The organism is Bartonella sp. SD1336NMGDW, from assembly GCF_042193565.1.
Lineage (GTDB): Bacteria > Pseudomonadota > Alphaproteobacteria > Rhizobiales > Rhizobiaceae > Bartonella > Bartonella grahamii.
The window spans coordinates 1-57,671 of record NZ_JBHILW010000007.1; the positions used below are offsets into that span (position 1 = coordinate 1).

General features: G+C 36.8%; 44 protein-coding genes, 1 tRNA gene and 4 pseudogenes (1 of these 49 running past the window's edge). 32 read left to right on the plus strand and 17 right to left on the minus strand.

What is annotated here, in order from left to right:
* Positions 1-333: 333 nt before the first annotated feature.
* Positions 334-693: pseudogene (locus tag ACFIKH_RS05275) on the minus strand (helix-turn-helix domain-containing protein).
* A gap of 1,242 nt (positions 694-1,935) precedes the next feature.
* Between ACFIKH_RS05275 and ACFIKH_RS05280 the strand changes: the two are divergent.
* Together ACFIKH_RS05280 and ACFIKH_RS05285 are read left to right on the plus strand one after the other, a co-directional pair.
* Positions 1,936-2,781: a TIGR01459 family HAD-type hydrolase gene (locus ACFIKH_RS05280; RefSeq protein WP_375649537.1), complete on the plus strand. Its 846-nt coding sequence runs from the start codon at positions 1,936-1,938 to the stop codon at positions 2,779-2,781.
* Complete coding sequence (locus tag ACFIKH_RS05285) at positions 2,781-3,782, plus strand: bifunctional riboflavin kinase/FAD synthetase (RefSeq protein ID WP_375671133.1); 1,002 nt, start codon at positions 2,781-2,783, stop codon at positions 3,780-3,782. Before ACFIKH_RS05280 ends, ACFIKH_RS05285 begins: the two co-directional genes overlap by 1 nt.
* A 1,656-nt stretch (positions 3,783-5,438) precedes the next feature.
* Here ACFIKH_RS05285 and ACFIKH_RS05290 read toward each other — a convergent pair.
* Both ACFIKH_RS05290 and ACFIKH_RS05295 read right to left on the minus strand, forming a co-directional pair.
* A complete protein-coding gene (locus ACFIKH_RS05290) occupies positions 5,439-5,768 on the minus strand; it encodes a TIGR01244 family sulfur transferase (RefSeq protein ID WP_375671135.1) in 330 nt (109 codons plus the stop codon).
* Between the two features lie 346 nt (positions 5,769-6,114).
* Positions 6,115-6,223, minus strand: a pseudogene (locus ACFIKH_RS05295) (integrase); the annotation flags it as partial.
* A 510-nt stretch (positions 6,224-6,733) separates the two neighbouring features.
* Here ACFIKH_RS05295 and parA point away from each other — a divergent pair.
* From parA to ACFIKH_RS05325, 6 genes are all read left to right on the plus strand, one after another.
* Positions 6,734-7,363: a ParA family partition ATPase gene (parA, locus tag ACFIKH_RS05300; RefSeq protein ID WP_015856698.1), complete on the plus strand. Its 630-nt coding sequence runs from the start codon at positions 6,734-6,736 to the stop codon at positions 7,361-7,363.
* Positions 7,360-7,590 (plus strand): plasmid partition protein ParG, encoded by a 231-nt coding sequence (locus ACFIKH_RS05305; RefSeq protein ID WP_015856697.1) that lies wholly within the window; start codon positions 7,360-7,362, stop codon positions 7,588-7,590. The genes parA and ACFIKH_RS05305 overlap by 4 nt, the downstream gene beginning before the upstream one ends.
* Before the next feature lie 1,121 nt (positions 7,591-8,711).
* Positions 8,712-8,948 carry an EexN family lipoprotein gene (locus ACFIKH_RS05310; RefSeq protein WP_375627161.1) on the plus strand — a complete coding sequence of 79 codons (237 nt, stop codon included), beginning with the start codon at positions 8,712-8,714 and terminating at the stop codon, positions 8,946-8,948.
* A 187-nt stretch (positions 8,949-9,135) separates the two neighbouring features.
* The gene (locus ACFIKH_RS05315) at positions 9,136-9,405 is read left to right on the plus strand and encodes an EexN family lipoprotein (RefSeq protein ID WP_375671138.1); all 270 of its coding nucleotides are present in this window, start codon (positions 9,136-9,138) and stop codon (positions 9,403-9,405) included.
* A 3-nt stretch (positions 9,406-9,408) separates the two neighbouring features.
* The gene (locus ACFIKH_RS05320) at positions 9,409-9,627 is read left to right on the plus strand and encodes an EexN family lipoprotein (protein ID WP_375627169.1); all 219 of its coding nucleotides are present in this window, start codon (positions 9,409-9,411) and stop codon (positions 9,625-9,627) included.
* A 3,733-nt stretch (positions 9,628-13,360) separates the two neighbouring features.
* Positions 13,361-13,765, plus strand: coding sequence for a flagellar protein FlgN (locus tag ACFIKH_RS05325; RefSeq protein WP_273788300.1), 405 nt, complete (start codon positions 13,361-13,363; stop codon positions 13,763-13,765).
* A gap of 669 nt (positions 13,766-14,434) precedes the next feature.
* On the opposite strand, the pseudogene ACFIKH_RS05330 reads toward ACFIKH_RS05325, so the two are convergent.
* The 3 genes and pseudogenes from ACFIKH_RS05330 to ACFIKH_RS05340 form a co-directional block, all read right to left on the minus strand.
* A pseudogene (locus ACFIKH_RS05330) lies at positions 14,435-14,673 on the minus strand (integrase arm-type DNA-binding domain-containing protein); the annotation flags it as partial.
* 1,003 nt (positions 14,674-15,676) lie between these two features.
* Positions 15,677-15,955: a hypothetical protein gene (locus tag ACFIKH_RS05335; protein WP_375626277.1), complete on the minus strand. Its 279-nt coding sequence runs from the start codon at positions 15,953-15,955 to the stop codon at positions 15,677-15,679.
* A gap of 32 nt (positions 15,956-15,987) precedes the next feature.
* On the minus strand, positions 15,988-17,337 hold the full coding sequence (locus tag ACFIKH_RS05340; RefSeq protein WP_375626275.1) for a D-alanyl-D-alanine carboxypeptidase: 1,350 nt from the start codon (positions 17,335-17,337) through the stop codon (positions 15,988-15,990).
* 233 nt (positions 17,338-17,570) lie between these two features.
* On the opposite strand from ACFIKH_RS05340, the gene clpS reads away from it, so the two are divergent.
* Entirely contained in the window at positions 17,571-17,942 is a 372-nt protein-coding gene (gene clpS / locus ACFIKH_RS05345; protein ID WP_375627172.1) for an ATP-dependent Clp protease adapter ClpS, read from the plus strand.
* A 6-nt stretch (positions 17,943-17,948) separates the two neighbouring features.
* On the plus strand, positions 17,949-20,300 hold the full coding sequence (gene clpA / locus ACFIKH_RS05350; protein WP_375648351.1) for an ATP-dependent Clp protease ATP-binding subunit ClpA: 2,352 nt from the start codon (positions 17,949-17,951) through the stop codon (positions 20,298-20,300).
* Between the two features lie 7 nt (positions 20,301-20,307).
* Here clpA and ACFIKH_RS05355 read toward each other — a convergent pair whose 3' ends face one another.
* Positions 20,308-20,730 carry an HIT family protein gene (locus tag ACFIKH_RS05355; RefSeq protein ID WP_375648350.1) on the minus strand — a complete coding sequence of 141 codons (423 nt, stop codon included), beginning with the start codon at positions 20,728-20,730 and terminating at the stop codon, positions 20,308-20,310.
* A 133-nt stretch (positions 20,731-20,863) separates the two neighbouring features.
* Entirely contained in the window at positions 20,864-21,325 is a 462-nt protein-coding gene (locus ACFIKH_RS05360) for a RidA family protein (RefSeq protein ID WP_375626268.1), read from the minus strand.
* 145 nt (positions 21,326-21,470) lie between these two features.
* Here ACFIKH_RS05360 and ACFIKH_RS05365 point away from each other — a divergent pair, with 145 nt between their 5' ends.
* The 13 genes from ACFIKH_RS05365 (at position 21,471) to lpxB (ending at position 35,559) form a co-directional block, all read left to right on the plus strand.
* Positions 21,471-22,307 carry a cell envelope integrity EipB family protein gene (locus ACFIKH_RS05365; RefSeq protein WP_273788136.1) on the plus strand — a complete coding sequence of 279 codons (837 nt, stop codon included), beginning with the start codon at positions 21,471-21,473 and terminating at the stop codon, positions 22,305-22,307.
* Positions 22,308-22,474: 167 nt separating this feature from the next.
* Positions 22,475-23,254 carry a 30S ribosomal protein S2 gene (gene rpsB, locus ACFIKH_RS05370; RefSeq protein WP_375626266.1) on the plus strand — a complete coding sequence of 260 codons (780 nt, stop codon included), beginning with the start codon at positions 22,475-22,477 and terminating at the stop codon, positions 23,252-23,254.
* Between the two features lie 101 nt (positions 23,255-23,355).
* Entirely contained in the window at positions 23,356-24,279 is a 924-nt protein-coding gene (gene tsf, locus ACFIKH_RS05375; RefSeq protein ID WP_375627177.1) for a translation elongation factor Ts, read from the plus strand.
* A gap of 158 nt (positions 24,280-24,437) precedes the next feature.
* On the plus strand, positions 24,438-25,157 hold the full coding sequence (gene pyrH / locus ACFIKH_RS05380; RefSeq protein WP_012755043.1) for a UMP kinase: 720 nt from the start codon (positions 24,438-24,440) through the stop codon (positions 25,155-25,157).
* A gap of 37 nt (positions 25,158-25,194) precedes the next feature.
* On the plus strand, positions 25,195-25,755 hold the full coding sequence (frr, locus tag ACFIKH_RS05385) for a ribosome recycling factor (RefSeq protein WP_012755044.1): 561 nt from the start codon (positions 25,195-25,197) through the stop codon (positions 25,753-25,755).
* Positions 25,756-26,485: 730 nt separating this feature from the next.
* Complete coding sequence (locus tag ACFIKH_RS05390; RefSeq protein ID WP_375626262.1) at positions 26,486-27,301, plus strand: phosphatidate cytidylyltransferase; 816 nt, start codon at positions 26,486-26,488, stop codon at positions 27,299-27,301.
* A gap of 15 nt (positions 27,302-27,316) precedes the next feature.
* Positions 27,317-28,465 carry an RIP metalloprotease gene (locus tag ACFIKH_RS05395; RefSeq protein ID WP_375627179.1) on the plus strand — a complete coding sequence of 383 codons (1,149 nt, stop codon included), beginning with the start codon at positions 27,317-27,319 and terminating at the stop codon, positions 28,463-28,465.
* A 203-nt stretch (positions 28,466-28,668) separates the two neighbouring features.
* Positions 28,669-31,065: an outer membrane protein assembly factor BamA gene (bamA, locus tag ACFIKH_RS05400; RefSeq protein WP_375671140.1), complete on the plus strand. Its 2,397-nt coding sequence runs from the start codon at positions 28,669-28,671 to the stop codon at positions 31,063-31,065.
* 65 nt (positions 31,066-31,130) lie between these two features.
* Positions 31,131-32,177 carry a UDP-3-O-(3-hydroxymyristoyl)glucosamine N-acyltransferase gene (gene lpxD, locus ACFIKH_RS05405; RefSeq protein WP_375626258.1) on the plus strand — a complete coding sequence of 349 codons (1,047 nt, stop codon included), beginning with the start codon at positions 31,131-31,133 and terminating at the stop codon, positions 32,175-32,177.
* 1 nt (position 32,178) lies between these two features.
* Positions 32,179-32,646, plus strand: a complete 468-nt coding sequence (gene fabZ, locus ACFIKH_RS05410; protein ID WP_375627185.1) for a 3-hydroxyacyl-ACP dehydratase FabZ — start codon at positions 32,179-32,181, stop codon at positions 32,644-32,646.
* Between the two features lie 24 nt (positions 32,647-32,670).
* A complete protein-coding gene (gene lpxA / locus ACFIKH_RS05415) occupies positions 32,671-33,495 on the plus strand; it encodes an acyl-ACP--UDP-N-acetylglucosamine O-acyltransferase (protein ID WP_375653846.1) in 825 nt (274 codons plus the stop codon).
* Positions 33,496-33,497: 2 nt separating this feature from the next.
* Positions 33,498-34,370 carry an LpxI family protein gene (locus ACFIKH_RS05420; protein ID WP_375648411.1) on the plus strand — a complete coding sequence of 291 codons (873 nt, stop codon included), beginning with the start codon at positions 33,498-33,500 and terminating at the stop codon, positions 34,368-34,370.
* Positions 34,363-35,559, plus strand: a complete 1,197-nt coding sequence (lpxB, locus tag ACFIKH_RS05425; RefSeq protein WP_375648410.1) for a lipid-A-disaccharide synthase — start codon at positions 34,363-34,365, stop codon at positions 35,557-35,559. The genes ACFIKH_RS05420 and lpxB overlap by 8 nt, the downstream gene beginning before the upstream one ends.
* A gap of 20 nt (positions 35,560-35,579) precedes the next feature.
* Here the strand turns inward: lpxB and ACFIKH_RS05430 are convergent, their stop codons facing one another.
* From ACFIKH_RS05430 to gltX (ACFIKH_RS05460), 7 genes are all read right to left on the minus strand, one after another.
* Complete coding sequence (locus ACFIKH_RS05430; protein ID WP_375627193.1) at positions 35,580-36,353, minus strand: amino acid ABC transporter ATP-binding protein; 774 nt, start codon at positions 36,351-36,353, stop codon at positions 35,580-35,582.
* 79 nt (positions 36,354-36,432) lie between these two features.
* The gene (locus ACFIKH_RS05435) at positions 36,433-37,140 is read right to left on the minus strand and encodes an ABC transporter permease (protein ID WP_375620077.1); all 708 of its coding nucleotides are present in this window, start codon (positions 37,138-37,140) and stop codon (positions 36,433-36,435) included.
* Positions 37,137-37,859, minus strand: coding sequence for an ABC transporter permease (locus ACFIKH_RS05440; RefSeq protein ID WP_012755055.1), 723 nt, complete (start codon positions 37,857-37,859; stop codon positions 37,137-37,139). Before ACFIKH_RS05440 ends, ACFIKH_RS05435 begins: the two co-directional genes overlap by 4 nt.
* A gap of 79 nt (positions 37,860-37,938) precedes the next feature.
* Positions 37,939-38,691 (minus strand): transporter substrate-binding domain-containing protein, encoded by a 753-nt coding sequence (locus ACFIKH_RS05445; protein ID WP_375648409.1) that lies wholly within the window; start codon positions 38,689-38,691, stop codon positions 37,939-37,941.
* A 491-nt stretch (positions 38,692-39,182) separates the two neighbouring features.
* The gene (locus ACFIKH_RS05450) at positions 39,183-39,935 is read right to left on the minus strand and encodes a transporter substrate-binding domain-containing protein (RefSeq protein WP_375626242.1); all 753 of its coding nucleotides are present in this window, start codon (positions 39,933-39,935) and stop codon (positions 39,183-39,185) included.
* A gap of 722 nt (positions 39,936-40,657) precedes the next feature.
* Positions 40,658-41,953, minus strand: a complete 1,296-nt coding sequence (gene gltA / locus ACFIKH_RS05455) for a citrate synthase (RefSeq protein ID WP_375627199.1) — start codon at positions 41,951-41,953, stop codon at positions 40,658-40,660.
* Positions 41,954-42,215: 262 nt separating this feature from the next.
* On the minus strand, positions 42,216-43,646 hold the full coding sequence (gene gltX / locus ACFIKH_RS05460) for a glutamate--tRNA ligase (RefSeq protein WP_375653848.1): 1,431 nt from the start codon (positions 43,644-43,646) through the stop codon (positions 42,216-42,218).
* 111 nt (positions 43,647-43,757) lie between these two features.
* Between gltX (ACFIKH_RS05460) and ACFIKH_RS05465 the strand changes: the two genes are divergently transcribed.
* The 7 genes from ACFIKH_RS05465 to gltX (ACFIKH_RS05495) all read left to right on the plus strand — a co-directional run bounded on the left by ACFIKH_RS05465 (position 43,758) and on the right by gltX (ACFIKH_RS05495) (position 54,097).
* Positions 43,758-46,016: a ComEC/Rec2 family competence protein gene (locus tag ACFIKH_RS05465; protein ID WP_375671142.1), complete on the plus strand. Its 2,259-nt coding sequence runs from the start codon at positions 43,758-43,760 to the stop codon at positions 46,014-46,016.
* Positions 46,017-46,498: 482 nt separating this feature from the next.
* Complete coding sequence (gene rpiA, locus ACFIKH_RS05470; RefSeq protein ID WP_375671144.1) at positions 46,499-47,203, plus strand: ribose-5-phosphate isomerase RpiA; 705 nt, start codon at positions 46,499-46,501, stop codon at positions 47,201-47,203.
* 111 nt (positions 47,204-47,314) lie between these two features.
* Positions 47,315-47,884, plus strand: a complete 570-nt coding sequence (locus ACFIKH_RS05475) for a DUF2059 domain-containing protein (protein ID WP_375671145.1) — start codon at positions 47,315-47,317, stop codon at positions 47,882-47,884.
* Between the two features lie 204 nt (positions 47,885-48,088).
* Positions 48,089-49,480 (plus strand): glutathione-disulfide reductase, encoded by a 1,392-nt coding sequence (gor, locus tag ACFIKH_RS05480; protein WP_375626232.1) that lies wholly within the window; start codon positions 48,089-48,091, stop codon positions 49,478-49,480.
* Positions 49,481-49,548: 68 nt separating this feature from the next.
* A complete protein-coding gene (locus ACFIKH_RS05485; protein ID WP_375627207.1) occupies positions 49,549-50,928 on the plus strand; it encodes a class II 3-deoxy-7-phosphoheptulonate synthase in 1,380 nt (459 codons plus the stop codon).
* Positions 50,929-51,051: 123 nt separating this feature from the next.
* Entirely contained in the window at positions 51,052-52,713 is a 1,662-nt protein-coding gene (locus tag ACFIKH_RS05490) for an NAD+ synthase (RefSeq protein ID WP_375626229.1), read from the plus strand.
* A 10-nt stretch (positions 52,714-52,723) separates the two neighbouring features.
* Positions 52,724-54,097, plus strand: coding sequence for a glutamate--tRNA ligase (gene gltX, locus ACFIKH_RS05495; protein WP_375627210.1), 1,374 nt, complete (start codon positions 52,724-52,726; stop codon positions 54,095-54,097).
* 60 nt (positions 54,098-54,157) lie between these two features.
* Here gltX (ACFIKH_RS05495) and ACFIKH_RS05500 read toward each other — a convergent pair whose 3' ends face one another.
* Positions 54,158-55,561, minus strand: a complete 1,404-nt coding sequence (locus ACFIKH_RS05500; RefSeq protein WP_375627212.1) for a DEAD/DEAH box helicase — start codon at positions 55,559-55,561, stop codon at positions 54,158-54,160.
* A 146-nt stretch (positions 55,562-55,707) separates the two neighbouring features.
* Positions 55,708-56,481, minus strand: coding sequence for an NAD kinase (locus ACFIKH_RS05505; RefSeq protein WP_375671147.1), 774 nt, complete (start codon positions 56,479-56,481; stop codon positions 55,708-55,710).
* Positions 56,482-56,744: 263 nt separating this feature from the next.
* Between ACFIKH_RS05505 and ACFIKH_RS05510 the strand changes: the two genes are divergently transcribed.
* Both ACFIKH_RS05510 and ACFIKH_RS05515 read left to right on the plus strand, forming a co-directional pair.
* Positions 56,745-56,821 (plus strand) — tRNA-Arg (locus ACFIKH_RS05510).
* 551 nt (positions 56,822-57,372) lie between these two features.
* Positions 57,373-57,671, plus strand: a pseudogene (locus tag ACFIKH_RS05515) (YbfB/YjiJ family MFS transporter); it runs 125 nt beyond the window's last position.

The following is a 57,671-nucleotide window of genomic DNA, read 5'->3' on the forward strand; positions in this document are numbered from 1 at the left end:
CGTCCACAGCGAAGAAGGGGCTAATTTTTTAAAATCCGCATGAATGCTTATTCTGTTGTGCTGTAAAAATATCATCGTTTGAGGTGTGGTGTAAGGTATAAAAACTTTATGCATGGGGTGTTTTGATAAGAGAGTGTAGTGAATATTCAAGAGAGGGCTTTCTTGTATAATTTTGTGAAAGGAACCATATGAAATGTGAAGCCGAAAGGGAGCTGTTTTTGAGAAGTTGGATTGTGTATCAACCAGTTTGAGGAGGGATTTGCATCCTTTGATGTGTGAGAAGGAAGCCAAGAACAGAGCGTGTAGCGCCCTATACCCATGTTTTTAAAGGTTTTAATTTTGATCAGAAATTAATTTTAAAATTGCTTTTTGTTTGACAGATGTAAGAATTCTAAAACTTTTTAAAAGCAAATATTCCTCTTTGCTCGCTACAATTTCATCATGATGATACGGGATGTGTTTTTTTGTGATGATATCAGCGTAAAAAAAGGCAATAGGGACATCTAATATATCGGAGATTTCCTTTAAACGTCCTGCGCTCACGCGATTTAAGCCTTTTTCATACTATTGGATTTGTTGGAAAGTGGTACCTAAATGATGCCCTAATGTTTTTTGAGACATTTTGAGCATTTTTCGCCTAAAGCGAATTTTTTTTCCTACAAAAAGATCAACATTAAGATTTTGAGTTTGCATTTGCCCCCTCCGGTTGCGAGCGCCCTCGCATTGGTATTCTGGGAGCTTGAAAACACTGAACCCTAGTCAGCATTCTGCTTTTAGTGCTTGGAGCACCTGGACATAGAAAAATCTCCCGGAATTCCGGGATACCCACACACTGGGTTTATTTTTACGCTAGGGTTTCGGGTTTTCAAGGCCCTATTGATCGTTGCGTATACGACCAAAACATTTTCTAATTAGTAAAGTAATTTTAGAAGATTGACAATAAAAATAGTTTTTCTTGAGACGGATAGATTTTTTTAAATAGGAGGTTGTTTGCCTTTCAAACTTTTAAGGTTTGCTTACTAAACTCACGTTTTCAGATTCGCTTTTTACAAAGGTAAACCTTGGTTTTTAAGCTCAAGGCACCGCCTATGGTGCTGTTCTTAACCAATAACCAAAATGGCTTGTTTTGATGCGTCTGAGATATCATGATGATAGGGGAAAGCTTTTATGAGTAAAGAGCCCTCATGCAAAATAAAATCAAAACAGAATAGATTTGGTTGTTGTATATTCACATGTTTGTTTTAAGAAGATATTTCTCAATGTTAGCGCCCATTTCACGAATGGCGTTTTGTAAAGTGTATAACGTAAAAGCTTCGATGAATGGGATAAAAGCTATATTTCTATCTTTACTGAAAAAAAAGATGCTTGGAGGGCACATACTCTTTGTCAGTTTAAAATATTACGACAGTTTTTACCTTTGAAAGGGAGGATAAAAGCTATTTTTTCTCTCTTCACGTGTTTTTATTTATACGCTCATCCTGCTTATAATGTGCAAGCGAATAGTTTTGATTGATTCAATATCAACAGATTTGAAATGAGAAAAGATATTTTGGTTTCTCATTATGTATGAATAATAAATTATTATTATAAATCAATAATTCTATACTTAGGGAAGCGTTTTTTTAAGGAGTTTTTTTGTTCGTTTTAAAGAATGTGCGTGTTTTAGATAAAAAACTGTATCAACGCAGTTATTGTTAGAATTAAAGTTTTTATGAGAAAAATGAGCATTGTGGAATGATAAGCTTTTGATATAAAGCGTTTTAGAATTTTGCACAACTTAACGATAACTTATTTATTTTGTCATTTCTTATGATTGCTATAAGCGATGCAAAGTTGGAATATGGTTTCAGAAAGCAGATGACACAAGTATTATCTTTCGGTAAGTAGTTTTGGAATAAAAGACAGCTTTAAATGATAAATAAAGATAGGTGCACCATGAATGAACTTACCCATATTGAGACTATTATAACGCGTTATGATGCTGTTTTTTGTGATGTGTGGGGTGTTGTGCATAACGGTGTACATGCATTTGAACCAGCGTTGAAAGCATTGTATAAAATTCGACAAATGGGAAAAAGTGTTATTTTATTGACCAATTCTCCTCGGCTACGGGAAGATGTTTCTGCTCAATTACAAAGCATGAATGTTCATCGTGACTATTATGATGCCATTATCACTTCAGGGGATGTAACGCGCGATCTCATTCGGACTGCTCCGCGTAAAGTTTTTTTTATTGGTTCACAACGTGATTTGGTGCTGTTTGAAGGGTTAGAGTGTGAATTTGTTGAAGAATGGGAGGCTTCTGTTGTCGTCTGTAGCGGTTTTCTTGAAGATTTTGACGAAGAACCCTCTGCTTATGAGGAGATGTTTCTTCGCATGCGGGCGCGGAATTTACCTTTTATTTGTGCTAATCCTGATGTGATTGTCCATTATGGAAATAAAGAATTTTGGTGCGCTGGTGCATTGGCGCGTCTTTATCAACAATTAGGGGGGGAAGTACGCATTGCTGGAAAACCTCACGCGCCTATTTATGAGTGTGCCTTTGAAAAACTTCAAAACATTCGTGGAATTGTGGAAAAAAGTCAAGTTTTAGCTATCGGTGATGGTCTTTTGACAGATATTAAGGGGGCAGCTCATTTTGGTCTTGATGCCCTTTATATTATGGGGGGGATTCATCATTATGATTATGCGCAAAATGGTGTGGTGGATAAGCAAGCTTTGCATTCTTTTCTTGAACGTCATGGTTATAAACCACAAGCAATCATGTGGGCACTTCAGTAATGGCTAATTTTTTGCGTCTTCAGGGGACTCACATGTTTCCATCGGCTTGGTGGGGAGCCGTGTTGGCACTTGGAAATTTTGATGGTGTTCATTGCGGACATCAGATGGTGTTGCAAAAAGCGCTTGATTTCGCGCAGATAAAAAAGAAACCAGCAGTTGTTTTAACCTTTGAACCACATCCAAGAAGTTTTTTTCAACGTTCAGCTCCTGTCTATCGTTTGACAGAGGCAGCTGAAAAAGCTGAAATTTTTAAAGTCCTTGGCTTTAATGGCGTGATTGAACAGCCCTTTGATGCGCACTTTGCCACGCTTTCAGCGGATGAATTTATCAAATCGATTTTAAAACAGGTTTTTGATGTTTCAGCTGTGGTGACAGGGGAAAATTTTCAATTTGGTCATCAGAAAAGTGGAAATTCACATCTTCTTTGCCAAAGGGGAAAAAAATATGGATTTGAGGTTGTGCAAGTTCCTTGTGTTTCTCGTCTTCAAGATTCAAAACAGTTGATTATTTCCTCTAGTTTTATTCGACAGCTTCTCTCACAAGGGAACGTAGAAAAAGCGGCTCATTTGTTAGGGTATCACTATCGGATATGCTCCAATATTATTCAAGGCGATAAACTTGGACGTCTTTTGGGATTTCCTACCGCTAATCAAATGTTGCCTTCCCAAGTTCGCTTGGCTCATGGTGTTTATGCGGTGCGTTTACGTCGTGCGAACGGTGTTTTGTATGATGGTGTTGCAAGCTTTGGTTGTCGTCCAACGGTTGTTAAAGATGGTGCGCCACTTTTGGAAACCTATTTGTTTGACTTTAATGACGACCTTTATGGGGAAAGCTGTACCGTTTCTTTTTTGCAGTTTTTGCGAGGACAAGAAAAATTTGATGGGCTTGAACCCTTGATTGCACAAATGCACCGTGATGAAAAAAAAGCAAAAGAAATTCTAAAGACAGCACAACCATTATCAAAGTTGGATAGGCTTCTTACTTTTAAAAATATGCCCTAAACTTATCTGAAAAAGAGAGAAGAGCCGTAAAAATAGCACTTAAAGTGATTATAATCACAAAGATATATTCCAAAACATCGTGGAATATATGTTTTTTCCGTTGTTGAGAGGAAGAATCGAATATCTGAATATCTGATTTTGGCATTATCTTTTTCAAAATTCATTTTATGGCTTTTCTTGTCATTCAAAAGTTTACTGCTTGTTTCTTTCTGATCGGTTAAAACCCATCATAAAAGATGCAGTAAAGAATAAGCCCCAGCCTATTCGGCAATAATAGACGTGAAGAGGGAGAAAGGCTGTTTTTTAAATTTCTTGCGATTTTAAGCTTATAGTTTGATAAAATTTAATCGATGACTCTTTTATAATGATATTGGGCTTATCTAAAACCTTACGTATGTGATGTTTGATATCATATGATGAATATTTAAAAAAGTTCGTTTGTTGAGTCTTGTGAAGTAGAGCGGTGGACAGCAGCTGTTTTGTGCTAACTAATTACGTAAATGAGAATGAAGCTGATGTAAAATGCTTTAAGTCTTGTTTCTCTCGTATGTTGTGACAGGAAATTCACATTAAGGAGACTACGATTGATTGCAGATAAAAAGAAATCATTGCGAGAAAGCAGGTGTACTTGTTTCAAAATTTCTAATGCTTTTGATGATAAAGGTACAACTTTGTTGTCCTAATACGTAAATGTTTCAAATTCTCAAGCAACGAATTGTCCATATATCTCCTTTGTCTTTCACAAATATAACACCTATAATGTAGCGGGAAGGCAGTCTTGTAAGGATATGAAAACGCAACGCCAATAATGTATTGTTGTTTTTTGAATAGGATCAAGCCCCATAGGTAAAATAAAATGCTGGAATATACTTGTTTTGCTAATTTACGCGCTTGTTTTAAAGAAATATCTCTCAACGCTTCCATATCCATTTTCACGATGGCACTCATGAATGGTATCATGCAAGCTCCGTTGAGTGCTATCATCTTTATGTCTAATAAAAGGGTAATCCGGCATCATCAGTTATATTGACAAGCCTTCAGTTGCTGTACAGCCTTGGTTATTTGAGAGCGTTTATGAGAGTTTTTTTTAAACTCGTTTTATTTCACACGAACACTTCCTGCTTGTGACATATAAGAAAAACGCTTTTGATTGTTTCACTATCAATAGACTTAAAATGAGAGAATCTTACGGTATTAGGGTTTCTCATTCAACGTGCAAAATAATTAATTACTATAAATCAATATCTTATAATTAACCATAGATGATGGCTTACGGCTTTTTTATAAAATACTCTGCATGCCTTTTATCCGGAATATGGGGGTTTTCTTAGTGGTTTTACTGTGGTTTTAGGTATCTGTGGCCTACGAATGAGCTCGTATTGGTAAAGGATAAGAAAAAGGATGTGGAGCAGTGATAAAAGGTGAGGTGAAAATAAATTTGCTTGATCATCATATGAATTTTCATGCATTTTTATGGCTCAGGTGCGCATGTTTGTTGTATATTGAGAAGCAAAGCTTGCTTGTAGAGTTTTATGAAGTGGCAAGCCAAGGAAAAGGCGCAAGACAAAGATTATTGCCAGATTGTTTTTTACAGATCGATGTGTATTTAAGATTCTTCATCTTTTAAGGCGATGAGGAAGTGTATGAAACCTATGTTTAAAGACGTGCCAAACGATAAAGATGCAGCGAGCGTGCTCCTTGATGGCAATAGGCGAGAAGAGGCAGAGAGGCGGTTTTTAAAATTGTTTGCATAGCTTCAACAGCTGACTGTTCTATAGTTGGAGGAGAAATGGGAATGTGATAGGCTTTTATGCCATATTCATTTGCGACCGTTTTAATGCTAGAAAAGTCAGGTTGATGAAGCTCCTCGTGATCGGGGCGGTTACAGATAATTGTTTTAAAACCAGCTTGTGCTAATGTTTTGATATTTTCTATGCTAATTTGGGCGCTGATAAAAATATCAGGTTCAATTTGTTGTAAATTCATTTTTTATTCTCAATTGCACGACCTTCATGATACCCTCTGGTCTGGTATATAAAAGAACATAATGAAGGTAAGTTTTTCAATGGCATCTTAACAAAAATAATCTTTTTGTCGAGAAGATCTATTTGGGAAAAATGAGTTATAAGATGCAAAATATCTCACTCTGCCATATGTTCGTTATTCGATCTTATGCAAGACGGCTGTTTGGTTTTTATGGATGATCCATTGTGTTTACCCAGCATAGACATTCCATTGTGTTGCTTGTTCACACGCTTGCTATAGAGGTATCTTTATTTCTCTTAAGCCCATTTTGCCCTGTTGAGCGTAAAGAGTATAAAATTCATGGATCACCACCCTCTTTACGCTTATGAAGAAGTAAGCTGGCACCATTGTTATATTTGCCAGCCCCCAATGTTATACTAAAGTCCTTGGCTATTGAGACGGTTCATAAGAAGCATTTTAAATCCTTTCTTGTATAGTTTTTACTCACACGCCAGCCCTGCTTGTAACGTACACAGAGACATGATTTTGATTGATTTAGGCTCTCTCATTCAACGTGCAAAACAATGAATGCTCCTTATAGTTTGTTGTATATTCAGAGTGGAGCTTATTTGTAGAGTTGCATTAAGTGGACTGCATGAAGGGAGAAGCTCAAAAGGCAGGCGCGAGATAATAAGCTGGATCATTTACAGAGCATTGTTTACAGATTGATATGGATTTAAGAATCTTCGTTTTAGGGTGGGGGAAGAAGAGTGTGTCTCTTGTTTAAATTTATTTTTATTATTCTCAAGAGCATCATCTTCATAATGTTTTTGCTCATGCTAAAAGAATATTATAAAGACAAAATTGCGGGCTGTCATTTTTATCCTAAAAATAGGAGAAATGGTTATTTTTCACGTATTGGATGCTTGCTTCTTTTATTACTTTCTGTATAATCGTAAAAACGATAATGCTGAAAGGCGTAATAAATGATCATTGGACTTTTGAATCAAAAGGGAGGCGTAGGAAAAACTACGTTGAGTGTTAATCTTGCGGCCAGTTTTGCGCGTACCGGTGCACGGGTATTGCTTATTGACGTTGATCCACAGGGGAGCGCATTGGATTGGGCTGCTGCGCGTGAAGATGCACCTTTGTTTTCGGTTATTGGTTTACCACGTGCAACGGTTCACAAAGAGATTACACAGATTGGTCATGGTTATGATCATATTATTATCGATGGTCCTCCGCGTGTGACTGATCTTGCTCGTAGTGCTCTTATGGCTTCGGATTTGGTGCTTATACCTGTTTTGCCTAGTCCCTATGATATTTGGGCAGCAGATGGAATTGTAAAGCTGATTGACGAAGCACGTGTTTATAAAGAAAATCTTAAATCTGCTTTTGTTATCAATCGTAAAATAGTCAATACAGCGATAGGGCGTGATGTGAACGAAGCTCTTGGCATATACCCCGTGCATGTTCTTTCTTCTAGCGTTGCGCAGCGCGTGATTTTTGCAGAAGCAGCAGCACAGGGGAAGGCGGTTTATGAAGTTGATAAGCAAGGACCAGCAACAGCAGAGATTGAAGCTGTTGCAGCGGAAATCAAGGAGTTAGCGCGATGAATAAAAAAATTAAAATCGGCACGAAACCAACGAATAAATCAATTCCTTTAACGGCGGATGCATGGGTAGGAAGCCCCAAAGGGAGCATGAGTGGAGGTATGAAGCGCCTCACGATTGATATACCAGAAAGTTTGCATCGATTGATTAAGGTAAGTTGTGCAAGTCGTGGAACTAAAATAGCCGATGAGGTGCGCGAATTGCTTTCACAAAAATACGGAAAAGTGTAAAAAATGATATATGATAATAAGTTTTCGTTGGTTTGAATGCTTTTTCTAGAGATGATATCGGTTGTTTTTATACGAAGTTAATAATATAAGCGCCTTTCTTTTTTCACGAGGGCTGCTTCATTTAAGTTGTTTTTCATAAGGTTCTGTATCATCTCATGAAAGAGCGATGCGTTTGCGAAAAATTCTCTGTTTCAAAATTTTCCCTATAAATGTGATAATCATCATACTTCTTGTGATCTTATCTGTTAGATGAATAGATAAGTGTACTCTTCTAAAAAGATTGTCTTGATAATGATTTTAAACGTCAGATTATTTTTTTGTTTATTTTACTTAATACATGCGTAAATAATGTAATTAAGAGTAGCGTTAATTATTTTTTTTGTTATGCAGCGATTCATTTTATTAAATTATATTCATGTTTATAAAGGGGGATAAAAAAATACATAAAATTTACTGATATTGGCGCGCTATAAGTTATTCCTAATAAACAAAAGAAGTCATTGAGCATATTATAGACAATATTTCTTACATTTATATGATTTTATAGTCTTAAATAGTTAATACCAGTCGTAATGGTACGCAAGGAAATAGGTTTTTTGCTTCAATTGGAATGTATAAGATCGCTTTTTTAGCATTTCTATTGGCTTTTAAAAAGTGCAGGGGGGACTTAAAGTTTTCTTTCTTTTCCGGTGGTTTAAGAAATGATAAGAGCGCAATCAGTTGGTTAAAAGGTGTATTCTTTCGTTTGCAGGGAATTTGCAATGGATATAGGCATTACGAATTTTTGATAAGATTTTGTGCGACTTCTCATGATGAAGTGGTTTTTGAAAAATGCCAAGATATCAAAATTACTGCTGAAGTTTAAATACTTCAAATACAAAGAGCAGCCGTGCAGATAATGCTACAAATGCAAGCCTGATAAATAAAAGCAGTTTTCATGATTTAACATGTTTGCGTTGCAAGTGTGCGTATTTGCAAAGGAAAGTTAGACGCAAGGTCACAATATAGGAGGGGATGTGAATCCAAAGATATTGTTAATAAAATATAAAACAAAGAGAGGGGTTAAATCATGAACAAGATCATTATAACAGCGCTGTTGCTTTGCACGGGGCTTGTTACTGTTGGTTCACGAAAAAAACTACAGTGTTGAGGAATTTAAGAAAGATAAAAAATTGATGCAAGAATGGGGAAAGAAATGCGATAAAATGGGAGGATCTGCTTTTGCAACCAAGAGTTGTCAAAATGTCATGCAAGCCGATATTGAACTTTTTCAAGAGCATTATAGAAATCTTGCAAAGCAACTTCGTGAAAGTGGCAAAAAGGGGAATGAAACTGAAAAAAAGCAGGACAACAATTAAATCATAAAAATATATTGATAGCGGTGTTTTTCTTTGTACGCGATTTATCATCATAGGTTGGAAAAAATTGCGTACAGAAGTTGATTATAAAATTTTTGAAAATGCACAATGAACCGCATGTACAAATTTAATGGGTCCCTAAATTGTGTCCTAAACTTTGTAAATTTGAAAAAAGGGGAATTTATTGATGAATAAAGCGACTATTGTAGCATTGCTGGTTTGGATTGGATTTGTCGTTGCTGGTTGTGAAAAAACTTATAGCGTAGCAGAGTTTAAGAAAGATCCTAAATTACTCGAGCAATGGGCAATGAAATGTATGATATCAGGGAGTTTAGATTCTCAAAATTGTAAGAACGCAGATAAAGCGTATCGTGAAGTTCATGCCCGTGATTGGCCTGGTGCGAGCTTTGTACACGATGACGAGAAAAAAACTGAAGATAAAAAGGAGGGAAATTAAATCATGAATAAAATTATTATCACAGCATTGCTGGTTTGTACTGGACTTGTCGTTGCTGGTTGCGAAAAAAATTACAGCGTAGCGGAATTCAAGAAAGATAATACATTACTCGAAGAGTGGGCAAAAAAATGTGAAAAGATGGATCGATCGTCTATAGAGAAATCTAAAAATTGTCAACATGCCAGACAAGCCTATATGGAACTTATGTTTGGCATTAATTAAAAACTTAAAATTCAATAAATTACTCTATCAATAAGGAATTTGCTAGTTATTGATTCTATTTTGTTTTTTAGATTCTCTCTAACTTTTAGAGAGTCTTTTTATGGCTTCAAGAATTAGTCGTTTACGATCTGTACTCTTTATGTAAACGGATGCTATACTGTCATTTGTCTAGCCAAAAAGTGCTTTTAATTGTGATAGTATTGCATCCGAATGAGTTGCTACGTGTTACTGCTAATTTTTCAAATTATGCGCTGATTGTTTAATGTCTTGGTTGCATGTATTTAAAACATGAGATTAAATTTACCTTTGGGGTGTTTTGCTGACTTTATCACAAATAAATGTTTCATCACACTAAGACCGGCTTTAAGCGTTGCGGCTAATTTCGAAAAAAAATTGGGAGGAAACATCTGTTTTGAATTTACTTTTCTCTATTTTAATAAAGAGAAAAACATTCTGAATGGAATTATTATCGTTTTATATTCAAATGTTTTTCTCAAACTATTTTTAAAAAATTGCTTTTGATTTGAGAATATTATAGCATTAGTTAAGACGTGAGGCAGTTTTTCTAGGACGGTTTTGCTGGATGTGTGAGGAATTGAGCGCTCTTCCCACCGTTTCATTTTTTCCCTCTCTTTTCTGAGTTTGCAAGGTTTTCCCTTGTTATTTTTTTATCTTAATTGTGTTGTAATATTATCATGTTGAGCGGTGGAGCTTATGTAAAACTTTATGTATGAGTTTTTTTTGTTCTCGAGTGTGTGATGAATGTTTTTTGAATAATACTTTGATTTATAAAAATAATTTAATTATTTTATGTTGAATAAGGATCTCGTCAAAATCTGTTCTAGGTTGAATCAATTAAAATCATCTACTTTCACGTTACAAGCATGGAGGGTCCGTATGGATAAAAACTGTTGAAGAAAGAAGTAAAAATGCTTTTTTGAACTATCTCAAGTACTAAAGGTTTTGTTTGCAACATTTGGTGCTGGAAAAGTGTGTGATGGTGCTGGTTTATTCCCTCGCAAGTGTATGATGATGGTGTTCAATGGATTTATCAAAAGTTTCTTGAAATATTCCTTTAGAATTGTGATATGCCCTGAAGGGAAGAAGCAAGAGGAACTTACTCAATGAGGAGACAAATTATTTACAGATCGGATTTGGTAGAAAATTTAGTTCTTTAAGGCGGGAATGAAGTTGAGATTCAAGTAGCATGAAAAGACGGAAACTGATGGTTAAAAATGCATACAAAAAGCAGAGTTAACATTTAAATAGTTGCAAGCGATGTTTGAAATTGGGTGTGTGATTTATCTGTAGAATTAAAATTTTGCTTTGATCTTATGTAAAATTAAGATGATCGTTTGAGAAAATTACAAAAAGCCAAGAGAATATGCTTAGTATATTTCTATTACGAGAACTAAAATAACAACAAAAGCATTCATGGTGATAATCAAGGTTAAATAAAGCACAGCGGCTTTTACGAGATCAGCCATAAAAACCTCTTTCTGTTCTTTTTGAGGTGATTTTATGAATAACAATATGTTATAATCTGTAGTATATGTTGATATAAGTAGTATATGTTGATATAATATATTAGGCAAGCTTAGAATCTTTCCTTTTTTATAAAGGCTTGAGGAATTGGAGCACTGTAAATCCTAAAAAAGAAAGTTTTAAAGAGAATATTAATTGATTTCGTAGGTTTATTTATTGAGCCTTTCGTTTAAGTGAATCACATGAGTGGAAAGTCAAGAGAAGATCGCTTGACAAAAATTCAGACTGCGTACAGAGCAGATTGAGTTAAGATCTTGGTGCTTTAAGGTGCGCGGAAGAAGACAAAAATGTTTTCTGATCGTTTATTTCATAGCAAGATTGGTTAATGTTGCTCTAATGGGCATGTTTTGCACAAAAGAAAAGAACGTTCCAAACAAAATATACTTATGTTGTATATTAATATATTTGTATTGTACATTTATGTACGTGTAAAAAAATATCTCTCAATGCACACGACAAATATTTTACGATGACACTCGTAGATGGTATAACAGTAAAGTTCTCGTGAAATAATATAAAATCTATAGAATGCTCCCATCTTTACACTTATGAAAGAGCAAGTCACTGTCATCTCGTACGCTTGCTTTCAATGTTTACTATAGCCCTTGGCATTTGAGAAGGTTCATAAGACGCATTTTTCTTTTAGTGTATTTTATCAACACATCAGGTTGTTTTTTGTGATGTGCAAGCAAGTGATTTTAATTTATTCAACATGGAATAGATTTGAGATGGGATGATTATGAAAGAGAAGAGCTGCATTTAGAAGATTGAAAATGAGAGAAAGTTCGTAACAAAAATTGTACCTTTATTATAAAATGATTGTTTCTATGTTTTTATACCAGTAGCACATGTAAAGCCGCGATATTAAGAGAAAACTGTGTTATGGAGTGAAATAATCTATAGGAAGATGCTGTGGAAATTCTGAAAATATCAATGTGGGGAGCGTTAAGCATTATGCATTGGATAATATTTTGATAGATAATGATAATCTATCGTTATTCAATTTGAATTAGAGTCCTGAATACCGTAATTTTTTTCATTCCAAATCTGTTCGAGGTTTAATCAACCAAAACCATGTCTTTTGCAGTTACAAGTGGGGAGGGTCCATGCGGAGTGAAACTGTACAAGAAAGGCATGCTTTTTGAACCGCACTTAAATGTCAAGGATATCGCAACATGAGGGGCTAGCAAAATATGTGATGGTGCTGGCTTGCTTCTTTTATTAAGCGTAAAGATGGACAGTGCTCAATGGATTTTATACACGTCATGGGGGATTTATCATTATATTATTCATGGGCCACGGCGCGAAATAGGCTTGGGTACACTTAAGAGATGTTTCTTTAAAACAAGCGCGTGAATATGCGATTGAAGACGTATCGAACTTGATTGGCTAAGAAACTCTTGAAAAGGTTCAAAAAATCTTATATAGTCGTTCATTGCAAAGAAAAGCGAATGATAATTAAAAAAAGGGAGATTGATGGCTGTTTAGCTATTCTAAGATGTCTTTTTTTATATTGCTGTATGGCTGATCTGTTCAAAAGAGCGTTCTTTTTGTTTTTTATGCGAAATACTGCATGTGTGCAGAAAGAGTACGGGGGAGGGTGTGTCTTTTTGAATGGGTGCAAACTAATTTTGTAGGGTGCCATCTTATGGGGTGCCGGAAGGTATGCAAGTTTAGGTGCAGAGAAAGCCATAAGGTTATGGAGGGTAAGATGCTGCTATCGTTAAAATGCTGAGATTTTTAATGAGCTTAAGTCTTTGATATGCTGCAAGATATGCTGTGGGTTTTTGTCGGCAGGTGGTCTTTTTATGGACAAAGTTCTCGTGAGAGCGTTGTTGTTTTCTGTTGAAGGCGTGCTGGTGACGAAATAGGCAAAGGAAATTGGCAAGGCGAAATAGACCAAAATAGACAGAGCAAATGTAGGATTTTCAATATTACTGCGTAAGGTTTAAGTTTATAGCGTTTTGGTGAATTAGTATAGCCGCAATGATGGTTTTGGAGCAAAGCAAGAAAAATACTTGAGAGAATGCGTTGAAAGTTGAAGTGGTATACGCTTTGAAGGATTGTCGTGCTGTTGTTTGAGCGATGTTCGCACCACGAGCTTTATTGAGTGTATCAGCATTGAAGAGAACCTGTTTAATCTCCCTCATTTGAAAGATTAAACAAGAGTGTTGAAGGGGAAGTAAAAATGTCTGTAGTGCAATATGGTGATGATAGTTTTGCATCAAAAGCAAAAGTTCTTGATAATAATCTTATTGATCGTGATTGGGCGATGACAAAATTTGTTGCTGCTGTTAAAGGATTAGCTCAAGTTGTTGATTATGAAAGCAATATGCTAGAGAGCAGTGGTGTTCCAGATTACGAAGAAATAAATTTATGTAAAATACGTGGTTTGCGTGATCTTAATAAATCCATGAGCGATGTGAAGCGCTACATGAATCAAGATATTGAGCATGAAGTTGAAAGTTTGTTGTCTGATTTACAAGAAAAATTACAGCGTAATAGTGAATTGCTTCAGACGCATTTAAATGCAGTTAATGATCTTTCTAGAGCTATGCAACTATCTGGACGCGTAAAAGAAACAGAGGAATGATTCAAATTTGATGAATATTGGCTGTTCTAAGTGATGACAATGATTAGGTAGATCATGTTTATTTGGATAAATAATGCGTTTAGTGAGTAGACTTGTTTTAAGCGCATTTGGGTATTTAAATTATTATCCTGTTGTATTGTAAAATGCTGTTCTTAAAACAGTGTCCTTTAAGGTGTAGTGATGTGAACCGCATGCTGTGGGAAGCTGGCTGAAAGAGGACTAAGAGAAGGCGGATTATTTACAGAGTATTGTTTGCAGACTGAGTTAATAGGGAGCTTCACTTTTTAGTTTAGCCCCCCCCCGATCAAGAGAATATTTAGACCAGCCCGTGATGCCTTAAAAACAGCTTACTTGGGGCTATGGTAATTAAGGTTTTATGCATTAGTCTTTTGAGAGTATGTGATGAATACTGCCTATAAGCCTTATGGAGTACTGTCCTTTGAAGTGTGGTGATACGAAGCGGTTAGTTGTTTAAATCTATATGTTTGAGACAAAAATTAAAGTGGTTTAATATTTTCTTCTGCTGTTTTTAGTTTTTGTATGTCAGATTGGAGAGAGCATCCAGATTTGAGTGAATATATTGCGTATACCTTTGTTGGCGTAATATTTTAAATGGGGAGGCGATCTTATTGGGAAAGAATAAAGGGCTAGAAATCAGCTTTTCTCTGTACCAGCATCCTTTAATTTAGCTTTATTTTTTTCAAAAGAATCTAAAGCACTATCTGTTAAATGATGAAGATTACGCATTATTTCACGCTTCTGTTTCTCTCGTTCTTTAATGGGGGCACGTCCCTCATGTAAAACAGAACGTCATTGTGTTGCCAATTCACGTGCTTTTTTAAAGAAATATTTCTTAAGGCACCTAATCCCATTTCACGGTGGTGTTCGTGAATGGTATAATGGTAGATTCATTAAGCACCACGATCTTTATGCTTAATAAAAAGAGTGCGCTGGCACGATTACACACTTTACCAGCCCCCCCTGTATGGGGACCAAAGCCCTTGGTATTTGAAACGGTTCATTATAGGCATTTTGAGTTTTTTGGTACGGTTTCACACCACACACTAATCTCGCTCATAACATGCAAGAGAACAGTTTTGATTGATTCAACATAAACAAATTTCAAATGAGAGAATCTTACGATATTCGAGATTCTCATCTAACATGAAAAATAATGAGCTATCTTTATAAATCAGTATCTTGGATATGAATAGTATAATGTAAGTTTCCCATGAATGGTATAAAATCTATAGAGTATTAGCATCTTTATTTATAGAGGGAGAAAAGCAGCACTATCATCCTTTTTTTAATAGTTTAATGCCAATCTTGCTCGTGATGAGCAAGCGAACGATTTTGACTGATTCAATATAAGAAGAAAAATAAGAGAATTTTACGAAAACCTCTTATTCAATATGCAAAAAATAAATTATAGATTAAAATCTTATGGAAATCGTTAACATGATATTTAATCTGATAATTTCTTTTACGTTTTTTCATCGTTAGTATTTGTATTTTCCAGTTTACTTTGTCTGTCGAAAGAAATAAAAGTAAGAGGAGTTAGATTATTTTTTACAGCGTTTATGTTGTATGGGGGAGCGTTATTAAGAGGGACTTCCTTTATTGAACTTTTACAACAACTCCTAAAATGATAAGCTTTCATCCAATAAAGCTATTTATTTTTTCCAAAAAGATATCAAGGATAATTTTTATATTAAATCCAAAAGTGGAAAAATATTGGGTGTTTTTTATGTCCTTAATAATGGTTTTATTGAAAGCTTGGAGGTACTGGATAGTTGGAAAAGCTTTCAGCACAATTCCATAATTTAAGAAAAAAGTATCTTTATCAAAGGGTGGCTAAGGCTGTAGATAATGGTTAATAATAAAATAATTTTTTAGAGATGGTCTGTAAAATTAAATATTTGTTGCTCCTAGACGGATTTTAATAGGCACATTACCAGTTTGGCTAGCAACGCGTAAATGAATGCGTACAGGAGGCATTATGAGACGACGGTTGCGTATTGTTTGGCAAATGAGAAGGTTAACAAGAGATTGTGTATCTAATGCAGTCGAATTATATTTTAAACCAGTAAGTTTTGCGGCAGCATCGTGAAGAGAACGCAATGAAAGGAGGGATGATTGCTTCAATAAAATTTCTTTTTTATGGAATGAAGCAAAAGCATTATCTGTCATAATACTATCCTTAACGCAGAATTCAAAAATTTTTAGTAGGCTACAGTATAGCAGTTAAAATTTGCTTTCTTTAATGTAGAGCAAGCATCAAATGCAGCTTTTTTTGATTGAAACCCTGTAAAGCGCGCTCGATAATAACGCTGCCCACTTTTTTCAAACAGTTGCATGTGCGAAGATGCGTGCTTTAAAGTAGAAAAAGCTATATTTTTTGCTTTTAAAAGTAAAGTTTTTGCTTGTTCTTCACTAGGAAGAGAACCAATTTGGATAGCCCATCCGGCATTTGTGGACAAAGAGGCTGTTACAATTTTATGAGTCTCAACCGGTATAGTTTTTTGAGGGTTTGGTATTGGTATAATTACTTTATTTACAGCCGTTATTGCGATATTGGAGTTTTTAGGTTGTTCTGCAAATGCTGTCAACATAGTCGAAATTTCATCGTCAAAATTACTTGAATCAGCTTTAATGGTCGGTATAGGAGTATTGGCACCAGTCGGTAAGTGATAGCGTACAGAAGCCATTAAACGTTCACCACTTTTCATTTGGCTTGCTTTGGGCAAATATTGGTTCAATAGGCTAGCCATATGCTCGTCACGTGCAGTAGACGATTTACCTCCCAGAACAACAGCGACAACAGAGCGCCCATCGAGACGCATTGAAGTTGCTAAATTAGAACCTGACATTTGTGTGTATCCTGTTTTAATTCCATCGACACCTTTCATTATTTTAACGAGTTTATTGTGGCTGTTAATTTTATGTCCACGGAAATTAAAACTTTTTGTTTTGAACAATTTATATTGTTTTGGAAAATGTTTACGTAAAGCTAATGACAAAGTCGCTATATCTCGTGCTGTAGAATAATTGTGCACATCCGGAAGCCCTGAAGCATTCGCGAAATGTGTATGTTTCATGCCAAGTTTACGAGCTTTTACTGTCATCATTTGAGCGAATTTTTTTTCACTACCTCCAAGATATTCTGCAATGGCAGCAGCAACATCATTTGCGGATCTTGTAATGAGTGCTTTAGCTGCTGATTCTGCAGAAATTGTTTGGCCTGCTTTAAAGCCAATTTTTGTCGGTGGACGCATTGCTGCATAATGTGAAACAGGAATTGGTGTATTTGGTGTCACACGACGCATCTGCATAGCTTCAAAGAGTAAGTACAATGTCATCATCTTTGTTAAAGAAGCAGGATAACGTTTCAGTGTTGCATTGGCTTGAAATAGAGTTTTTCCCGTAGTAGCATCTATAACAATAGCCGCATACTTATCAGGATAGGCTCCTTGAGGTGTGGCTGATGCCCAACAGTAAGAAAAAGCTAACACAACAAAAGAAATTGCTATTGTTTTACAGTAGCGCATAATTTTTTGATAATTAATATACACTTGCAGTATCCTATTTCTCCATTTATCCTAAAAAACTTCTATAAAGCTTCCTTTTCTGTAATTTGTTGATGCAGTTTAGACGAATGGTATTACTAATTTGTTTACAGAAGTTATTTTATAAGTGAGTGATTGAAGTCTAACCATAGAGGGAATCTTTTTCTAACACATACAGGTATTGCAATAATTATGAAAGAATTTAAAATTGATAAAAATGTGCTGCATGGAAAACGATAATGGGACAGATGCTTATAATAAACTCTACAGCTCATATTATGCATAATGAAAAGGGCAAGAATTGGGATGAAATTAGGCATGGTGCGGTTATAACGCTTAAGGCTAGAGCAAAACTCGAAAAACCTAAATTATGTCGAGTTTTTTTGCTTAATGATGATTACACACCTATGGATTTTGTTGTTTTCGTTTTGAAGAGCTTTTTTAAAAAAAGTTTCGAAGAGGCAACGCGAATAATGTTAAATGTTCATCACAGTGGGATAGGAGAATGTGGAACTTATACTTATGAAGTCGCTGAAATGAAAATATTACAAGTGAGGGAATGTGCGCGTCAAAATGAACATCCGTTACAATGTGTAATGGAATGGAAGTGAGGAATTATGCCATCTTTTACACCTAGTCTTGAAGAGGTTTTGCATCGTGCATTAACAATTGCTACTCAGGCACAGCATGAATACGCAACATTAGAGCATCTTCTACTTGCGCTGTTAGATGATGCTGATGCAAATTCCGTTATTCAGGCTTGCCAAGTAGATGTGGAGGAATTACGAGAGCGCTTAACCAATTATCTTCGCTCAGAGTTAGATGAACATATTAGAGCTGATGAGGATACTAAGCCTACAGCTTTTTTCCAGCGTGTTATCCAACGTGCGGTGATTCATGCACAATCAGCTGGAAAAGATGAAGTATCGGGGGCAAATGTTCTTGTTGCAATTTTTTCTGAACGTGAAAGCCATGCAGCATATTTTCTTCAAGAAATGGGCATGACACGCTATGATGCTGTACGTTTTATTTCGCATGGTATCACGCGTGATGATGGGTTATCCATGTTACTTGAAGGACTTGAAGAGCAATTAGATCAGCAGATTTCGGATAATGATGAAAGAGGAACAAGTGCTTTAACGAATTATTGTGTTGATCTCAATTGTAAAGCACTTAATGGAAAAATTGATTTATTAATTGGCCGTGAAATAGAAATTTCACGCATGATTCAGATTTTATGTCGAAGGTCAAAAAACAATCCGCTTTTGGTTGGTGATCCTGGAGTGGGGAAAACCGCTATAATTGAGGGATTGGCAAAGCGCATTGTTGATGCGCAAGTGCCTGAAGTTTTATCAAATGCAACAATATTTTCTCTTGATATGGGGGGGCTTGTTGCTGGTACACGTTATCGCGGTGATTTTGAAGAACGCTTAAAGCAAGTTATTAAAGAGTTTGAGCTGTATCCAGATGCTATTTTATTTATTGATGAAATTCATACCTTAATTGGAGCAGGAGCGACATTAGGGGGAAATATGGATGCAGCAAATCTTTTAAAACCTGTATTATCTTCTGGAACTATGCGATGTATTGGTTCGACGACTTACAGAGAATATCGCAAATTCTTTGAACAAGATCGTGCTTTAGAGCGTCGTTTTCAGAAGATTGATATTAATGAACCTTCTGTTACAGATGCGATTAAGATTTTGCAGGGGATGAAGCCTTACTTTGAAGATTTTCATCAGATTAAATATACAGATCAGGCGATGAAGGCATCTGTAGAATTATCTTCACGTTATATAATTGACCGTAGGTTACCTGACAAAGCAATTGATATTATTGATGAAAGTGGCGCAGCGCAAAAGCTTTTGCCACAAAAACAACGCAAGAAGAGTATAGGTGTTAAAGAAATTGAGGCTACTGTTGCTACAATTGCAAGAATTCCACCAAAAACAGTTTCTCGGAATGATCAGAAGATATTGAGTAAGCTTGAAAGAGAACTCAAACATGTTGTTTATGGGCAAGATCAGGCAATTTCCGTCTTAGTTTCATCCATAAAATTGGCGCGAGCAGGTTTACGCGAACCGGATAAACCAATAGGAAGTTATTTATTTTCAGGACCAACAGGTGTAGGAAAAACTGAAGTTGCAAAACAGCTTGCATCATCTTTAGGCATTGAATTATTGCGTTTTGATATGTCAGAATATATGGAACGGCATACGGTAGCACGTTTAATCGGAGCTCCTCCAGGTTATATAGGGTTTGATCAAGGAGGTCTTCTTACAGATGCTGTTGATCAGAAGCCTCACGCAGTCCTATTGCTAGATGAGATTGAGAAAGCACATTCAGAGTTATTTAATATTTTATTGCAGGTAATGGATTATGGTAGATTAACAGATCATAATGGTAAGAAAATTGATTTCCGCAATGTTATTTTGATTATGACAACCAATGCTGGTGCTTCAGATATGGCGAAATCAGCTATTGGATTTGGGAAGGTACATCGTGATGGTGAGGATATAGAAGCAATCAATCGGTTATTTACACCAGAGTTTCGTAATCGGTTAGATGCAATTATTCCGTTTGCACCTTTATCTCATTTAATCATCAATCAGATAGTGCAAAAATTTATTTTTCAGCTTGAAGCACAATTAGCTGATCGGGGAATTTGTTTTGAATTAAGCCCTTCTGCAACTTTATGGCTTTCCAATCAAGGATATGATTCTCAGATGGGAGCACGCCCATTAGGGCGTGTTATACAAGAATATATTAAAAAGCCATTAGCTGATGAAATTTTATTTGGAAAGTTACGCAACGGTGGCATTGTTCGCGTATTGACACAAAAATCAAATTGCAAAAAAGAAAGCTTACAGTTGGAAATTTCATCTTCCGATATATCTGCAAGTTCAAAGAAAAGTAAAATGGAAAATTTTACAAAAAAACGTGTAGGAAAAAAAAGCACAACAACTTAAGAGTGTGTTATAAGGCTGCACGGATTTTTTTTGCATTCTCTTCAAGTATTTCTGTAGGCGTTATCATATTATTATGAGGGGTAAGTTCTATTCCCTCCATACGTGGTATAATATGAAAATGGAGGTGATAAACGGTTTGTTGACTAGCTGCTTCATTAAATTGCATGACAGTTATGCCATCTGCTTGAAAGGCTTTTTTGACGGCATTTGCAATTTTTTGAACAGCTTTAATAACGGGAAATAATGTTTCAGTATCCGCATCAAGTAAGTTTCTAGAGCCTTTTTTAGGAATGACCAGCGTATGACCTGGTGCCTGTGGCATGATATCCATAAATCCAATAACATCATCATCTTCGTAGACACGAACAGAAGGGATTTCATTGCGAATCAATTTAGCAAAAATATTGTTATTGTCATAAGCTTGTTTCATACAAATATTTCCTTTTATTATAAGTTTAAGATTTTAATTAAAAACGAAAAAATGCAAAGTTTATCAGAGTGTAAGACAAAGAAGTATTTTGACTTTAGTTATATTTAGGATGGGGCTCTGTCTTAATGAAGGCTTAGATTTCTATGATGGCTTCAACTTCTACAGGAACATCCATAGGAAGAGAGGCAACACCAATAGCAGAACGGGCGTGTTTTCCAATGTCACCAAGAATATTGACAAATAAATTAGAAGCTCCATTGGCAACAAAAGGAATATCGGTAAAATGAGAATCTACAGCCACAAAAACAGTAATTTTTACCACACGTTTTATTTTATTTAAGTCACCTAGAGTTGCCTTGAGTTGAGCGAGAATATTGAGAGCGCAAGCTTCGGATGCTTTTTGGGCTTGTTCGGTATTCACAGTTGCACCAACTTTACCGATGGCTATTGGTTTTCCATTAATAAGAGGGAGTTGTCCAGAAATAAAGAGTTGATTGCCACTTTGTGAAGTGGTGATGTAATTGGCAAGGGGGGAGATTACTTCAGGAAGAGTGATTCCGAATTCCTCTAAGTTTTTTTCAATCATATTGGTCATAATTTAAACTCCATAGCTGCTCTATAATACATTCATTGTATAATCTATTTTTTGATTTAAGGAAATGTGTGGTTAATTGAGAAATTAGCCTTTTTTGCCTTATTGTATGATGTTATGCAACGGGGATAAAGTTTGGAATTTGGGAATGATTAGATCATTATTTATAATAATTTTATATATTGTTTTTTTATGTACAGCGAGAGCTGAAGAGCCTATTTTTATTGTGCCTCATCGAGCAATTTATGATTTTCATCTCGATAGCGTTTCTCATGACATGACAATTTCTGCGATGTCAGGGCGAATGGTTTACGAGCTTACTGGTTCGGCATGCCAAGGCTATAGCACACGTTTTCGTTTTATTAGTCGTGTTCACATTGAAGATATGCCGGTACGTTTAACGGATCAACAGACGACGAGTTATGAAACAGGAGACAGCCGTACATTTCGTTTTAATATTACAGATCAAGAGGGAGAAGAGGTTGCGCATCGTGCTGAGGGGGTCGCGGAGCGTACTCAAGATGGTATTACAGTTACCTTAAAAAAGCCAAAGGAAAAAGAGTATAAGCTTGCAATGGCTGAATTTCCAATGATGCAACTAAAAAATATTATCCGCCATGCAAAAGCAGGGCATCATTTTTACAATGTTACTGTATTTGATGGGACAAATAAAGCAGATAAAGTTATAAAAGAAAGTATCGTCATAGGGGAAAAGAAGGCGCTTTTATCTGATAGCGAAACGGAAAAAGTGAGAAAATTGGATGAAGACGAATATTGGCCTGTTACAATTTCTTATTTTGATGATGGAGAAAATAAAGATGGTTTGCCGGTTTATCGTAGCAGTTTTCTCTTACATGAGAATGGTATCATGCGTGATCTTCATATAGATTATGGAACTTTTTCAGTGCGTGCAAAATTGAACAGTCTCGAATTCTTGGAACTTGGAAAAGATCTTAATCAATGTGAAAATGCAAATATTAAATGATTAAAGAAAATGACTTGAAAAAGAATCAAATATTAGTATGTTTGCACTATTCCACACGCGGAGTTTGGGTGTTTGCAAATAATTTGTGAGAAAATTCTAGCAAGCATCCGCCGGTAGTAGGTTTTCCTGCTTTTTCCGCGGAGGTTGAACCGGAAAGGATAAGATTTATGGCACTACCCGATTTTACTATGCACCAGCTTTTAGAAGCAGGTGTGCATTTTGGTCACCAGACTCATCGTTGGAATCCCAAAATGACTCCCTATATCTATGGTCAGCGTAATAATATCCATATTATTGACCTTGCTCAGACCGTTCCGCTTTTACACCAAGCGCTTAAACTTGTTTCAGATACTGTTGCGCGTGGTGGTCGTATTCTCTTTGTTGGTACGAAAAGGCAAGCATCTGACATTATCGCTGATGCGGCGAATCGTTCTGCCCAGTATTACGTTAATGCACGTTGGCTTGGTGGCATGCTCACAAACTGGAAAACGATTTCCAATTCGATACATCGTTTGCGAAAGCTTGACAAAATTCTTGCTGCTGAGGCGCAAGGTTTTACCAAAAAAGAACGTTTAAATCTTGAACGTGATCGTGAAAAGCTTAATCGTGCGCTTGGTGGTATTAAAGATATGGGATCTGTTCCAGATCTTATATTTGTCATCGATACGAATAAAGAAAATATTGCCCTTCAAGAAGCAAAACGTTTAGGTATTCCAGTGATTGCTATTATTGATACCAATTGCGATCCTGATGACGTAACGCATCCGATACCAGGTAATGATGATGCTTCGCGTGCAATTTCTCTTTATTGCGATCTTTTTGCTCGTGCTGCCCTTGATGGTATTGCACGCCAGCAAGGAGCAATGGGTATTGATTTGGGAGCTCAAGTTGATGCGCCTGTGGAGCCTATTTTGAAAGAAAATGCGGTTTCAGAAGTTTCTGAATAATATAAAACGCCTAATTAAGGTACTTTTATTGTCTAAAGAAGAAGTTATAGGCGTGCAGAGGGGGGTGCACGCTTTCACTATTACAAAATAAAGAGGCAAATATGAGCATTACTGCTGCACAAGTAAAAGAACTTCGAGAACTATCTGGCGCTGGTATGATGGACTGTAAAGCCGCTCTAGCTGAAACCAGTGGTGATATGGAAGCTGCTGTTGATTGGCTTCGTAAAAAAGGAATAGCTAAAGCAGATAAAAAGGCTGGTCGTACAGCGGCTGAAGGATTAATCGGAGTCGTATCAAAAGATTTAAATGCGGTTTTGGTTGAGGTTAATTCTGAAACAGATTTTGTTGCACGCAATGCCGGATTCCAAGACATCGTGCGCAATATAGCAATTGCTGCTTTGGATACGCCAGGTGATGTTGAATCTGTTTCTGTTTCTCTTTATCCCGGTTCTGAGAAAACTGTAGAGCTTACGATTAAAGATGCAATTGGTACAATTGGCGAAAATATGACATTTCGTCGTTCCGCTAAATTGTCTGTTGAGAATGGTGTTGTTGCGACTTATATACACAATAGTGTAGCTGATGGTCTTGGTAAGCTTGGTGTTTTGGTTGCGATTGAAACAACAGGAAATAAAGAGGCTGCTCTTGCTTTTGGTCGGCAAGTTGCAATGCATATTGCGGCAACCAATCCCTTAGCACTTACAGCACAAGATGTTGATGCTGCTGCTGTTGAGCGTGAAAAAGCAATTTTTTCAGATCAAGCACGTCAGTCTGGAAAGCCTGAAAATATCATTGAAAAAATGGTAGAAGGACGTATGCGTAAGTTTTTTGAAGAGGTTGTTTTGCTTTCTCAAGCTTTCGTTATGAATCCTGATATGACTGTTGAGGCAGCTTTAAAGGATGCTGAGAAATCAATTGGTGCACCAGCAAAAATTACAGGCTTTATTCGTTTTGCATTGGGTGAAGGTGTGGAAAAAGAGGAGTCTGATTTTGCTGCAGAGGTTGCTGCTGCTGTAAAAGGCTAGTTATTGCAAACTCTTGATTAGAGATTTAAAATCATATCGTTGGTTGTAGAATCTCTGGTGTGGGCAATGTAATTGTTGAGAGGGCGTCACGTGAAAAAAAGTGGTGCCCTTCGTGATGTCAAAAGCAAAAAGTAAATGTGCTTTTGGGGAGATTATTAATGGCATTAGCACTTCCGTATAAACGTATTCTTTTAAAAGCTTCTGGTGAAGCTCTTATGGGGGGGCAAAGTTTTGGCATTGATGTTTCTGTTGTAGATCGTATTGCCGCTGATATTGCAGAAGTGCGCACAATGGGGATAGAAGTTGCAGTTGTTATCGGTGGGGGAAATATTTTTCGTGGCGTTGCTGTTGCTTCACATGGTGGAGACCGAGTGACAGGGGATCATATGGGAATGCTTGCAACTGCTATCAACTCTTTAGCATTGCGAACATCTTTGACAAAATTAGGGGTTGAAACTGTTGTACTCTCTGCGATTGCTATGCCACAAATTTGTGAAAGTTTTTCGCAACGTAAAGCAATAGCTTATATGAATCAGGGAAAAGTTGTTATTTTTGCGGGCGGTACAGGAAATCCATTTTTTACCACTGATTCTGCTGCTACTTTGCGTGCAGCTGAGATTGGTGCGGATGTCCTTCTTAAAGGAACACAAGTTGATGGTATTTATTCAGCAGATCCAAAGATAGACCCTACGGCTAAACGTTTTGACCAATTAACACATGTTGAAGTGTTACAATGGGGATTATCTGTTATGGATTCAACGGCGGTTACTTTAGCACGTGAGAACAATGTACCGATTATTGTGTATTCCATTCATGAAAAGGGCGGTTTGGCTAAGGTCTTGAATGGAACAGGACGCTTTACAATAGTATCGGAATAAGGGTAAGCTTCAAAGGACAATTGAAGGAGACAGAAATATGAATGTTACATCAATTATGGATGATCTGAAACGTCGCATGGATGGTGCTATTACGGCTTTTAAACATGAATTAGGTGGTTTGCGGACTGGACGTGCATCGGCCAGTTTATTAGAGCCGTTGACCGTTGAATCTTATGGTTCTGTTGTGCACATAAATCAGGTTGCTAATATTTCTGTTCCCGAACCTCGGATGCTTTCTGTTTCTGTATGGGATAAAACGATGGTAGGAGCTGTAGAGCGCGCTATTCGCGATTCTGGTCTTGGTTTAAATCCCATAACTGATGGTACGAATTTACGTATTCCTTTGCCTGAGTTGAATGAAGAGCGCCGTAAAGAACTTGTAAAAATTGCACATCACTATGCAGAGCAAGCGCGTGTTGCTACACGTCATGTTCGTCGGGATGGTATGGACAATTTGAAAAAGTTAGAAAAAGATGGTGAAATTGGACAAGATGAAGCCCATAGTTTGTCTGAAAAAGTTCAAAAACTCACAGATGAAACGATTGCTGATATTGATAAAATTTTAGCCGTAAAAGAATCTGAAATTATGCACGTTTAAGACGATTTTGTTGTTAGAAAAGGATGTTTACTCCCAGCCTGTAAATTGTTTCTATAGATAAGGGAAGTGGTGTGCTCTGTGATAGCGAGGTGTGATGCAGGAAGGTATTTTATCATTTTGATATGGGAGAGATTGATTCGAAAGGGCAGATGTTTTAATTTTTTAATCTGCGTGGTAAATCATGTCCTTTGCTGGAAGACGCTATTGAGCAGCATGGTGAGGGCTTTCAGTTTAGCATGTCTTTGTTAAACAGCATAATGAAAGCATTCTTAGAAATTATTTAAATATTCTAAGATGAGGGTTGGGGAAAGAATATAACACAAAAAAACAAGCCTAACCTTTCCTTATTTTCCATTATAAAACATCTGAGTATAATCGATGAAGCAGATGCTATATGGTGTAATTCGTTTTTTTACGACGAATATTTGATAGAGAAGTGTTTTTATATGAAACCTATATTAGTTAATTTATATGGGGATAGGTAGCTGCTTTTTCATTTTATATTTGAGAAAATATTAAAAAAATACTTTAGGATCAATCTTGACGGAGATTTTCGAAGCTGTTTTCATTGATTATTTGTCTTATAAGCGCTATCTTGGTAAACTGAATTGTTTATGATAAATTATAAGGGAAATTTATACAAGTATGAAATAAAAATATTGCGTAGGGAGGTTTTTCTTACGTCAATTTTAGAGCTTGTATTTTCTATTTTTATTGTTTGGATGTTGTTTTGTCTAATTTGGTTTATCGTGTTCTGACAGCTTTTGTGTTTGGTTTTATTGCATTGTATCTAACATGGTTGGGAGGGATCTCCTTTTTTTTATTTGTATGGTGTATTGGCGGTTTTGTTCTTTATGAGTGGATGAGTATTACTAAAGAGAAATGGTGTATTTTACAAAAAATATTAGCAAGTAGCTTTTATTTGATCTTTGGCTTTTTTTTAGTGTTGAGTGTATCTGCTTCATTGATTTTTTGTGTTTTAATCGTTTTGGCTGCGGTGTTGGCTATTATATCTATAAAAAAGAGTGGTTGGGTTTTTTGTGGTTTTTTATATGCATCTTTTCCTGTTGTTGCTTTATGCTTTCTACGGGATCATGAAATGTTGGGGTTCCAAGTTGTTATTTTCTTATTTACGATAGTGTGGGGAACAGATATTGGCGGGTATTTTATCGGACGTGCATTAGGGGGACCTAAATTAGCACCACAATTTTCTCCTAATAAAACATGGTCAGGAGCACTTGGTGGTACATTTGTCGGAGTTTTCGGTGGTATATGGGTTGCTTTTGGATTTTTTGATATAAATTTAGCAAGTTTTTTTGTGCCTCTCCTTACACTTGTTTTGTCAATTGTTTCACAATTGAGTGATTTAGGGCAATCATGGCTCAAAAGACGGTTTTCTGTTAAAGATTCTAGTTCTTTATTGCCTGGACATGGTGGTTTTATGGATCGTATAGATGGATTGGTAGGGGCAGCTTTTCTTCTTTATTTAATTGGTTCATTTATGTCTGATATGGATGCACCTTTTAATCTTTTTAGTATGATCTAATTGGGAGAAGGTAGTTTGGGACTTTTAAATTATATCGTCACTATGGGTGATTTTCTTTTAAGAAGTTTGAGTATTCTTTTCATCATTATGATTATCATTTTTGTGCACGAATTTGGGCATTATCTCATTGGTCGGTGGTGTGGTATTAAGGCGTTAGTTTTTTCGCTTGGATTTGGGCCAGAAATAGCGAGTTATACAGATAAGCATGGCACGAAGTGGCGTTTAGCGCTTATCCCCGTAGGAGGGTATGTAAAGTTTGTTGGGGATGAGGAAAAAAATGATACGGTATCATCCCAATCATCTCTGATTGTTGACGGTTCATTTGCTAGTGCGCATGCTTGGAAAAAAGCAGCAACTGTTTTTGCCGGTCCTTTTTTCAATGCCCTTTTTACTGTTGTTATTCTAACATTTTTTTTCTTTATCTATGGTCGTGTAGCCATTGAGCCCGTTATTGGTTCTTTGGTAAAAGATAGCCCTGCTCTTCAGTCCGGTTTGGAATTAGGTGATCGTTTTGTTGAAATGGATGGACGACGGGTTGAAAGTTTTGAAGATTTGATGAATTATGTGGCTTTTCACGGAAGAGAACCCATAGAGTTTAAAATAGAACGCATGGGGCGATTCTTTACAACGGTGATTACTCCGAAAATCGTTGAGCGAGATGATGGATTTGGTAATCGAACACGAAGTGCTATGATAGGTGTAGGTGTTCCTATTGATTTAAATAATCCTGCACATTTAGATCCAACTTATATAAAACATATTCGCTATGGTTTTGTAACAGCCGTAAGAGAAGCGTCAGACCGTACTGTGTTTATCGTCACTCAAACCGTTCTTTTTATGAGTCGTTTAATAGGAGGAAAAGAGGACCGTTGTCGGCTAAGTGGACCTTCTAAAACCGTTAAAATTGCTTGGAAAGTGAGCGAGACAGGTTTTGTCTCTTTGTTGAATTTAGCGGCTTTTCTTTCAATAAGTGTTGGGCTTATTAACCTTTTTCCGATTCTACCGCTTGATGGTGGGCATCTTTTATTGCATGTCATTGAGGTCATTACTGGGAGGGAAATATCTGCTAAAATCCAGGGAATTATTTTTCGTTTAGGTTTTTCCATTCTTCTCCTTTTTATGATCTTTGTCTTTTTTAATGATTATTTTTGTTGGTTTAGCTAATTAAATTATGGAAAACGCTTTATAAATTGAGTAATAATAGCGAAAACAAATTGAAGGTTGTTTACCATGTCTGCAAAATGTTGTGGCGTCGTACATTATAATGAGTAATTAAGGAATGAAAAGTCTCGCTGTAAAGAGGTTGTTATGGCAGTTAGCTTTTTAAGGCATCATGTCCAAGGAACAAGAGTAAGGTAAAAAAGCCAATGACTACAAATTCAAAGTTTTTAAATGCAGCATCTGTATTGGTGTTAAAAATGGGGATGATTGCCCCAGCAACGGTTTTTATGTCAATTGCTGCGGTTGGAGAAATACAAGCGTCTGTAGTCCGTTCTATTGAGGTTCGTGGGAATAAGTTTGTAAGTTCTCAGGCAATTCGAGACAATATCGGGATTAAGGCTGGACAAGGGGTTTCCAGTGCTGATGTTGATAATGCTGTGAAGAATCTTTTCGAATTGGGTTTATTTTATGATGTTAAAATAAATCCGGTAGGTGATAAATTGGTTGTATTCGTAAAAGAATATGAGGTTGTCAATCAGATATTGTTTCAGGGAAATAAATCTTTTAAAGACCCAGATCTTAAGCGGTTTATTTCTTTAAAACCGAATGAGCCTTTTAATTCTGCTAAGCTTTCTGCTGATATAAATACAATTCGTGAAGCTTATAAAACTCTTGGTCGTAATAATATCACTGTCAACGTTCAAACGATTAACCTTGGAAAAGGGCGGGTTAATGTGGTATTTAATGTTGTTGAAGGGCAAAAAACAAAGATTGGTGATATCACTTTTAAGGGAAATAGTGTCTTTGGAAGTCGCCGTTTGCGTGATGTGATTTCAACAAAAACTTCAGGAATTTTTTCGAAGTTGTTGGGAGGTGATGTTTACAGTGAAGAGCGTCTCGCTGCTGATGAAGAAGCTTTACGTCGCTTTTATTATAATCGTGGTTATGCAGATTTTCGTGTAGTCTCTTCTAAAGCGATTTTTGATGCAGCAAGCAATAGGTATAAAATTTCTTTCGTTCTTGATGAGGGTGTGCGCTATAAAATTAGTGATATTCAGGTTGAAAGTGATGTTGATGGAATTGACGTTCAATCTGTGAAAAGGGTGCTTAAAACCCAGCCAGGTTATGTCTATAGTGCAGAAGATATTGAACAGTCTGTTGCAATTATTAATAACAAGGTTGCTGATTCGGGATATGCTTTTGCTAAAGTTGAACCGCGAGGAAATCGTAATTTAGCAAATCATACAATTTCAATTTTATATAATATTGAACAGGGTACACGTGCTTATATTCAGCGTATTGATATACGTGGCAATGAGAAAACGCGTGATTACGTCATTCGCCGTGAGATTGATTTAAACGAAGGGGATGCTTACAATCAAACTTTATTACAGCGGGCAAAACGTCGTCTAGAAAGTTTAGGTTTCTTCAAAGCTGTTAATATTTCAATGGTTCCCACAGATCAATCTGACCAAGTTATTTTGGTAATAGATGTCGTTGAAGCTTCAACAGGAGATCTCTCTCTTTCTGGAGGGTATACAACAGGGGGAACGAGTCCTGGTATGTCCCTTGAAGTTTCTGTTACTGAACGTAATCTTGGGGGACGTGGTCAATATGTTCGTTTAGGGTTGGGTGCAGGGCAAGAAAAATCTCGTAATTATAATTTATCATTTGTTGATCCTTATTTCTTAGGGTATCGTTTATCTGCTGGTGTTGATGTTTTTCGTAGTACTTATCGTGCTGATAAAGCTTATGATGTACGACAGACAGGTGGATCGCTGCGGTTTTCGTTACCTATTAATAATCAATTATCTGCTAATTTAGCTTATTCTTACGTGCAGGAAGAATATGATTTTGGCGGAGAGTATGATTTTGACAAAGAGAGTGACGTAATAGCATTATATGGGAAATATTCTGGTGCGATTGTTCAAGCTGCAAAACAAAGCCCTTGGAAACGTTCATCAATTAGTTATGGTTTCACCTATAATACGATTGATGATATGAGATCCCCCCATGATGGGTGGTACGTGCATCTTCTTCAGGAATATGCAGGGCTTGGTGGAAGTGCAAAGTTCTTGAAGACCACGGGTAAGGCGATGATGTACAAGACTCTTTCTGACCAGAAGGATATTGTTGGTTTGCTTTCCTTTGGGGGTGGTTATATCCACGGAATGGGTCGAGATGGTGTTCGTATTTTCGATATGTTTAAAGCGAATACTGATATGATTCGAGGGTTCAAATATAATGGAATAGGTCCGCGTCAGGTTTCCAGTAAGGGTGAGGTTTATTTCTTGGGGGGAACAACATATATGAATGCGACTGCTGAAGTACAGTTTCCTATCCCTGTTGTGCCTGAAGGGTTCGGGTTGCGCGGTGCTTTATTTGCGGATATTGCCACGCTTTATGGCAATAATTATAAAGCCGTTTTTAAGGGTGAACCGTCTGTTACCAATACCAAAAGTGCTTGGCGTTCATCTGCAGGTGTGAGTTTGATGTGGGATTCTCCGTTTGGTCCTTTGCGTTTTGATTATGCTTGGCCAATAACGAAGCAGGAAGGTGATCGTTTGCAACAATTGAATTTTGGTATTTCTACAAAGTTCTGATTTGAGCGATTTTAAGAAGGAAAAACTTGAAGAGAATAGCTTAAGCTGGGAGAGAAAGTGTTTTGATGGCGGATACATTTTTTTTTACGCCGTCCCGGCAATTGACAGTTGCAAATGTTGCTGAGTTGACGGGTGCAAAGCTTCTTAATCCAGAGTTTTCTCATAAAGTTATCAATACTCTTTCTTCACTTGAGAGTGCTGTGGAGGGTTCTCTTGTTTTTGTAGAGCATCGGAAGTTTTCTGATGCTTTACTGGACAGTTCCGCTGTTGCTGTTTTTTGTACGAATGAGATTGTTTTTAAAGTTCCCGAAACTATGGCAATTTTGGTAACATCCACACCACAGCGTGACTTTGCTCAGATTGGTCGTATTTTGTTTCCAGATTCTGTCAAGCCAATGCCTTGGTTGGGACCCAAGGGGATTTCATCGCATGCGCATATTCATCCAACGGCTAAGTTGGCACATGATGTGTGTATTGAAGCGGGAGCTGTTATTGGTAGAAATGTTGAGATTGGTGCAGGAACTCTTATTTCATCCACAGCTGTTATCGGTGAAAATTGCCGTATTGGATGTGACTGCTATATTGCTCCTAAGGTAACAGTTCAGTGTTCTATAATAGGTGATAAGGTTCAGCTTTATCCTGGTGTTTGCATTGGGCAAGATGGTTTTGGTTATATTGGGGGCGTTTCTGGAATCGAGAAAATTCCACAGCTTGGTCGCGTTATTATTGAGGATGGTGTAGAAGTTGGTGCGAACACGACAATTGATCGTGGGACATTTCAAGATACTGTTATTGGTGAAGGAAGCAAGATTGATAATCTTGTCCAAATTGCCCACAATGTAAAAATTGGCCGCTATTGTCTTATTGCCGCTCAATGTGGCATTGCGGGAAGTACATCGATAGGGGATATGTCTCAGCTTGGCGGAGGTGTCGGAGTAGCCGATCACATCATAATAGGTAAATGTGTTCAGATTGCTGCTCGTAGTGGTGTTATGAATGACATTCCGGATGGCGAAAAATGGGGAGGTAGTCCAGCACGACCATTTAAACAATGGTTTCGTGAAGTAGCGACGTTGCGCAGTATGGGAAAAGTTAAAAAGGAGAAACGCTGATATGATCAGCAGTGAAAAGACTAAAAACTTAGAGGCTGTCGATATTGAAAAACTATTATCAATATTACCGCACCGTTATCCATTTTTATTAATTGATCGTATCGTTGATATTGATGGTGAACAAGGAGCTATTGGTATTAAAAATATAACGATTAATGAGCCGCATTTTACGGGACATTTTCCCGCGAAGCCTGTTATGCCTGGAGTTTTGATTTTAGAAGCTATGGCACAAACGGCAGGAGCAATAGCACTTTTAAATTTAGGCAATAAGCAAACAAATTTAGTTTACCTTATGACGGTTGATAATGCGAAATTTCGTAAGCCGGTTATGCCTGGTGATCAGCTCAAGATTCATGTTCAGCTCTTGAAAAAAAGATCTGGTATGAGACGTTTTTCGTGCGTTGCAAAAGTAGAAGATGTCCGCGTCGCTGAAGCAGAAATTGCTGCGATGATTGTCGAACAAGAATAAAAGATATTTGATGGGAATTTAAAAATGTCCGGTACGAAAATCCATCCAACTGCTCTTGTGGAGAATGGAGCGCAGCTTGGTGAGAATGTACAAGTTGGACCGTTTTGTCATATTAGTTCAGATGCTGTTATTGGTGATGGATGCAGTTTGATGAGTCATGTTGTGATAATGGGGAAGACAACGTTAGGAGCCAAGAGTAAAGTATTTTCTCATGCAGTTTTGGGAGCAGATCCGCAAAATAATAAACATAAGGGAGGGGCTACGACTCTTTCGATTGGTGAAAACTGCACGATTCGTGAAGGCGTAACAATGCATAGGGGTTCCGATTCGAGTGTAGGAATGACAGTTGTTGGTGATAATTGCCAATTTTTTTGTTATGCGCATATTGCTCATGATTGCCATGTAGGGAATCATGTAACATTCGCAAATAATGTGATGATAGCTGGTCATGTTATTATTGGTGATTATGTGATTATTGGTGGGGGTGCTGCTGTGCATCAATTTGTTCGTGTTGGGCATCATGCATTTATTGGTGGTGTATCGGCATTGGTTGGTGATCTCATTCCCTATGGAACAGCTGTTGGGGTACAGGCAAAACTTGCTGGCCTCAATATTATTGGCATGAAGCGTGCGGGACTTGAGCGTCAAGATATTCATGCACTCCGTCATGCGGTTGCTATGCTTTTTGATCATAGCAAACCATTTAAAGAGCGTGTCAGTGATGTTGCTTCTTTCTATTCTTCTTCTCAGTCTGTTCTTGATATAGTTAATTTTATTAAGGAAGAAGGAAAACGTTTTTATTGTACACCAAAATTTGAAGGTGATAGAATAAAAGAACATAAGGATTAAAAATGCCTATTTGGGGAGCCAGAAGTTTTCTTTCCGGCCGTACTGCTATTATAGCAGGAAATGGTGTTCTACCGATTACTGTTGCGCAGGCTCTTGAGAAGAATGGAGAGAATCCTTTTCTTGTGCTTTTGCGTGGTGAGGCGGATTCTGTTCTTTATCGCTATGAGCATTGCGAGCTATCAATTGTGGAGTTAGCGCGACTCGTTAAAATCTTAAAAGAGGCTGGAGTTTATAATGTTGTTTTGGCAGGTGGTGTGAAAAAGCGCCCACTTCTTAAACAATTGCGACTGGACTGGACAACATTTTTAGCTCTCCCTAAGTTAATCGGAGCTTTGAAGAGAGGGGATGATGCGTTATTAAAAGCTTTTATACGGATTATTGAAACGTATGGTTTTCGTGTTGTTGGTGCTCACGAGATAGTCGCAGATCTTTTAGCTCCCATAGAGTTTGATTTAACAGTGCGGCGTGCTACGCGAAAAGAGAAAAAAGATATTTTTTTAGCAGCAGAAGCAGCAAAGCTTTTAGGTCAATTAGATATCGGGCAAGCCGTTGTTGTTGTCCAAGGAAGGGTGGTTGCACTGGAGGGCGCTGAGGGAACTGATAATATGTTGTGGCGTGTTTGTGAAATGCGAGAAAGAGGGCAAATTCCCCTTAAAGGTGGCGTTCTTGTAAAATGTGCAAAACCACAACAGGATAATCGCGTTGATTTACCATCAATTGGGCCCGCGACAATAATGAATATTGCAAAGAGTGGTTTATCTGGTGTTGCGGTGGAGGCAAATAGAAGTCTAATATTATCGGTGAAAACAACAATAGAAAAAGCCAACAAATATTCTCTATTTATAGAGACATTTGAAAAGTTTGGTCATGAATAATTGTTTTTTAAAGATTGCTGTGGTTTCAGGGGAGGAATCTGGTGATTTACTTGCGTCCGATTTAATTTCTTGTTTATCACAACAAACAGGATGCAATATTCATTTGATTGGTGTTGGGGGGAGGCATTTAAAGGCATTAGGTTTAAAAAGCTTTTTTGATTCCCATGATATTGCTTTAATAGGTTTAAAGGAGGTGTTGAAAAAACTACCATTATTGTTGCTACATATTCGCAATTTATCCAAATTTATTGCACAAGAACAACCTGATTGCCTCATTATTATTGATAGTCCTGATTTCACGCATCGTGTTGCAAAAAAGGTGCGCGTTTTAGCGCCTTCTATTCCTATCATTAAATATGTTGCACCAACCGTTTGGGCATGGCGTCCAGAGCGCGCTAAAGCTATGCGCAAGTTTGTTGACCATGTTTTAGCGGTTTTTCCTTTTGAAGAAAAGATTATGCAAGATTTGGGTGGTCCTCCCACGACTTATGTTGGACATCGTCTTTTGACATATCCTTCCCTTTTGATAGTTCAGTCAGAAAAAAAATGCCAATTAGAACAAAGAAATTTGATCGATACACAAACATCATCGCCTACATTAGTTATTTTACCAGGATCACGCAATTTAGAAATTCGTTCTTTGATGCCTATTTTTCGAGAAACAGTAGAGATTCTTGTAAAACGTATTCCTCATTTACGTATTATTTTACCAACCTTACCACGTTTAGCGGATAAAATTCGTGATTTTGTACAAGGCTGGAAAAGCAAAGTAGAAATTGTAGTTGGTGAAGATGCAAAATGGCGTGCTTTTGCACAAGCAGATGTTGCACTTGCAGCATCTGGAACGGTTTCGCTTGAATTAGCATTAGCTAAAATTCCAACGGTCCTTTGCTATAAACTTGATCGTTTTTCTAAATTCTTTTTTTTCCCTAAAATAATTTTATGGAGCGCAGCTCTTCCCAATATTATTTCTGATAAGCCTATTGTACCGGAATATTTTGATGAATTTCTACGCCCAGGCATGTTAGCAAGACAAGTAGAACAACTTTTGTTTAATCCTTTAATACGACAGGCACAACTCGATGCCTTTGAGATGGTAGAACAGAAAATGAAAACTGAAGTACCATCGGGGGTTGTTGGCGCACAAACAATTATCACTCTTTTAAAAAGCAGGAATAAAATTGTATAAATAAAGCAATATGTTAATAATTAATATTTAATTTTAGCCAGAAAATTACAAGCACGTTGGCTTTTAGGATTAGTAAAAAATTCTTCAGAGGCTGTATCTTCAATAATTTTTCCATTTTCTAGAAAGAGTATTCTTTCTGAGACTTTACGTGCGAAGCCCATTTCATGGGTAACACAAAGCATTGTGATCCCTGTATCGGCCAATCGAGCCATCACGTCTAAAACTTCTCCCACACTTTCTGGATCAAGAGCAGAGGTTGGTTCATCAAAAAGCATGACTTCAGGTTCCATACAAAGTGCACGGGCAATCGCAACACGTTGCTGTTGCCCACCAGAAAGTTGTAAAGGATATTTTTCACAGTGTTTTTCAATACCAACATGCGTTAAGTAGCGAATTGCCCGTTCTTGTGCTTGTTGTTTGGAAAGTCCTTGAACTGTCATAGGTGCTAAAATACAATTTTGTATAACACTCATGTGGGGAAATAAATTAAAGTTCTGAAAGACCATTCCTATCTTACGAAGAACATTTTTTTGCTGTTGTATAGGAGCGGTATGGATATCAACATTATGGATACAGATTGAACCTTTTTGTGCTTGTTCTAATTGATTAATACAACGGATTAATGTTGATTTTCCTGATCCCGATGGTCCACAAATAACGATATGTTCACCAGCTTGAACATTAAAGTTGATATCATGTAGGACCTGAAAGTTTCCATACCATTTATTTAGATTTCGAATAGAGATCACAGGGTTTTTACAGGGAGAGATCGATTTATTACTTTTCAAATTCATCTTATTTTATTCTTTCATTGATGAATAACTTGATTAATTCAACATTTTTGTTTGTGAAGTTTTTTATGATCATTTTTATTTACCGTAAATATCGAGTGAGGCGTTGTTCGATAAAAACAATAAAACGATGAATGAGTTCAACGATAAAGAGATAGATAAGAGCAGCCCAAACGTAAACTTGAAAATCGAAAGTCCGTGAATAAGTGAGTTTAGCAACCCCCATTAAATCATAAACAGTAATAAGTGAGGCAAGAGCACTGGATTTAATCATTAAAATCAACTCATTTCCTAGGGGGCGTAATGCTACAATCATTGCTTGTGGAAGAATAACTCTAAAAAATGTGACAGAGTTACTTAGACCTAAAGCTTTTGATGCTTCACGTTGCCCAGTTGTTACGGATAGAAAACTTCCTTTAAAGATCTCAGATTGATAGGCAGCAGAATTGAGAGTAAAAATAAAAAGACAACAATACCACGCGTTTTGAAAAAACCACCACAAACCAACCTGTTGCCAGAAGTCGTTCATTGAACCAAGTCCATAATAAAAAAGGAAGAGTTGAGCTAATAAAGGAGAGCCACGGAAAAAATAGACATAAGCGTTTGCACAATACTGTAAAAATGTATTTTTTGATAAACGTGCAAAAGCGATAAGCATACCAAGAAAAAAACCAAGAGAACAAGAAATAGAAACAAGCTCAACAGTAACAATAAAGCCATTAATAAATTTTGGTCCATAATGACTTAAAAGATCAGGATTGAAAAGGAAATACAGCCACTCAGGAATCATTGACGTAGCACCTTTTTATCGCCTATTTGAGTGTATGTTTCCAAATGGCGTAAGATTGCAGTAAAAACCGCTGAAAATAACAAATAGAGTAAGCATGCTACAAGATAAAATAGCATGGGTTTATTGGTAGCAGCGACAGCTAAGTTCGTTTGTCGCATGAGGTCAACAAGTGCGATGGTTGAAACAAGGGATGTATCTTTCAGTAAAGTAAGCCAATTATTAGAAAGTCCTGGCAAGGCATTTCGGATGAGCTGAGGAAAGACAATACGAAAAAATGTGGTTGACCGTGAAAGGCCTAAAGCTTTAGCCGCTTCATATTGGCCTTTATCAAAAATATTAAATGCTCCAAGCCAAACCTCACAAGAAAAAGCTGCAAGAACCATACTAAGCGCAAGAACACCAGCAACAAAAGCATTGATACTGAACATGATTTCAAAATTAAAATAGTCAAAGACATTTTGAATAAGGCTTTGTAACCCGTAGTAAACTAAAAACAAAGTTAAAAGCTCTGGTAGTCCACGAAATACCGTTGAAAAGAGGCGTGCCATCGCTTTGGCCATCTTAATATTGGATCGAATCATCACTGCATTTAGAAGACCTAGAGGAAGTCCTAGAAGTCCACAACATAATGCCAATGACAATGTCATTCCTGCACTAGAAAGTATAACCGCTCCCCATCCACCATTGCTAAATGATAGCAATGCTAAATTTTCAATCATTTTTGTGTTCCTCATGAAAGAGTTAGATAATATTTTTTAGAAATAACTAGCGGGTTTCATTTAAACATCATATTGATATTTAATAGATATCACTTGTAAAATATTTTCTCATAATTTTCTCATAAGTTCCATCTAAACGGATTTCTTTTAGCGCCTTATTGAACTTATTTTTAAGATCATTATTATTTTGACGCAGTGCAATTGCAACAGGAAATTTTGTTTCTTCTAGAGTTCCAAGGAGGAGACAGCAATCTTTTCCTTCATTTTTAAGCCAATTTAATGCTTGTAATTTATCAACAATAATCACATCAAGTCGATGATTTAAAAGGTCACGATTCACTTCTATTGTGGAAGGGTAGAGTTTAATTTTCACCTCTTCAGAAGCATAATGATCTTCTGCATAGAAAGCTTGTGTTGTATTTGATTGTACACCAAGATTTTTACCTCTAAAGTCTTGTGTTGAGATTTCTTTAATTCCCGAAGCTTTGGTAACAATAACAGCCAGTGCTGTATCGTAGTAAGGATCTGTGAAGTCAATTTTTTGTAAGCGCTCTTGTGTGAGAGAGAGGGAGGCAATGATAGCATCATATTTTTTTGCAATAAGTCCAGGGATCATTCCCTCGAAGTCTTGTGTGACAACAGTACACTCAACATTCATTTTTTTACAAAGTGCATAAGATATATCAATATCAAGTCCCTGCAATTTATTATTTGAGTCAATATAACTAAAGGGAGGGTATGTGCCTTCACTCGCAATTTTTAATGTTTTCGCATCAGCCAATTGGGTGAATAGTGCGGCGCTTATTATAAGAGCTCTTGCTAATAGTTTCATGATGTTCTCCTATTGGATAAGCGGGAAAATATGAAATCACTATGTTTTTATAATCTGTAAGCTTTTTTGGAGCAATTCAAAAATTTATTGATGTTTATTTTAGATCATTATGTTGGACATTATTATCAAAAAAATTATCTTTTTTATTGATAAAAAAAGAATAAATATCTTATTGCTTGTATGATAGCTTAATTTTCATGAAATGATTGATTTGAATCATTTCATGAGTAAAAACTGAGGATTTTTCTTGAAAATAAAGCTATTCAATTTGAACATAAAGAAAAAATTAGATTTTGATACCATAAAAACACAATCTTATTGTTGTCATTATATTCTATAAAACGTTTAGATATCGAGCAACAATTAAAATTATTTTGATAAATGTAAATTTTCTTATAAAAATGCCGAATTCCCAATTACATTTGCATGCCCAATAAAGAGTTTAAAATATTCCTTAAATATAAAGACTGAATTTTAACTCATAGTGATATCTAATCAATATTGAAAGTAAAATATTTTTTCATAATTTTTTCATAGGTTCCATCAGCACGGATTTCTTCTATTGCTTTATTAAAACTGTTTTTAAGATCGTTATTATTTTGACGGAGTGCAATTGCAACAGGAAAATTTGTTTCTTCTAGAGTTCCTAGGAGGATACAGCAATCTTTTCCTTCATTTTCAAGCCAATTTAATGCTTTTAATTTATCAAAGATAATGATATCAAGCCGATGGCTTAAAAGATCACGATTAGCTTCTATTGCTGTAGGATAAAGTTTGATATTCACTCCTTCAGAGGCATAATAATCTTCCGCATATGCAGCTTGTGTTGTATTCGATTGTACTCCAAGATTTTTACCTCTAAAGTTTTGTGTTGAGATTTCTTTAATCCCCGAATTTTTGGTAACGATAACAGCGAGTACAGTACTGTAGTAAGGATCTGTAAAATCAATTTTTTGTAAGCGCTCTTTTGTAGGAGAAAGGGAAGAAACGATAGCATCGTATTTTTTTGCAAGAAGACCAGGAATCATCCCCTCGAAGTCTTGTGTGACAATAGTACATTCAACATTCATTTTTTTACAAAGCGCATAAGATATATCAATATCAAACCCTTGAAGTTCGTTATTTGAGTCAATATAACTAAATGGCGGATAAGAGGCATCGCTTGCAATTTTCAGCGTTTGAGAATTGGCCGATAGGGTAAACAGTGTTGCGCTTATTATAAGAGCTCCTGCTAATAATTTCATTATGTTCTCCTATTAGATAAGCTGGCAAATATGAAACCATCATGCATTTTTATAATCTGTAAGCTCTTTTGGAGCAATGTAAAAAATTTATCTGTGTTCATTTTGCTATCATTATGCTGGATATCATTATCAAAAAAATGATTTATTTTTATCAAGTATGGGAATAAAAAATACAGGAAAAAAGTACACCTCTTGTTGATTATATAATGATTTTTAATAATTTTACTTAAAAAATCAACAAGTTAGATTTAAAAGGAAAACTATTAACTTAAATACGAAGAAAATTTCAGCTCTTAACAGGACAAAATGTAAAGTATTTTTATTCTAATCTACTTGAAGAGAGATAAGAAGTTTTGGCATTTTAAAGAAGCACTTAATGTAAGCCTTTTGCAATTTTATCTGGAGAAGATAGAAAGTAAAATTGTTACATTGCTAGATTTTAATATGCAATAAGGTTTTTAAACACGAGGGAATGACAGGAAATACACTTCCATTAAAGATAATGAGAATTATAAGGTAAAATTTTCAATTTCTTTTTGCTAAATGTTTGGCTAACTTGCAGAAGAGTATTCTCAATTTAAAACTTAGAATTTTAATTTTTATGATGATGTTACCTCTGTAGAAAGAGTTTTAAAATCACGTTTTATAAAAATTCTCAAAGGATATTTTTGGATTATTTTCAATAAAGCTTCAGTAAACTAAAGCTTTATTGATTTCTTTTTTTAATTTGCACGTTCATCTATAGGAACATAGTCACGCATAGCATAGCCTGTGTAGAGTTGTCGAGGACGACCAATTTTTTGTGCAGGGTCTTCAATCATTTCTTTCCATTGAGCCACCCACCCGACACTGCGTGCCAATGCAAAAAGAACAGTAAACATTTCAGTTGGAAAGCCTAGAGCTTTTAATGTAATGCCGGAATAGAAATCAACATTGGGATAAAGCTTTTTCTCAATAAAATATTCATCACTTAAGGCAATTTTTTCAAGTTCTATTGCAATATCAAGAAGCGGGTCATCTTGAATGTTGAGTTCTTTTAAAACTTCATGACAGGTTTTTTGCATGATTTTTGCACGTGGGTCATAATTTTTATAGACACGGTGCCCAAAGCCCATAAGGCGGAAAGGATCATTTTTATCTTTTGCACGTGCAATAAATTCAGGAATTCTTTCAATAGAACCTATTTCTTGTAGCATTTTTAAACATGCTTCATTGGCACCACCATGTGCTGGTCCCCAAAGGCATGCAACACCTGCTGCAATACAGGCAAACGGATTAGCACCCGAGGATCCAGCAAGACGTACCGTAGATGTAGAAGCATTTTGTTCATGATCTGCATGAAGGATAAAGATTTGATCCATCGCCCGAGCAAGCACAGGGTTTGTTTTATATTCCTCACAAGGAACAGCAAAGCACATACGGAGGAAATTTGCAGCATAACTAAGATCATTACGTGGATAAACAAATGCTTGTCCGATACTGTATTTATAGGCCATAGCAGCAAGCGTTGGAACTTTTGAGATAAGACGAACAGAAGCAATCATTCTCTGGTGAGGATCTGTAATATCAATAGAGTCGTGATAGAACGCAGACATAGCGCCAAGGCAGGCAACCATGACGGCCATAGGATGAGAATCACGGCGGAAGCCATGGAAGAAGCGTGCAAACTGTTCGTGTACCATGGTATGCTGCATAATACATCGATCAAATTCATTTTTTTCTTGCTGTGTTGGAAGTTCACCATAAAGTAAAAGATAACAACTTTCGAGAAAGTCTCCTTTCTCAGCCAATTGATCAATAGGATAACCACGATAAAGCAATATGCCTTTATCACCGTCGATATAAGTAATTTTTGATTCACAAGAAGCTGTTGAAGTAAAACCAGGATCATAAGTAAAAATATCGGTTTTTTTGTAGAGAGAAGCAATTTCAATGACCTCAGGTCCAATCGTACCTTTACGCAAGGGAAGCTCTACTTTTCTATCATTCACAATAATATATGCGTTACTCTCAGACATTCGGTATTCCTTTCAGATCCTTCACTTCTAAAAATTAAGACTCTGCTTCATCAGAGTGGGGGATGTATAACTGAAGCTTTTCTTACTTATATTAAGGGTAGATTGCCTCCAAAAGTGAGTACATGCAATCTAAAAATATTCCCTCATTGATCATTATTACTCAATAAAAAATGTATTTCAATGATATAACATAAAAAACTCTTTTAGGGCGCGTTGAGATATCTCTATAGATCCCTATTTGAGGAAATATACTCAGTACACATCATGGGCATATTGGTGTGATAAGTTGGTCCTTGATGCGATGAAGAGCTTCATCGCGTCCTAATAAAATAAGAACATCCAAAACACTTGGTGATGTTGCACATCCTGTAAGAGCTGCGCGAAGTGGTTGGGCGATAGATCCAAACTTGAGATTCTGCGTTTGTACACAAGAGCGAAGTGTTTCATCTAGGTTTTTTGTATCCCAAGAGGGGCAAGCTTTCAGGGCAAGATAAAGATCGTTTAAAATGGTTCGTCCATTTTTATCCAAGAGCATTTGTGCTTTTTCATCAAGTTGTAAAGGTCGTTGTGTAAAAATGAAGGAGGCATTGTCAATCAGTTCGCACAGTGTTTTTGAACGTTCTTTCAAATGCGGGATTGCTTTTAAAAATTGAACACGGCGTTTTTCATCAAGTCTTTCAATAATTTGTGCTCCCCTATCGGTTTCTGGTAGAATATTAAGAGCGGCATCAAAAAGTTCTTGATCATTACTCATGCGCATATAGTGTCCGTTGATGGAATCGAGCTTTTTGAGATCAAAACGAGCAGCACCTTTGTTAATATCTTCAATGTCAAACCAAGAAATCATATCTTTCAGTGACATCAGTTCGTCATCACCATGACTCCAACCTAAACGGACAAGGTAATTACGCAAAGCAGCAGGAAGATATCCCATTGTTCGGTAGGCATCAACACCGAGTGCACCATGTCGCTTTGATAATTTTGCACCGTTTTCACCATGGATAAGAGGAATATGGGCCATAACAGGAATGTCCCACCCCATTGCATTGAAGATAATTGTTTGGCGTGCTGCATTTGTAAGATGATCATCACCGCGTATAATATGTGTTACACCCATATCATGATCATCAACGACAACAGCATGCATATAGGTAGGCGAACCATCAGAACGCAAAATAATGAAGTCATCGAGATCTTTATTAGGAAAACGGACATCACCTTGAACACGATCATGTACAATCGTTTCTCCATCTTGAGGGGCTTTGATGCGAATAACAGGCTTAACACCTTTAGGAGCTTCAGAACTATCACGGTCGCGCCAACGTCCATCATAACGTGGTGGGCGCCCTTCTGCACGGGCTTTTTCACGCATTTCAGCTAACTCCTCAGGTGAAGCATAGCAATAGTAAGCTTTGCCGTTTTTGACCAACTGTTCGGCGATTTGGCGGTGACGTTCAGCACGTTCAAATTGCGAAATAGGGGCGCCATCATAATTAAGCCCCATCCAGTGCAAGCCATCTATAATAGCTTTTACAGCTGCTTCTGTTGAGCGCTCTCGGTCTGTATCTTCAATTCGTAAAAGCATTTTTCCACCGGTATGTTTTGCATAAAGCCAATTAAAAAGAGCAGTACGAGCACCACCAATATGAAGGAAGCCAGTGGGTGAAGGGGCAAAACGAGTAATAACAGACACGAATATTTTCCTTTAAACTAAGATATTTCTTATGGAACTTTATAGAAAAGTCATGTTAGCATAAGTGATGGGGTGTGCAATAGCCGTATTGCGAGTTAAAGTGGGGGACTGATGTTTTATAAAAGTAAAGAGGGTTTATCCGAAAAATCTGTTACAGAAAGAAAAAAGCCATGCAAAATAGGGCAGAGTGTTTTTTCTGGATATGATGATGCAAAGAACAGCAGTTATAACCAACAAAAACTTTTTTTATTGACACTCTTAAAAGAAATAATCATTTTTTTTCGCAAATGGTTAGAAGATTGTATTAGTAAAGAAGTTTCTTTTGGTATCCTTTTTTCGCTGATTTTAGTCTTTTTTGCCCTAGGAATCATTTTGTATTTTCATTTAGAGTGGGAACCAAGTTGGGGACAATTGGGGGCGTTGGTCAGTATTTTTCTGGGAATATTCTATGTTGCACGTTTTTATCGAAAAATATGGATTCCCGTGGGATTTCTGTTTTGTATTATATTGGGTGCTTTAGCGGCAAAAATAGAAACGTGGCGTATTGCAACACCCATGTTAAGCAGTGACATTGTCACTACATTGACGGGAAGAATTGTTTCTATTGAGTCAGGCGCCAAAGGAGGATTTCGTTTAGTTTTGGATGTTTTGAGTACAGAAAAGTCCATATTATGCCATAGTCTTCATCGTATTCGTTTATCGGCAAGATATTTGCCATCTGGCTTAGAAATTGGTGATGGACTATATGGGAAAGTTAAGATTCGTGCATTCTCTGGGCCAGTGCGTCCAGGAGGCTACGATTTTAGTTTTCATAATTATTTTAAAAGAATTGGGGCACAAGGCGTTTATTTAGGAAAACCAAGAAAAATATCGGTTTCGCAGCCTGATGGAATATTCGCTATCATTCTACAGAAAATTGAAAATTTACGCACGAAGATGACACAAAGAATCCGTATGGCCCTTGAAGGAGAAAAGGGGAGTGTTGCTGCTGCTCTCATAACAGGGCAGCGTGCTGGCATTTCAAATGAGACAAATGAAGCATTACGTACGGCTGGATTAGCCCATATTTTATCAATATCAGGTTTACATATGGCGTTGTTAAGCGGCATAGTTCTTTTGAGTATCCGTAGTTTTTTAGCATTTTTTCCAGTTTTTTCTTCCTATTATTCCAGTAAAAAATTTGCTGCTATCGTTGCGTTTATGATAACAGCTTTTTATTTGTTATTGTCGGGCTTAGCAATATCAGCGCAAAGAAGTTTTGTGATGATTGCTGTTATGTTGGTTGCTATATTGTGTAATCGCTCTGCTATAACAATGCGTAATTTTTCTATTGCAGGGTTGATAACTCTGGCGATTACACCCCATGAAATATTAGGTCCTAGCTTTCAAATGTCCTTTTCTGCGACTGCTGCTTTGATCGCTTTTTTTGATTGGTGGAGTGGAAGATCATTTTTTCGTAAAAGAAAAACAACCCCCTCTTATGTTGGAGGAGGAGTGATAAATTTTGCTTTCTTATCGATACTTTCAACATGTGCTTCTTCCCTTGTTGCAGGGAGTGCAAGTGGAATTTATGCTGCTTATCATTTTTCTAATACGGCATCTTTGAGCGTTATCAGTAATGCTTTTGCTTTGCCTGTCATCTCAATTTTCGTCATTCCTTTTGGATTAATTGCAGTTCTCGCAATGTTAGGAGGATTCGAATGGCTCCCCCTTCAAATTATGGGGTTTGGTGTTGATCTTGTGATAAAGATTGCGCTTGCGATCAAGGCTATTTCTCCTGATTTGAATCCTGATTTTATGCCGTTATCTGCGTTGGTTTTATTGAGTATAGGCTTGGTTGGACTGACTTTTTGCAAAACACCCATCCGGCTCTTTTTTAGTTTGTTTATTTTGGCTGGTATTTCTATTTGTGTAATGCATTCACCTATACAACTGATTATAGCAGATAATATGCGTCTCGTGGGCGTTATCCATGATAAAAAATTATATATTGACCGTTACCATATTTCTAAGTTCACGACATCCATATGGAAAAAGTCATTTCGTGTGAATGAAACGATTAAACCAACAAAATATGGTCCTTCTTTGCACGGACAATTTATTTGTGATTATCATGTATGTACATCTTTATTGGATAATGGATTAAAAGTGATCGTTTTACAGAGAGAAACAGATCAGTGTGTAGAGGCAGATATTCTCATTCAGACATTTGTAATGCGTAATCCAACATGTTATAAGAAGGCAAAAATAATATTTACGCCTCAACAATTGTTATCACGAGGAAGCGTTATGATGACCAAAGGTGGAGATATTATTTGGTCTTCGCCAGGGTTTCATAGACCATGGAATATGCACAGACAGCATTCATAAAAAAATATAATCTATCATATTTTGCTTCACATTTGGATAATGACAAAACAAAAAATAATAGAAGACTTTTCTGATAAAATTTTGCGGTATTTAAATTAGTAAGTTTATCAAAGTCATTAAAACGGGATAATAATCTAGAGTTTTCTAGAAACAGATGATTTTTATATCTAATCATTTTAAATTTTTCAAAAAAAATTAGGATGCACATCTTTGTGCATCCTATTGATAGCACAAGATAAATCAAACATTCTTATTGAATGAGAAAAATGCTAACAAATTTTCTCAAAGAAATAAAAAAGATAATTGTTGATTATTCTATTTTATTCTTATCATATATTTCTATAACGAGTAACATCTCTTCAAGCAAAAGATGATAGTAAATTTAAATAGATTGCGTCAAGAGGTTATCTTTTATTATCATTATTATCGGTGGTAATAGGGATGGTAAATGTTGCTTATACGGATAAAAGGCAAAGTCATTCATGGATGTTCAGCAGTTAAAAAAAATGGCAGCTATTAAAGCGCTTGAATTTATTGAAGATGGTATGCGGCTTGGTATTGGATCTGGTTCGACAGTCAATGAATTTATTCGTCTTCTAGGCGAGCGTGTTGCGGATGGTTTGCGAGTGACTGGTGTTGCTACTTCACGATATTCTGAACAACTCTGTCGTAAGTTTGGAGTGCCTGTTAGCACTTTAGAACAAATACCTGAATTGGATCTTGATATTGACGGAGCAGATGAAATTGGTCCTGAGATGATGCTCATTAAAGGTGGAGGGGGGGCATTGTTGTATGAAAAAATTGTAGCATCGGCATCTCGTGCAATGCTTGTCATTGCTGATGAAACAAAGGTGGTAAAAAGACTTGGTGCTTTTGCACTACCAATTGAAGTTAATCCATTTGGTATCCATACAACATGCAGAGCCATCGAAAAAGTCGCTGATGATTTAGGGCTTTCTGGAGAAATTGCATTGCGAATGAATGGAAAAAATCCTTTTGAAACAGATGGTGGTCATTTTATTCTTGATGCATTTTGGGGCTGCATTTTGCAACCAAAACCATTATCGGACGCACTTCTTTCCATTCCTGGTGTTGTTGAGCATGGCCTTTTTTTGGGATTGGCTTCACGTGCAATTGTAGCTATGGCTGATGGTCAAACAAAAATTTTAGAATCTTTTGATTTTTAGAGAAGACAGTTTCATGACGATATGTTAGCACAATACAATAAATCAAAGAGTATTGAAATTTTGAATAAATAACGCATTTGAATTATAATTAATTATCGGGGTAATCATTAAATGAAAACAATATTTTCTTTTCAGCGTTTTGTCGTATATTTTGGTGCAATTGCTATTTTTATTGTGAATATTGGAATGGCTTATGCACAAGGTGTGAGCGATCAACATTTAGCTTCAGCTAGAAAGGCTATAAGTGCCATTCACGCAACGGATCAGTTTGATAGTTTTTTACCAAATGCGGTAGACGATCTTAAAACTGCACTGATGAGGGATGATCCAAATTTGGCAGAGGCAATTTCTGATATTGTTGATAAGCAGGCGCTTGCTTTAATTAAAAGGCGCTCTGATCTAGAAAAAGAGATTGCTCATGTATATGCAAAATATTTTACTCAAAAAGAGCTTGATGCAATAACAGCATTCTACAGTTCTGATACCGGTAAAAAGTTTTTGACAGAAGTTCCCAATATCGCACGTGATTCTTATTCAGCATTTGATGTATGGCGTTCTGCGCTTATGCGGGATCTTGTAGAAAATGTGAAAAAAGAGATGTCTGAAATACTTAATTTGAATAATTCTACTATGCCTACAAATATACCTATAAAATCAGAGTCTTCAGAAAATAAAAAATAGCTTGATTAATATCATGACAACCACTGGGCAATTTCTGATTTTTTAAATAGCGGCGGTTTTCCCGCCGTTTTTAATATTTTAATGAGAGTAGGTCTTTTTAGAATACGGCTTTATAAAAAATGCTTCTTCAAAAGAAAAAAAGACTTTCATTTGATAATAAATGATCTTAGCCTATTCTTGCAGATACATAAGAAGGAATAATTCGTGGGCTCTTTTGACTTTGATTTATTTGTTATTGGAAGTGGTTCTGGTGGAGTGCGTGCAGCACGGCTTGCTGGAGGACTCGGTAAGCGTGTTGCTATAGCAGAGGAATATCGGATAGGGGGCACTTGTGTTATTCGTGGTTGTGTTCCCAAAAAACTTTATGTTTATGCATCACAATATGTAAAAGAATTTAAGAAAAGTATTGGTTTTGGGTGGGAATATGCGGATCCAATTTTTAGTTGGGAAAAGTTGGTTGCGGCTAAAAATAAAGAAATATCAAGGTTAGAAGGGCTGTATCGTAAGGGATTAGAGAATAACAATGTGCATATTTATGAAAGTCGTGCTACTTTTGTAGATGATCACACATTAGAGCTTTCTGCCACGGGTGAGCGGGTAAGTGCAGAAAAAATTTTGATTGCAACAGGGGCAAAAGTTGCACCAAATACTTCCATAGAAGGCGGTGGATTTTGCCTCACTTCTAATGAGATTTTTGACCTTGATCAACTCCCAAAATCAATAGTCATTGTTGGTGGAGGGTATATTGGTGTTGAATTTACTAATATTTTTCATGAATTAGGTGTAAAAACAACGCTGCTCCATCGTGGTGATTTAATCCTTCGTGGTTTTGATCATGATTTGCGGCAATTGCTTAATGATGCAATGATTGAAAAAGGGATTTCTATTCTCTATGGCGTAACAATTTCTAAAGTGCAGGCTGCAGAAAATTGTTATGAAGTTATTTTATCAAATGGGCAAACGATTAGTGCTGATCAGATTATGTTGGCTACGGGGCGTGTACCAAATACAACGGGTTTAAGACTTGAGCGGGCAGGTGTTCAAGTGGATGAATTTGGTGCAGTTGTTGTTGATGAAAGAATGACAACAAATATACCCCATATTTGGGCTGTTGGTGATGTAACAGGCCATATTCAATTAACACCTGTAGCGATTCATGATGCAATGTGTTTCGTGAAGACTGCGTTTGAGAATATTCCCACGACACCTGATTATGATTTAATTACGACGGCAGTTTTTTCTCAGCCAGAGATTGGAACAGTTGGTCTTTCAGAAGAAGATGCGGTACGTTGTTATAAGCGTCTTGAAATTTATCGTACAGTTTTTCGTCCTATGCGTAATGTTCTTTCTGGGAGTTCAGAGAAAATGCTTATGAAACTCATTGTTGATGGTGAAAGCCGTATTGTTGTGGGTGCTCATATTTTAGGGGAAAACGCTGGTGAGATGGCACAGCTTATAGGGATAGCTCTCAAAGGAAAGCTGACGAAGGATATCTTTGATGAAACGATGGCCGTGCATCCAACGATGGCAGAAGAATTGGTAACGATGTATAAACCAAGTTATATATATGAAAATGGGAAGAAAATAGAAAGTTAAACAGCATATATTGCGGTAAAAAGCTTTTGATATGCCAATCTTTAAGATTAATCTTTAGCGAGAGTGTAATGATAAAAGAATGGGCGCCTGACTCCTGGAGAACAAGGCCAATTAAACAAGTTCCGACTTATCCGGATAAGTCTATGTTAGAAGATGTTGAACGAAAACTGAGAAGCTATCCTCCTTTAGTTTTTGCCGGTGAAGCACGTGATTTAAAAAATGAATTAGCAGCCGTTGCAAAAGGACAAGCTTTTTTATTGCAAGGTGGTGATTGTGCCGAAAGCTTTGCAGAACATGAAGCTGATAATATCCGTGATTTTTTTCGTGTATTTTTGCAAATGGCGATTGTTTTAACCTTTGGTAGTTCTAAACCAGTTGTTAAAATTGGTCGTATTGCTGGTCAATTTGCAAAGCCTCGCTCTTCTGATATCGAAAGCAAAGAGGGAGTTGAATTTCCTGCTTATCGTGGGGATATTATTAATGGCATTGAATTTGAAGCCGGTTCTCGTATTCCAGATCCGCAACGGATGTCTATGGCTTATCGCCAATCTGCGGCAACACTTAATCTATTGCGTGCTTTCTCACAAGGTGGCTATGCTAATTTAGAAAATGTTCACACATGGATGTTGAGTTTTGTTTCTAACAGTCCGCAGGGGGAACGTTATGAATTATTGGCAGAGCGTATTTCTGAATCAATTGATTTTATGCGTTCTATAGGGATTACATCCAAAACACATTCTTCATTGCGTGAAACATCTTTTTATACCAGTCATGAAGCACTTTTGCTTGGTTATGAAGAGGCTTTGACTCGGATTGATTCAACTTCAGGAAATTGGTATGCAACATCCGGTCATATGTTATGGATTGGTGACCGTACACGTCAGATTGACCATGCTCACGTTGAATATTGTCGCGGCATTAAAAATCCTATAGGATTAAAATGTGGTCCTTCCATTGAACCTGATGAGGTTTTAAAATTAATTGATATTTTAAATCCTGAAAACGAACTGGGGCGGCTTACTCTCATTACGCGCTTTGGTTATGATAAAGTTGAAAGTTATCTGCCTAAACTCATCCGTGCCGTTGAACGTGAGAAGCGTGCGGTTATATGGTCATGTGATCCAATGCATGGCAATACAATTACTGCCAATGGTTATAAGACGCGTCCCTTTGATTATGTTTTAAAAGAAGTAGAGAATTTTTTTGCAGTGCATCGTGGAGAGGGAACTTATCCAGGAGGTATTCATATTGAGATGACAGGTCGTGATGTTACTGAATGTACAGGAGGGGCGCATGCTATTTCTGTAGACGATTTATCTGATCGTTATCATACGCAATGTGATCCACGGTTAAATGCAGATCAAGCGTTAGAATTGGCTTTTCTTGTTGCTGAACTCCTTAAAAAAAATCGTGCGAATGATTCGTTAGGAATTGCTGCTGGTGGGTAGGAAAAATTTGCCTAATATACTTTTAGGTCATTATGGCAGAAGAGAATTTTTAAAAAAGTGATATTTCCTGATGATGAAGAATAAAGTTGTGGTTGCTAAACTGATGAAATGATACAAAGGCTTATGAAAAATGATTTTCGGGTATCAATTGCCCAATTAAATCCTATTGTTGGTGATATTGAGGGGAATTTTTCTTTAGCTGCCATGGCACATCAAAAGGCCAAAGAAGAGGGGGCTGATCTTGTTTTATTCACGGAACTTTTTATAAGCGCTTATCCGCCGGAAGATCTTGTTCTAAAACCTGCTTTTACAAAAACATGTGAAGAGACTGTTAAGAAATTAGCAAAGATAACCGTAGGTGGACCAGGAATTGTCATTGGTCTTCCATTAAGACGCAATGGCAATATTTACAACGGTGTCATGCTTCTTGATGAAGGGCGAGTCATTGCCGAAAATTTGAAGTTTGATCTACCTAATTATGCTGAATTTGATGAAAAGCGTTTATTTTCTTCAGGCCCACGACCTGAGCCTCTTATCTATCGTGGGGTAGGACTAGGAATAGTGATTTGTGAAGATATTTGGAATGATTCTTCACTTTGTGCGGAGCTTGGTAATAAAGGAGCGGAAATTATTCTTGTCCTTAACGGATCTCCCTACTATCGTAATAAAACCTTAAAACGTATAGATGTTGTTCATACGCAAGCTCTACGATCTGGGGTACCAATTATTTATGCTAATCAAGTTGGTGGTCAAGATGAGCTCGTTTTTGATGGCGGGTCTTTTGCCTTGAATGGAGAAGGAAAAAAGATATTTCAAATGAAGCACTTTGATAGCCATATTGCTTTGAGCCATTGGCAAAAAATAACGACGGGATGGCACTGTATTTCAGGTCCTAATGAAAGTCTTCTCAATGGATTAGCGGCCGATTATCAAGCTTGTGTTTTAGGGTTGAGAGATTACGTTAATAAAAATCGCTTTAAGGATGTTATTCTTGGTCTTTCAGGAGGAATTGATTCAGCCCTGTGTACGGCAATGGCGGTGGATGCTCTTGGCTCTGAGAGAGTTCGCACCATTATGATGCCCTATCATTATACTTCACAAGAATCGTTAAAAGATGCTAAAGAGTGTGCACAACTTCTAGGATGTCATTATGAAATAATACCGATTGAGCAACCTGTTGAAGCTTTTTTGAACGCAATGGCGCCAGTTTTTTTAGGGTTGCCGTCTGATGTGACAGAAGAAAATCTTCAAAGCCGTGTACGTGGGACTATTTTAATGGCACTTTCCAATAAATTTGGCTCAATGGTAGTGACAACAGGCAATAAGTCGGAAATGGCTGTGGGATATGCAACACTGTATGGTGATATGAATGGCGGGTTTAATCCTATTAAGGATATTTATAAAATGCAGGTTTATGCATTAGCTGAGTGGCGCAATAAAAATCACTTGCACAATTTGAAAGGACCAGAAGGAATTGTCATTCCATCCAATATTATAGAAAAAACGCCTTCTGCAGAGCTGCGGGAAAATCAAAAAGATGAAGATTCTCTTCCGCCTTATCCTATTCTAGATGATATCTTGCAATCTCTTATAGAAAATGACATGAGTATTTGTGATATTATTAAACGTGGGTATTCACGGGAAACTGTTGAGAAAGTTGAACAGCTTCTTTATGGTGCCGAATATAAAAGACGACAATCTGCACCCGGTGTAAAAATCAGTTACAAGAATTTCGGACGCGATCGTCGCTATCCCATAGTCAATCATTTTCGCGATAAAAATTGAGTATTATTTTATGGTTAAAGTTCGTTTTGCTCCCTCTCCAACAGGTTATATTCATATTGGCAATATCCGTATTGCGCTTTTCAATTGGCTTTATGCGCAAGCGCATAAAGGAGCATTTATCTTGCGCTATGATGATACAGATGTTGAACGTTCTAAACAAGAATATATCGATGCTATTGCTGTTGACCTTGAATGGCTTGGTATTCAACCAGATTCAATTTATTACCAATCTAAGCGATTTAATCGATATGATGAAGTTGCGGAAATTCTCAAACAACGCGGGCTTCTTTATCCCTGTTATGAGACTGCAGAAGAATTAGAGCGACGTCGTAAAATCCAGCTTTCACGCAAATTGCCTCCTATTTATAACCGTGCAGCATTAAAATTGACAGCAGAAGAGAAAAAAAACTTTGAATCTCAAGGTCGTAAACCCCATTGGCGTTTTCTTCTTCCTAATTTTGAAAGTGATCCTTTACAAACAAAGCGAACAGAAGTTTGCTGGAATGATGCAATAAAGGGAAAGCAGACGATTGATTTGGCTTCTCTTTCAGATCCTGTTCTTATTCGTGAAGATGGAAGCTATCTTTATACATTGCCCTCTATTGTTGATGATGTAGATATGGCTATTACGCATATTATTCGTGGGGATGATCATATTACAAATACAGGCGCTCAAATTGCTATTTTTAAAGCTCTTAATGCAGAATTACCGGTTTTTGCTCATACCAATTTATTGGCGACAGTTTTAGGAAAAGGATTTTCAAAACGTAATAATGATCTTTCTATTCGTTCTCTAAGGGAAGAAGGATTTGAATCTATAGCTGTTCAATGCCTTGCCGTTTTGATTGGGACATCGCAAAATGTGCATCCCTATCCTAATCAAGCAGCGCTTTTAGAGCATTTTAATCTCCAAGATACGTCAAGATCCGTTGCAAAATTTGATATTGCTGATCTTCTTGCTTTGAATAGTCATCTTGTCCATGAGTTAACCTATGAAGAAGTAAAAATGCGCCTTAAAAAACTTTCTATTGAGGGAGATAAGGCGGAATATTTCTGGAACGCGATAAGAAACAATATTAATAAAGTCAATGATGCTGTTTTGTGGTGGAAAATCATTCATGATGAACAGAATTTTGATACAGTGGCACTAGAGGATCGTGTATTTGTGCGTCAATCACTCGATTTCTTACCTGAAGGTGCTTTGAATGAGGAAAGTTGGAAAATTTGGACAACAGCATTAAAAGAAAAAACAGGTCGAAAAGGAAAAGCTTTATTTATGCCATTACGTCAAGCACTTACAGGCATGGATCATGGACCTGAAATGGGAAAAATTTTGCAGCTTTTAGGGCGTGAAAAGGTAGCAGAAAGACTCTCTAGGAAATAAGAGCGGCTTTTTTTTTAAGCATTTCGTTCATTTCACTCTTAAAGAGAGTAAAGAGAGAATTTATTTACACGTTTTTATAAGCATGAAAGCAGGAATATCATCACCAAATCCAAGGGGCGTGTAATTCTTATTTTTTCGTGGGCGTTGTTGCTCAGATGGCTTCTCTTTATCATTTGCATTTTTGATACATTCTGTTTCATTCTCTTCTACAGATTTTTTAGTGTGAGCAACAGGCTCTTTTGGAGCAGTTTTCTTTGGTGATTTTGAAGATTTTTTCTTTACAACAATATCTTCTGTTTGATCATCGGCTATTAAAGTTGAGAGATCTCCATTGAGCCATTCAATTTTTTCATTACTCATTTCCTCAATGGCATTGATATATTTTTGATCAGCTTTTGTGACAATTGTAAAAGCTTTTCCGCTACGATTTGCACGCCCTGTACGACCAATTCGATGAATATAGTCTTCAGCATGTGTGGGAACGTCATAATTGAAGACATGGCTTACGGCGGGGATATCAAGTCCACGGGCGGCAACATCAGATGCAACAAGAAGTGTGAGTTTATTGTCTTTAAAATCGGCTAATGTGCTCATGCGCGAGTATTGGTCCATATCTCCATGAAGCGCACCTACACTAAAATTATGTCTGATGAGAGATCTAAAAAGTTCAGAGATATCTCTTTTCCGATTACAGAAAATAATAGCGTTTTGAAGTTCTGCACCTTCATTATGAATAAGTTCTCGCAAAACAGCTCTTTTATCCCATGACTTACTTCCCGATTTGACGAGCCGCTGTGTAATTGTGGTTGCGGTTGAGGATGCTTTTGTAACTTCAACAGAAACAGGAGAATGTAAAAATTGTTTCGTTAGTTTTGCAATTTCTGGCGCCATTGTTGCAGAAAAGAACAAAGTTTGACGCGTAAAAGGGGTTAGCTTACAAATACGTTCAATATCAGGAATAAAGCCCATATCCAACATGCGATCAGCTTCATCAATAACAAGGATTTCAACGCCCATCAGGAGCAGTTTACCGCGCTCGCAATGATCAAGAAGGCGCCCTGGTGTTGCTATAAGAACATCAGCTCCCCGTTCAAGTTTGCGATCTTGGAGTTCAAAAGAAACTCCACCAATCAAAAGAGCAACATTTAAACGATGATTTATTCCGTATTTATCGAAATTTTCTTCAACTTGAGCTGCAATTTCCCGTGTTGGCTCTAAAATGAGCGTACGGGGCATTCGTGCTCTTGCACGCCCTTTTTCAAGGAGAGTGAGCATAGGTAATACGAAAGAGGCGGTTTTACCTGTTCCCGTTTGGGCGATTCCTAAAACGTCTTTTCTTTGAAGGACATGCGGAATTGTTTCACTTTGAATAGGTGTTGGAGCTGTATATCCCGCTGATTTCACCGCATTAATAACTTTTGCGGAAAGACCTAAATCATCAAAACTGTTTAAAGATGGTATCATTTTTTTATCAATTGCTCTGTGATTTTAACTACGCTATCTAAATGATGATTATAACCAATATTCTACACTCTTAAAAAGTGTTAAGATGTTTTCACAAAAAAACTAACTATAACAATCATATACACATAAAACGCATAATACAATCATTAATAGCGAAATTGTTCTGATAAAATGCGCTCATCCCATGAATGATTTGAGTCAAAAAGGATTGAAGCTGTTACTTCTGTTGCCATTGAAATAGTAACTGAATGGACAGATTTAACTTCAATATTATCTGCAGCAGCGTTGACAGGGCGTTTGTCAGGTTCAAGCATATCAAAGCGCACTGTTACTGTATTGGGAAGCAAAGCTCCATGCCAACGCCGAGGGCGAAAAGGGCTAACGGGAGTGAGGGCCATAAGAGGGGCCATAAGAGGTAAGATAGGTCCTTGCGCTGATAAATTATAGGCGGTCGATCCAGCTGGTGTAGCGACGAGGACACCATCACAACTTAATTGTTCCATGCGTACGTTGTTATCAATGGTGATGCGAATTTTTGCGGCTTGATAAGATTGCCGAAAGAGGGATACTTCATTAATTGCAAGCGCCTCGATAGAATCTTGACATTCAGATTTTGCAATCATGCGCAGGGGATGAATTTCTTTTTTATGTGCGACAGCAATACGATTGGGCAATTTTTTTTCATGAAATTCATTCATAAGAAATCCTACAGAACCTTGATTCATGCCATAAATAGGTTTGCCTGTGTTCATGACGTCTCGTACGGTTTGTAACATTGTCCCATCACCACCGATTGCAACAACAATATCAGTTTCTTCCAGAGAAGAATGACCATAAACGGAAATTAATTTATGGGTAGCTTTGATAGCGTCCTCAGTTTCTGCGGAAATAAAATGAAAGCGACTTGGTAATGTAGTCATTAAAAAATTATCCTGATATTTATAATGTATGTTGTAACTTATTTTTGAGAGTTTTGAAGTTGTAACAAAAGCTCTTTTTATAATAAAAAGAGCATTGAATAAAGAGAAGTTATTTCAAGGTAAAGTATCATTGAAAAGTAAGAGGAGTGCGTTGTTAGATAAGTTACAAACAAGTAATTTTTTTATTAGAATGATAATTTAGCATTGAAGCTAAGAGTATGATTAGTTAAAAGACCATAACTGATTTTAATAATCAGTTTGAAGCACCCGTAGCTCAGCTGGATAGAGCGCTGCCCTCCGAAGGCAGAGGTCACAGATTCGAATTCTGTCGGGTGCACCAAATTCTTCAACTGCATATCATTCTAAATAACAATATTACCAAAAAAGAAGCCAATTTCCTCTTTCATGAAAATGGTCCATTTGAGTTATTTATTAAGTTTTATAGCGAAGAAGAAAATGATTTTAAGAGAAGTAAGATTTACGGTTGTGTACATAACTTCTCGGTTAGTCATTTTGAATATCGAGATAAAAAAGCAAGATTATCTAAATATGCTTTCAATTTAACTATAAAACATTTATAACATAAAAATACATAATTAATTCAATATGTTATTGTATAATTGATCTGGCATTTTTGACAGTAGATCGCTAAATATGTTGTTTTGAGCATTAAAATAGATAGCTAAATTTGCTTTTATTCTATTTTTCGAGCTAAAGGCTTTTATGGTGAGATGGAACGCGGATGAGGAATATCACCAGTTAAAGGAATAATAATGGGGATAAAAATAATCGTCAAAATTTGAATTGTTTCAAAACGCTGTATTCGGTATGGTTATTATGGTTTTGAGAATGGGTATCGGGTGATTTCTCTATACACCAATATTGCCAGTTATGTTGGATGAGGGATTGTTTACCTTTAATCAACTTTTTTATATAGCTAGCGCTAATTACGGTGGTTATTTAGTTGGGAGTATGTTCTTTACGTTTGGCAGAATTCGGAATATATCTCTTGCTCCTCACATGCTATCTTGTGCAGCTATAGTAATGAGTGCACTTATTATTTCCATGGCGTTAACACTTGATCCGTTTTTCTTCTCGTGTTGCGAGTGCAGCAATGGTGGTTTTGGGTTCTATTATGGTCATGCAGCATAGCCATAATGGGTGGATTATTGCTTCGCTTTATGCAGGTG

Coding starts and splice junctions, on each gene's coding strand:
- ACFIKH_RS05280 (WP_375649537.1), top strand. CDS start 1,936: ATGAATGAACTTACCCATATTGAGACTATTATAACGCGTTATGATGCT.
- ACFIKH_RS05285 (WP_375671133.1), top strand. CDS start 2,781: ATGGCTAATTTTTTGCGTCTTCAGGGGACTCACATGTTTCCATCGGCT.
- ACFIKH_RS05290 (WP_375671135.1), bottom strand. CDS start 5,768: ATGAATTTACAACAAATTGAACCTGATATTTTTATCAGCGCCCAAATT.
- parA (WP_015856698.1), top strand. CDS start 6,734: ATGATCATTGGACTTTTGAATCAAAAGGGAGGCGTAGGAAAAACTACG.
- ACFIKH_RS05305 (WP_015856697.1), top strand. CDS start 7,360: ATGAATAAAAAAATTAAAATCGGCACGAAACCAACGAATAAATCAATT.
- ACFIKH_RS05315 (WP_375671138.1), top strand. CDS start 9,136: ATGAATAAAGCGACTATTGTAGCATTGCTGGTTTGGATTGGATTTGTC.
- ACFIKH_RS05320 (WP_375627169.1), top strand. CDS start 9,409: ATGAATAAAATTATTATCACAGCATTGCTGGTTTGTACTGGACTTGTC.
- ACFIKH_RS05325 (WP_273788300.1), top strand. CDS start 13,361: ATGTCTGTAGTGCAATATGGTGATGATAGTTTTGCATCAAAAGCAAAA.
- ACFIKH_RS05335 (WP_375626277.1), bottom strand. CDS start 15,955: ATGACAGATAATGCTTTTGCTTCATTCCATAAAAAAGAAATTTTATTG.
- clpS (WP_375627172.1), top strand. CDS start 17,571: ATGGGACAGATGCTTATAATAAACTCTACAGCTCATATTATGCATAAT.
- clpA (WP_375648351.1), top strand. CDS start 17,949: ATGCCATCTTTTACACCTAGTCTTGAAGAGGTTTTGCATCGTGCATTA.
- ACFIKH_RS05355 (WP_375648350.1), bottom strand. CDS start 20,730: ATGAAACAAGCTTATGACAATAACAATATTTTTGCTAAATTGATTCGC.
- ACFIKH_RS05360 (WP_375626268.1), bottom strand. CDS start 21,325: ATGACCAATATGATTGAAAAAAACTTAGAGGAATTCGGAATCACTCTT.
- ACFIKH_RS05365 (WP_273788136.1), top strand. CDS start 21,471: ATGATTAGATCATTATTTATAATAATTTTATATATTGTTTTTTTATGT.
- rpsB (WP_375626266.1), top strand. CDS start 22,475: ATGGCACTACCCGATTTTACTATGCACCAGCTTTTAGAAGCAGGTGTG.
- tsf (WP_375627177.1), top strand. CDS start 23,356: ATGAGCATTACTGCTGCACAAGTAAAAGAACTTCGAGAACTATCTGGC.
- pyrH (WP_012755043.1), top strand. CDS start 24,438: ATGGCATTAGCACTTCCGTATAAACGTATTCTTTTAAAAGCTTCTGGT.
- frr (WP_012755044.1), top strand. CDS start 25,195: ATGAATGTTACATCAATTATGGATGATCTGAAACGTCGCATGGATGGT.
- bamA (WP_375671140.1), top strand. CDS start 28,669: ATGACTACAAATTCAAAGTTTTTAAATGCAGCATCTGTATTGGTGTTA.
- lpxD (WP_375626258.1), top strand. CDS start 31,131: ATGGCGGATACATTTTTTTTTACGCCGTCCCGGCAATTGACAGTTGCA.
- fabZ (WP_375627185.1), top strand. CDS start 32,179: ATGATCAGCAGTGAAAAGACTAAAAACTTAGAGGCTGTCGATATTGAA.
- lpxA (WP_375653846.1), top strand. CDS start 32,671: ATGTCCGGTACGAAAATCCATCCAACTGCTCTTGTGGAGAATGGAGCG.
- ACFIKH_RS05420 (WP_375648411.1), top strand. CDS start 33,498: ATGCCTATTTGGGGAGCCAGAAGTTTTCTTTCCGGCCGTACTGCTATT.
- lpxB (WP_375648410.1), top strand. CDS start 34,363: ATGAATAATTGTTTTTTAAAGATTGCTGTGGTTTCAGGGGAGGAATCT.
- ACFIKH_RS05430 (WP_375627193.1), bottom strand. CDS start 36,353: ATGAATTTGAAAAGTAATAAATCGATCTCTCCCTGTAAAAACCCTGTG.
- ACFIKH_RS05435 (WP_375620077.1), bottom strand. CDS start 37,140: ATGATTCCTGAGTGGCTGTATTTCCTTTTCAATCCTGATCTTTTAAGT.
- ACFIKH_RS05440 (WP_012755055.1), bottom strand. CDS start 37,859: ATGATTGAAAATTTAGCATTGCTATCATTTAGCAATGGTGGATGGGGA.
- ACFIKH_RS05445 (WP_375648409.1), bottom strand. CDS start 38,691: ATGAAACTATTAGCAAGAGCTCTTATAATAAGCGCCGCACTATTCACC.
- ACFIKH_RS05450 (WP_375626242.1), bottom strand. CDS start 39,935: ATGAAATTATTAGCAGGAGCTCTTATAATAAGCGCAACACTGTTTACC.
- gltA (WP_375627199.1), bottom strand. CDS start 41,953: ATGTCTGAGAGTAACGCATATATTATTGTGAATGATAGAAAAGTAGAG.
- ACFIKH_RS05465 (WP_375671142.1), top strand. CDS start 43,758: ATGTTTTATAAAAGTAAAGAGGGTTTATCCGAAAAATCTGTTACAGAA.
- rpiA (WP_375671144.1), top strand. CDS start 46,499: ATGGATGTTCAGCAGTTAAAAAAAATGGCAGCTATTAAAGCGCTTGAA.
- ACFIKH_RS05475 (WP_375671145.1), top strand. CDS start 47,315: ATGAAAACAATATTTTCTTTTCAGCGTTTTGTCGTATATTTTGGTGCA.
- ACFIKH_RS05485 (WP_375627207.1), top strand. CDS start 49,549: ATGATAAAAGAATGGGCGCCTGACTCCTGGAGAACAAGGCCAATTAAA.
- ACFIKH_RS05490 (WP_375626229.1), top strand. CDS start 51,052: ATGAAAAATGATTTTCGGGTATCAATTGCCCAATTAAATCCTATTGTT.
- gltX (WP_375627210.1), top strand. CDS start 52,724: ATGGTTAAAGTTCGTTTTGCTCCCTCTCCAACAGGTTATATTCATATT.
- ACFIKH_RS05500 (WP_375627212.1), bottom strand. CDS start 55,561: ATGATACCATCTTTAAACAGTTTTGATGATTTAGGTCTTTCCGCAAAA.
- ACFIKH_RS05505 (WP_375671147.1), bottom strand. CDS start 56,481: ATGACTACATTACCAAGTCGCTTTCATTTTATTTCCGCAGAAACTGAG.